This window comes from Brevibacterium sp. XM4083, assembly GCF_006489205.2.
Taxonomy (GTDB): Bacteria; Actinomycetota; Actinomycetes; order Actinomycetales; family Brevibacteriaceae; genus Brevibacterium.
Genome location: NZ_VFYR02000006.1, coordinates 172831 through 227983, shown reverse-complemented (window position 1 = coordinate 227983; position 55153 = coordinate 172831). Strand labels below are relative to the sequence as shown.

The window sequence follows — 55153 nt, the reverse complement described above, 5'->3', positions numbered from 1 at the left end:
ACGCCGTGACGACCGCCGAGGCGTTCCTTCAGGGCGTCGACTTCACCGGTGTCGTGCTCTCGAAGCTCGACGGCGACTCCCGCGGTGGTGCCGCGCTCTCGGTCGCCGAGGTGACCGGCAAGCCGATCATGTTCGCCTCGACCGGTGAGTCGATGACCGACTTCGAGCCGTTCCACCCCGACCGGATGGCCGACCGCATCCTCGACATGGGCGACATCCTCACCCTCATCGAGCAGGCCGAGAAGAACTTCGACGAGAAGGAGACCGCGAAGCTCCAGAAGAAGTTCGAGTCCGGCGAGGACTTCGACCTCAACGACTTCCTCACCCAGATGGCCGGTCTGCGGAAGATGGGCTCGATGAAGAAGATGCTCGGCATGATGCCGGGCATGAGCCAGTACAAGGACCAGATCGAGAACTTCGACGAGCGCGAGGTCGACCGGGTCGAGGCGATCGTGAGATCGATGACACCGTACGAGCGCAGCAACCCGAAGGTCCTCAACGGATCACGTCGCGCCCGCATCGCCAAGGGCGCCGGCACCACGGTGACCGCGGTCAACCAGCTCATGGAGCGCTTCACGCAGGCGCAGAAGCTCATGCGCGGCATGGGCCGCGGCGGCGGTATGCCGGGGATGCCCGGGATGGGCGGCATGCCCGGAATGGGCGGACTGCCCGGTGGGGGAGGCCCCAACCGGAAGAAGAAGGCCGCGGGGAAGAAGAAGGGCCGCAAGGCCGGCCAGTCGGGCAACCCGGCCAAGCGCGCCGAGCAGGCCCAGGCCGCCCAGGACCGGAAGGCGGGGAAGACGAAGGACCCGGTCGGTTCCGCGTTCGGCGGCGTCGACCTCGGCGGGGATGAGGACTTCGATCTCGCGAAGCTGCCGAAGGGATTCGGCGGCATGTTCCCAGGTGGAAAGAAGTAGCCCTTTCTGGCACAATGATCTCTTGTACTTTCGCCTCGGCGCGGGCCCTCTCTTCTGCCTCGAGTCGATAGTCCAGGTCGCAGACTCCGCCACGTCAACCCCACGACTGTGCGGTGCCTCTGTGCAAACAGAACACAAAAGGAGACACCACTACAGTGGCAGTCAAGATTCGTCTGACCCGCATCGGCAAGGTCCATGCACCCTTCTACCGTGTCGTCGTCGCCGACTCGCGCACCCGTCGCGACGGTCGCGCGATCGAGGAGATCGGCATCTACCAGCCGCTGAGCGACCCCTCGGTCATCAAGATCGACTCGGAGCGCGCGCAGTACTGGCTCTCCGTCGGCGCCCAGCCGACCGACCAGGTCCGCAACCTCCTCAAGCTGACCGGCGACTGGCAGAAGTTCACCGGTGAGGGCGAAGCCGTCAACACCGTCAAGCCGCAGCCGGAGAAGGAAGCCTACGTCGCTCCCAACGCCGACTCGGTGATCAAGGAAGCCATCACCCAGAAGGGCTCCGGCAAGGCCGACGCCGCTGAGGTCGAGGCTGAGGACACCGCCGCCGACGACGTCGCCAAGGCCGTCGAGGCCGAGGACGCCGCTCAGGCCGAAGCCGCTGAGGACAACGCCTGACATGTTGGCTGATTCGCTCGAACACCTGGTCCGCGGCATCGTCGATCATCCCGACGACGTCGCAGTTCGGTCCCGGTCGTCCCAGCGTGGGACGACGCTCGAGGTCCGGGTTCACCCCGACGACCTCGGACGTGTCATCGGCCGCGCGGGTCGCACCGCGAAGGCCCTGCGCACCGTGATCAACTCCCTCGCCGGCCGTGAGTCGGTGCGGGTGGACCTCATCGAGGCGTAGACCAACCACCGCGAAGGGGACGTCGGCCGCGTGCCGGACGTCCCCTTCGTGCATTCACCGCCGAGGTGGGGCCTGGGTCGGTGCCGACGCAACCGCTCGGTCTGAGTCCGCATGGTACGGATCGATCCATGCCATGCGGATCGGAACCGAGCGGGTGCAGCCGCAGAGGGTCCCGGCCGGAGAACTACACTGAGTGCTGAACGAGCACTCGCACACGACAAGGAGCACGCATGGACTTGGTGGTCGCCCGGCTGGGCAAACCGCACGGCATCAGAGGCGAATTCACCGTCGAGGTCCGCACCGACCGGCCCGACGAGCGGCTCGTGCCCGGGATGACCTATGCGACCGACCCGGACATCGGCGAACTCACGCTCACGTCCGCCCGCTGGCACCGCGACCGCCTGCTCCTCGCCTTCGACGAGGTCCCCGACCGCACGCGTGCCGAGGAGATCCGCAACACGTTGCTCCTCGCCGAGCAGGACGACGACGCCGACGACGAGGAAGCATGGCTCCTCGACGACCTCATCGGACTCAAGGCCTTCGTCGGCGATGAGCAGGTCGGCGAGATCGTCGACGTCACCAACGGCACCGCCCAGGACCTCCTCCACCTCAGGCACACCGACGGCCACGAGGTCCTCATCCCGTTCGTTACCGAGATCGTCCCCGAGGTCGACACCGACGCCGGACGCATCGCGCTCACCCCGCCGGCCGGCCTCCTCGACGCCGAGTGAGCCCGGGCATGCGCATCGACGTCGTCTCGATCTTCCCCGCCTACCTCGAGGGGCTCAAGCTCTCCCTCATCGGCAAGGCCATCGAACAGGGACTCCTCGACCTCACCGTCCACGACCTCCGCGACTTCACCTTCGACCGCCACCGCACCGTCGACGACTCGCCCTACGGGGGCGGGGCCGGGATGGTGATGAAGGCCGAGCCGTGGGCACTCGCGCTCGAGCACATCCTCGGCGAAGGGACGGGGGAGGCGACGAAGCCGATCCTCATCGTCCCGAGTCCCGCAGGTGAGGTCTTCGATCAGCGGATCGCGGAGGAGCTCGCGCACACCGAGCACCTCACGTTCGCGTGCGGACGCTACGAGGGCATCGACCAGCGCGTCCTCGACTGGGCGGGGGAGTCCTTCGAGGTGCGGCCGATGAGCATCGGCGACTACGTCCTCAACGGCGGCGAGGTCGCCTCGATGGTGATGATCGAAGCGGTCAGCCGGCTCATCCCCGGCGTCATCGGCAACCCCGAGTCCCTGACCGAAGAGAGCCACGAGGACGGCCTCCTCGAATACCCGATCTTCACCAAGCCCGCCACCTGGCGCGGCCACGACGTCCCGGAGATCCTGCTCAGCGGCAACCATGCCGCGATCGCCCGGTGGCGACGTGACCGACGTCTCGAACGCACCGCCGAGGTCAGGCCGGACCTGCTCACAGGCCTCGGTGACCTCGACGCCCGGGACCGGGAGGTCCTCGATCGGTTTGAGTCCGGGGACGGAACCGTGACAGAATAGATCGTCGCGTTTGTTGGCATCCACCTGCTTCAGGGGGATGGGTGCCCGAATCGCCCGCCGGATGGACTCCGGCGGCCAGGGGAGCGATCCCGGCAGACGAATCCGATCACCGGTCAGACCGGTCCGATATGCGTGTCCTCGACCTGAAGCAGAGGCCACAGGAGAAGCACTATGCAGAAGCTCGATGTTGTCGATGCAGCCTCGCTGAAGTCCGACGTCCCCGATTTCCGCCCAGGTGACACCCTCAACGTCCACGTCCGCGTGGTCGAGGGCAGCCGTTCGCGTATCCAGGTCTTCAAGGGCGTCGTCATCCGTCGCCAGGGCGACGGCGTTCGCGAGACGTTCACCGTTCGCAAGATCAGCTTCGGCGTCGGAGTCGAGCGCACCCTCCCGGTGCACTCGCCGATCGTCGAGCAGATCGAGGTCCTCTCCCGCGGCGACGTCCGCCGCGCGAAGCTCTACTACCTCCGCAACCTCCGCGGCAAGGCTGCTCGCATCCGCGAAAAGGCCTGATGACCGTCCGGCTCAGCGCCGCACGGACACGACATGCCGCAGCATGACGAGAACGCGACCTCCGGGTCGCGTTTTCGCATTTCCGGGATGGGGCGAGGAGGCGCGCGCGAAGGCGGCGCGTCCTCGTCCCGCCGCCTCTCGCCCACGGTGTGGAAGGTCCTCGCCGCCATCGCCGTCGTCATCGTCGTCCTCGGCGCCTCGGTGCGCGGCTTCGTCATCCAGCGCTTCACCATCCCCAGTGAGTCGATGCAGCCGACCCTCATGGCCGGCGACACGATCTCCGTGTGGCGCCCCGATGCGCTGGGCGGTCGGATCGACCGTGGCGACATCGTCGTCTTCGACGGACGCGGCTCCTTCGTCGACGACGCCCTGCCCACCCCGCTGCAGAAGATCGGCTCGTGGGTCGGCGTCGGTCCCCGCGACGTCTTCTTCGTCAAACGCGTCATCGCCCTCGGCGGGGACACCGTCGAATGCTGCGATGCGCAGGGCCGACTGCTCCTCAACGGCGAACCCCTGAACGAGGAGTACGCGCCGCTGCCCGCCTCGGCGACCGAATTCTCCACCCGGATCCCCCAAGGCACCATGTGGGTGATGGGCGACAACCGGAACGACTCCGCCGATTCCCGGGCGCTGCTCGGGCGCCCCGGCGGCGGCTTCATCCCCGTCGACCGCGTCATCGGCCCGGTCATCGGTCACGGCTCCAGCATCGACTGATACGCTCGTTCCAGCCACCCCGCGCCGGTCGCGGACCCATGCGAAAGCGAACGAATGACCACCGAACCTCAGCCCTCCCCGCCCAAGTCGAAGAAGCTCCTGCGCGGCCTTGCCGAGACCGTGGTCATCATCATCATCGCCCTCCTCATCTCCACCGCGCTGAAGACCTGGGTGGTCCGATCGTTCTACATTCCCTCCGGCTCGATGATGGACACCCTGCAGATCGACGACCGGGTCCTCGTCAACCAGCTCGCCCCCAAGTTCGGCCCGGCCAACCGCGGTGACATCATCGTCTTCGACGATCCCGACGACTGGCTCACCGACGCCGAGGTGTCCGCCTACCAGCCCAACCCCGTCCTCGAATTCCTCGGCCTCGCCCCCTCCGACGCGGGCAACCAGCTCGTCAAACGCGTCATCGGGGTCGGCGGGGACACCGTCGAATGCTGCGACGCCCAGGGGAGGATCCTCGTCAACGGCACCCCCATCGAGGAGACGTATCTGCCGCCGGACACTGCGCCCTCCGATATGGAGTTCTCCGTCACCGTGCCCGAAGGCTCCTACTGGGTGATGGGCGACAACCGGAGCAACTCCGCCGATTCGCGCTACCACCAGGACACCCAGCCGTTCGTTCCCGCCGAGAACGTCGTCGGCACCGTGTTCTTCGTCAACTGGCCGCTCAGTCACGTCCGGTGGGTCTCCACCCCCAAGGACGTCTTCGCAGACGTGCCCGATCCGCAGGGAATCACTGTCAGCTGATGACCGGACGAGGACTGCACGACCTCGGCGTCGAACGCGCACTCGCCGCCGAGGGGTATGAGATCGTCATCGGCGTCGACGAGGTGGGACGCGGAGCGCTCGCCGGACCGGTGAGCGTCGGCGTCGCCGTCTTCGAACTCGGCCCCCTGTGCGTCGCCGACGTGCCCGAGGGCATCCACGACTCCAAACAGCTCGACGGTCCCTCCCGGTCGGCGGCGACCGCTCGCGTCCAGGCATGGGCGCACGCCTCGGCCGTCGGATCGACCCTGCCTGCCGAGATCGACGCCCTCGGGATGACCATGGCCCTCAACCTCGCGGCTCGGCGGGCACTCGAGGGTGCGCTCGGCACAGCGTCCGGCGGCCCGGGTGCGGGTGCGTCGTCGCGACCGACGATGATCCTCCTCGACGGCAAGCACGACTGGCTCTCGGCTCCACTCACGCTCGACTGCCTGGGGATATTCGGGCCCGCCGCCGACATGGAGCTGCCGCCCGTGCGCACCGTGATCAAGGGCGACGGCAGCGTTCCCGTCATCGCGGCGGCGAGTATCGTGGCGAAAGTGCACCGCGACGAAACGATGATCAGCCTCGCCGAGGCGCACCCGCAGTATGGTTGGGAGTCGAACGTCGGATACGGAACCGTTCACCACCGGCAGGCCATCGCCGAGCACGGACCGAGCCTCCACCACCGGATGAGCTTCCGGCTGCACCCCGAGAACGACGCGAAGAGAGGAACGACGTGAGCACAGACGATCTCGACGACTACGAGGCCCAGCTCGAACTCCAGCTCTACAAGGAGTACCGCGATGTCGTCGGTCTCTTCGCCTACGTCGTCGAGACCGAACGCCGCTTCTACCTCGCCAACCACGTCGACCTCAAAGCGCACAACGACGCCGGCGACGTCTACTTCGAGCTCACCCTGCGCGATGCCTGGGTGTGGGACAGCTACCGGTCGGCCAGGTTCATCAAGATGGTCCACGTGCTCACGTTCAAGGACGTCAACATCGAGGAGATCGCCAAGTCCGACCTCGAGCCGCCGACCTCGATCGGTCGCTGAGCCGCCGCTGAACGGAATGCCGTCGGCGACGATGCTGACGGCCCTGACTCGTGCGTGATCCGGGTGTGGAGCGTCGCGCACTCATGTGCTCACGGCCTGTGGAGGCTCAACCGCTGTCCACAGGCCGTTCTCTGATGCTTTCGGACGACCACGTGCTGTGGTGGCCTGGACAGCATGGCACGGACGACGAAGACAGGACGGACTGCGCGGCCGGCGGACACCCCGACCCGCGGTGACCGTCAGCTCGCCCTGGGCCGGACGGGTGAGGACCTCGCCGTCGCCCGCCTCGAGGCCGAGGGCATGGTCGTCCTCGGCCGCAACGTCCGGTGCCGCGAGGGAGAGATCGACATCATCGCCCGCGACGGAGCGACCATCGTCTTCGTCGAGGTCAAGACCCGCCGCACGATGCGGCAGGGCTCACCGCTCGAAGCGATCACGCCGGTGAAGCTGCGTCGGATCAGGATGCTCTCGGGACTGTGGCTGCGCGCGCAGGCCGAGTTCTACCCTGCGACACGCATCGACGCGATCGGCATCGTCATGTCACCGCGCCCGACCGTCACCCATGTGCGCAATGTGCAGGTCGATGCATGAGCGAACAGCTGCACATCGTCGATGACCCAGGGGATGACTGCGATGCTGTCGACGCCGACTGGAGCCCCGACGGCGACGAACCATTGGGAGTCGAGGACGCGAGGAGTGGCGAGACGACACCGGAGAAGACCGTCGTCGGGCGGGCCGCCGCCGTCGCCCTCTGGGGGCTGGCCGGAAAGATCGTCTCGATCGAAGCCGTCGTCAGCGCAGGTCTTCCCGGCATCGACATCGTCGGCCTTCCCGACGCCTCGGTGAGCGAATCGCGCAAGCGGCTGCGTGCGGCGCTCGCCTTCCTCGGCATCCCGGTCGCCACCCAGCATCTGACGATCAACCTCACCCCGGGCAGTGTGCCGAAGATCGGCACCGGCTTCGATCTCGGCATCGCCGTCGCCGTGCTCAAGGCCCGCGGGATCATCAGCTCCGCCGAGACCGAGGCGGTCATCCACTGTGGGGAACTCGGCCTCGACGGCCGCATCCGACCGGTGAGCGGCGTGCTGCCGAGCCTCCATTGCGGCCTGCTCGCCGGCTTCGACCGATTCGTCGTCCCCGCCGGCAACCGGGCGGAGGCCGCGCTCATCGGAGACGTCGATGTCCTCGCGGTGTCCTCGCTGGCCGAACTCGTCAACGCCTACGGCGGCAGCCTCGCCGTCCCCGCCCTGCCTCCGGTCGTCGAGGCTCCCGGACCGGGAGCGCATCCGACCGAACTCCACGACCTCGCCGAGGTGCAGGGGCAGGAGGAGGCTCGGTTCGGGCTCGAGGTCGCCGCCGCGGGCGGTCACAACCTCCTCATGCGCGGAACTCCGGGCGCGGGTAAGACCCTCCTCGCTCAGTGCCTGCCCGGGATCCTCCCACCGCTCGACGACGCCCAGGCCCTCGAAGTCGCCGCGGTGCGCTCTCTGCGCGGGGAGCTCGTGCCCGGTGAGGAGCTCGATCACCGGCCGCCGTTCGAGGCACCCCATCACCGGAGCACCGCCTCGGCGCTCGTGGGAGGCAGGAAGCCCGGCACGGTCGGCATCCTCAGCAAAGCCCATCGGGGTGTCCTCTTCATGGACGAGGCACGCAATGGAAAGCACACCTCCTTAGCCAAGGAGGTCACTGATGAGTGCCACAGGCAAGAAACCAGGAAGCAACGCACGGCCCGCTCGGTCAACGCGGAGCGTGGTCTACCCCGCGTTCGCGAGGACTGGGCCGGAGGTACCAGCGGAGGGCACGAAGCCGATCTATCTGTACCTGCGGCTGTCGAAGTATCACAAGGACAAGGCGGACGCGATCGAGCGTCAGCGGATCGACCTGGCTCGGAAGCTCGCCCTGGAGGGCGGCTGGACGATCATGGGTGAGTACATCGATAACGACTCGGCCAGCTCGTCAGCGGAGCGCACGCGGAAGGGGTGGCGCCAGTTGAACCAGGACATCAAGGCCGCACGGGTTCCTGCGGTCGCGTTCTGGAAGCTTGATCGCACGAACCGGATCGCGTCGCAGTGCATCGAGTGGATCGGCACCTGCCAGCAGAGTGGGGTGTATCTCGTCTCGCACCAGGACAGCGCCGACGAACTGAACACGGCAACCGCCGGAGCGAAGCTCGTCACCGGCATCAAAGCCCTTCTTGCCGAGGTCGAGACGGACTCGATGAGTGAACGGCAGCTGGCCTCGAAGCGTCACCTGGCCGAGGCTGGTTTTCATCACGGTGGCACGGTGCCACTGGGCTGGATGGCCGGACCGCGGATCACGGACGAGTTCGGGCGCACGGGCGTGCGGCTGATACCGCATCCGGTGGAGCACCGGGCGTTGAAGGACGCCGTGGACATGGTCTTGGCAGGAAAGAGCCTCGCTCAGATTGCCGGGTACTGGTCCGATCAGTACGGGATCACCACGGCACAGGGCGCGTACGTCTACGAGGCGACGGTCTATCGTTCGCTGGTCTCTCCCCGGATGGCGGGTTACCGAATGCGCCAAGTTCCGGACCATCAGCGTGGCGTGAAGATCGACTTGCTCGACTACATTGCCCGCGATGCGACCGGTGAGCCGGTGATCTCCCAGGAGCCCGTCTGCGACCGAGCCACCTGGCTGCGGGTGCGACGGCTGTTGGAGCAGGCGAAGACATCGAAGACACGCCGACCGTGGGGGTCGCACCAGTGGTTGCTGACGGGCTTGGTGTTCTGTCAGTGCGGCGAGCGCCTGTACGGGCATCAGAAGTTCCGCACGAACGCCGCCGGAGAACGCCACGACGCGTTCGCCTACCGGTGCATGGCGAACAAGAAGCGCGGGCCAGGCAACTGCTCCGGCGGATGCACGATCGACTCCACCAAAGGTGAAGCGTATGTGCTGGGCTGGTTCTTCTCGCAGATCAACGATGACGCCCTGGCGAAGGCACGTGCACTTCGACGTGCCACTCGTGCGGATGTCGGGGTCAGCGAAGTCGTCGGCCAGCTCGAAGAGGCGAAAGCCGAGCGTGATGCACTGTTGTCCAAGCAGGGCACTGGCGAGTACCGCGGCGCTATGGTCACAGTGCTGCTGTCGCTGATCGACGCCGCGCAACAGCGTGTGGATGCATTGCAACGGAGGTTGGATGCGATGGAACTGGATGAGTTCCCCATCGAGGACGGGCCGATGCTGATTGAGTCGTGGGCGAACCGCACGATCAAGGAGAAGCGTGCGTACCTGCGGCGCCTGATCTACCGGATCGATGCGCTGCCGGGTCGGGCACCCACTGAGCAGCGACTGGTGATCACTCCGGTCGGGTGAGGGCGTCTGCGATGCTCGCCGCGTCGAGCATCGCCGCGACCTCCTCGATCACATCCTGCGAAGCGGGCTGGGTGGTGCGCCGGGTCACTCCGGCGCACCACCCAGCTGTGAACGCCGGATATGCCGTCTCCGGGACCACCGCGGCAATCTCGTCTGTGGACGGTAACTCGGTTGTGGCGTTCACCGGATCTCTCCCGTCTCCGGGTTGGCACCGGCGTAGAAGGCGTCTTCGGCGGCACGGCGTTCGGCGACCTGCGCGGTGACGTAGTCCACGAAGTCCTTGTCGCGGTCGGCAACGAACACGTCCTCGACAGGGTCGGCCGGGTCCTCACCGGGCCATGTCGTCTGCCGAGTCGGCCGGTCGCGATCCAGACGGGTACCGGAGGCAGCGACCCAGTCGCGTAGACGATTGCGGGCATCGGCGAAATCCCGGTGCCATCCAAATGGTGCAGAGCCGTCTTGTTCGGGGTGGTAGGCACACAGCCAGTGCACGTGCAGGGCGGAGAGTTCCCAGACGAGTTCGTCGTGGCGGTGCCACATCGGTGGGATCACGCTCGCCGGCAGCCCGTAGGTGCGGCGCAGTCGCTCGACCCACCGGTTGAGCTCGTACCATTCCGCTTCCAGCTCATCGGCGCGAAGCAGATACCAGTTCACCGGCCCCGGCGGCGCCGGCACGTCCTCCTCATACCCACCACCCGGCGCGTCGCCGTCGGCATCGTCGTCGGCGGTGGCTTCGGCCGGTTCGGCGTCGAGGTCGATGTCCGTATCGAGGTCCGGCTGGACCTCGTCGCCGGTGCCCAGGTGGTCGTTGTTCGGGTCGCTCATGATCGCTCCTCTCACATGCCCATCGCCGGCGACGTGCGTTCGGGCTGCGGTTCAGGCGACCGGAACACCGGTGGATGGCTCGCCTCGGGTGCTGAGCGCTCGGCGGTCTGCCCGGCGGCAGTGGCGGGGGCTTCGCGGTCGGGAGCGCCCCGGCGGGGGCTGCGGTCGACGTCGTAGCGGGTGTAGGCGGTGTCGTGGCCGATGCCGGAGGCGACGAACACCTCGCCTTCGTGTCCGGTCTCCTCGTTCGTGAACGTCTTGACCTTGCCCTGGGCGATGAACCGATCGCCGGGTACGTAGTTGTTCTGGATGCGCTCGATGTTGTCGTTGTAGGCGATGAGCGTGGAGAACGTCTTCCCGAGATCGGTGAAGGTGCCGTCTTCCTGGCGCTGCTTGCGCTCCTGCCCGAACCGGACCTTGACGTACGGGTTGCCGTTGACCGTTTCGAGCTGCTCGGGTTCGGAGGCGATGAATCCCCGGACTGAGGGGCGTGCGTTGATCGACATGACGGATGCTCCTGTTCTGCCTCACCGCGCCGGGCGGGATGCCGGCGTGGGTCAGCCAGGTGCACCCCCGCCTGTCAGCAGGTCGGTCTATTGGTTGCCGCGTTCGAGGAGGCCCTCGATCTCAGCGCGGTCGGTCTTCAACTGGGCGGCATCGGCACGGGCCGGCCAGGCCCGCAGGTCGGTGACGATCGGCGGCGCCGCGCGGAGCAGGGTGACGGCGGTGCCGAACGGCAGACGCCGCAGCCGGTCGGGTGGGAAGATCGCGATCCTGCGCACCGAGCGCTGGTTGGAGCGGGTGCCGTGATCGCCAAGCGTGATCGAGTCGGTGTACTCATCCCGCTCACCGATCAGAGTGCTCAAGTCTTGGAGGTCTTTGGAGTTCGAGGCGCCGCCGAGGATGATCTTCACGATGGAGGCATCCCAGATCGCCGATGCCTGGTTCTCCGACCACCTCTCTCGCGCCTGCGCCAGCGACTGCAACACGGGCATCGTCGTGATCCCCGTGCCGCCGCCTTCGGCCATGAGCGTCGGCAACGACGGCAGAGGTGCCAAGTTCCCGATCTCATCCAGCGCCAACAGCAGCGGTGGATCGAGCCGGGCACCCGGTGAGCGTGCGGCCATGCGGCGGGCGGTCTCGACGAGGTCCTCGACGAACGCCGCGACCAGTGCGGCCGAGGCGCCGGCACCGGCGCCGGTGGCGAGGAGGTAGAGGGTGCCGCGGTCGCGGATGAACGCTTCCGGATCAAACCCCTCCCCGTCCCTCGGGGAGACGGCGTCGAGGACGCGGGGGTCGGCCAGTGCCCCGAGGGCGAGGGAGACGCCTTGCCAGATGGAGTCGCGGGTGCGGGGGTCGGCGTCGATCATCGACTCCAGCGAGTCCGCCCAGCCTTCGGCGGCATCGGCATGGTTGGTGAGGATCGCGACGGCATCGTGGGCGGCGGTGGGATCGAGCGTCCACCGGAACAGCTCAGACGCCGGACGGTGATCCAATGCGGCCGCATGCAGCAGCGTTTGGAGGGCAGATCTGGTCTTGCCTTCCCAGAACCCGCCGGACTCCACCCCACCGGCCGAGAGCCCGGTCGCGGAGGCGAGTCCGGTCGCGCGGATCATCGCGGTGAGCGGGTCCTCGCAGCCGCGCACCGGTGACCAGCGCATCCCGGCCGGGATGCCTTCGGCCAGATGCTGAGGGTCGAAGACCGCGACCGGGCCGGTGCGCTTGCGGGCGCGGAGGGTGGCGGTGAGGTTGTCGGGGCGGGTGGAGGTCGCGATCACCGCGCCGGGCGCGTCGAGGATCGCCGGTATCACGACATGCAAGCCTTTGCCGGAGCGCGGTGGGCCGATCAAGAGGATCGAGTCCTCCACCGAGGCCCAGACTTCCCGCCCCCGGCAGGTCCCGATCCGGTACCCGACATCGGAGGCCGCCGGCTTCTCCAATGACGGGCGCAGGCTCTCGGCGCGTTTGAGCAACGCAGACGCGGAGGCCGTCGTCGTGACTTCGTGGCGGGTCGCGGCGCCGGCGGCGGTGTGCGGGTCGGTCTCGATCTTGTGCGCGTGACGCCGCAGCAGCATCCACACCCAGACACCGCCGATGGCGAGGCCGGCCAGGAGGAGGCCGGCGACGATCCAGTACGCGAGCGGACTCAGCTCGGGCGCATCGAGCGCCTCCCCAGGGTCGCCGGCGTGGAAGAGCACCCCGATCCCCGAAGCAGGACCGGCCGCAGGCTGCCGACTGCCGGTGACGAAGGCGGCGATGGAGCCGGCTGCGCGGAGGATGAGGGCGATCCCGAACAGGCCGATCAGGGCGATCATCGCGACATTGGTCAGCTCATCTCCGAAGCTGCCGGTCTGCCGGCTCTCCCCGGAGCTCACGAGACATCCTGCGCGTGAACGTGGCCAGAGATCCGCCCGACAAGGAGCACCATCCCCGTACCGGTCGGGAGGTTCGCGGGGTCAAAGAGGACACGGGCGGTCCCGTCGCCGGTCGCGGCGGTGGAGGCCAGGACCAGGCAGGCATCGATGTCCTCGCCGGCGACGAACCCGCCAGCGGCGACCTCGATGAGCCCCGGCATGGCCGACTCGTCGTCCGTCTCCGGTGCGGGTTCGGGTGCGGCGGGTGGTGTGCGGCGGGGTTTGGCGGGGATGAGGTCGGTGAAGCTCGTGCCGTCGGTCTCGTGCACCTCGACCCGGACGGAGATCACGCGTTCTCGTGTGGCCGCATCGAGCAGCCGTCCGAACGACGCCCGTGACCACGGCGGCGCGTCTTCGGGTGCCGGGAAGGCTTCGCCGTCGAGGGTGACGTCGAGGGTGCCGGTCTCGGTGACGGTGACGACCAGCAATGGCAGAACCACCGGCATCCCGCCTGCACTGGCATCGTTCGCTCCGGAAGCCTGGGCGTTGTCGGGGGTGGGTGTGGCGTGGCGGCGTCGCTGATGTGTGCTCATGGCCGCCAGGTGCGCCTACAGTTGCCTTGTTGCGGGGTCGAGATCCCGCAACTGGCGGGAACCGGCTTATGCTGGGCTGTGTGTGCGAGTTACGGTCTGGGCGGAGGCCCCTACCCGGTAGAGGGTGAGGAGCCGGCTTTCGATCTGCCGCCGTTGGACGAGCGGGAGAACCAGGCTCGTCTGGTCGAGTGGATGCGCGAGCAGAAGCACACGGCCCGCATCACCGGGAAGAACGCCCGCAACCTCAACCCGCTGATCACTGAGACCGAGACCGGCCGGCGGATGGACTTCGCCTGGTGGTGGTTGCACTTGGGCGGGAGACCAGCGAAGTTCTCGGCGTTCAACTCCCGCTCGGATGCGCTGATGTCGAAGTGGCGGGCACCGTTCCAGCATCGCGCGATCGCGCCGGCGACCTGGTACGTCGAGAAGGGCACGAGCTTCGCCCTCGACGGGGAAGCGTTCGGGATCGCCGCGATCACAACCACCGCCGAACAGCACGATGATGGCGGCGATCTGCTGACCTATTCGCTCGTCACACGGGACGCGGTCGCGGAGGCGGCACGCGTGCATCCGCGGATGCCGCTGATCCTCCCGCGTGAGCTCCACGACGACTGGCTCGACCCCGACCGCGAGGGTGACGCCGAGCTGATCGCGGAGATGGTTGCCGCTTCCGACGAACTCAGCGACGCCATCCACCCCGCCCCCACGAGGAAGGCCAGCGAGCCGGCGTCGGACGAGGCGACGCTGTTCTGATGCCGATGCCCGCGATGGATGCTCACGTTCGACGGAGAACCTTCAATAATCCAGGGAACATGAGTGTTTATGTCTCTAGAACCGCATCTATTTGAGTTGCTTCCATGCGTTCTAAGTGCGAATATCCAGCCGTAGCACTGGGGAGACACGTTCCTAGGAATCTCGGATTTTGTTTACGATTCTTAGACACTTTGCGGGCAACCGTGGCATATAAGCAGGAACTTTGAACATGCGGAACGAGACCGCCTCGAACTGGGTACGCATGCTGTGGATTTCTTTGCCGCCTGAAATCTGATCCGTTGGTGGGTTTCTGGATTCTCAACGTCCGGAGGATGGGCAAGCCGATTTGCCACAGTGTCCGCCGGGCCGATGCTTCTGCAGTTCTGTCCGTCGGTTCTGGCTTATGTCTACGCCCCCATAGGAGCGGGTCGGCAGAGTCCGCCCACGATCGCAAGTGGCAGCATCGCGATGAACGCTCCCGGCGCGCCCGTCAGTTCGCTGAGTGCGCCGATAGCGGGTGCGGCGACTGCTTGTCCGAGGGCGACGGTGAGGAACGACAGTCCGACCCCGGCGGCCGGTGTCTGCGCGTATACGAGCAGCGTCCAGACCAGCATCAGTCCGGTGAGCACGATGTAGGAGGCGCCGAAGATCGCGAGCGCGGTCCAGGCGCCGAGGACGTTGCCGGGCAGCAAGGCCAGGAGAGCGGTCGAGGCTCCGAGCAGGATCATTGTCGCCAGCCACCCCGCGCGGATGCCCACGACACGAGCGAGGTCGCCCGCGCCAGCGCCGAGGATGCCGAACGTGCCGAGGATGATCCAGCCGATCATGGACGCCGGTTCGCTCATCTCTCCCTCTGTCACGAGGAGGTCCCGCCCGAACGTCCACACCGCGGCACTGGAGATGCCCATGAGGAGCGCACCGCCCATCAGCCGGACACTGCCCACGGGAAACAGCGGCCGGGGCAGAAACGCCGATGCCGCCTCTCTCGGTTCGCCCCGCGTCCGTCCGGGAACCATGCGGAGGTTCCATACCGTCACGAGCGTACAGAGCACTGCGAACGCGACCCAGGCGAGCCGCCAGTGCTCGTGGGTGAGTAACGCGACCGGCCCGGCGACCGCCACGCCGACGCCGGTTCCGGCGTTGATCACCGTCTGCACACGATCCCGACGCGCCTCGGGGACATGGCGTGCGACGGCGTATGCGAGGGGCGGTGAGGCGACTCCGGTGCTTGCGCCCGCCACGAGCACCCCGGCTGCGAGCACGATCGCGTTCGGAGCAAGAGCGACCGTCAGCGTCCCGACAGCTGCGATGCACCCAGCAGAGACCGCGACGGCCTGACCGCCGAGCCGCGGGGTGAGAAGTGTGGCGAAGATGATGGCGATGCAGTAGGCGATGTATGCGCCGGAGGCGACCGTTCCGGCCACGGCCGGGGTGAGCGTGAACTCCTCACGGAACACCGGCACGAACAGGCCATACGCGAAGCGGCCCAGCCCGTAACAAACCCCGATGAGCGTCAGCCCCGCACCGGTGAGCTGCCACACGCTCCTGCGGTCGAGCATCACCGGCTCGACGGTCGCCTGCCCTGTTGTCTCGTTGCGCACCGCACTCCAATCTCACCGATCAGTGAACCACGTAGAATCGAGTCTAAAGTACACTGATCGGTGAAGTCCACGAAGGCGGGGTGAACTCATGCAAGCGACAGGGAAGGTCGGCATGGCGGGGCTGACGCCAGGCGCGCGCCGCGTGCTGGACGCCGCGTCGACGCTGTTCTACCAACACGGCATCCATGCCGTGGGCGTCGAGGCGATCGCGGCGGAGGCCGGGGTGACCAAGAGGACCCTGTACGACCGGTTCGAATCGAAGGACAACCTCGTGGTCGCCTATCTTCATCAGCGGCACGAGAGTTGGTGGGCGAGGCTCGAACAGCGCATCGCTGACGCTGAGCATCCGCGGGTGCTCGCGATGTTCGACGCCTACGCCGAAGAGCTACTGCCGGCGCAACGGGGTTGCGCGTTCCTCAACGCTGCCGGGGAGCTTCCTGCTGACCACCCCGCGTTCGCGGTCATTCGGGAGCACAAACGCTCCGTGAAAACGCGGCTGCTGACCTTGCTCAATGCAGAGCTCCCGGAGATCGAGAACGCCGAGGCCTTGGCAGAGCACCTGTTCCTTCTACTCGAAGGGGCCGTCGCGCATCGCGGCATCGAGGGCAGCCCGCCGAGCCTCGCGAAGCAGGCTCGAAGAATCGCGCAAGAACTCCTCACCCAGCATGCAGGCAAGGTGCTTTAGGCCCGAATCGCAGCGCGATGAGAGCTCGACTATCGAGTACTCGCGGTTGACGCAAGGATCAACGGGCCGTTGTTTCGGTGGAGACGGTTGCATCCGCATCTTCCTCGAACATGCGGATACACGCCCCTGAAAACACGGCCTACACCCGCATGTTCCCACGATTTACTGTTCGATACTTCTGGACTTGCGGCGGTTGCCGTTCATGCGGGCCGTCGTATCGAACATCGCGAGCTCGGTGGGATGGAGCTGGTGTTGGCAAACGAAGGCCCTCTCCTTGATCCGCCACAGCCCCTGCCCGGTGCCCAGCGTCGGCAGCAACGCTTGCTCGGTACCGGTGAGGCCGAGGGTCTTCGCGGTTACCCCGAGCTGGTCGGATTCCTGCCGGTAGATCACCCGCGTCTCCGCGTTCGCGAGCAGACTGTTCGCCAGAGAGCGTTGCGCGGACCCGGCATCACCGACATTCTCCAAGTCGGTCAGCTTATGGAAAATCAACAGGTTCGCGATGCCGTAGGCGCGGGCGAGCCGCCAGTGGGCGTCCATGCGTTTGAGGAGGGCGGGTTCGCCCATCAGTCGCCACGCCTCGTCGTACACGCACCACCGCTGGCCGCCGTCGGGGTCGAGGAGGGCTGATTCCATCCACGCCGACGAGCACGTCATCAGCACCGAGATCAGCGTGCTGTTCTCCGTGACGCGGGAGAGGTCGAGGGTGACCATCGGCAGGGAGGGGTCGAATCGCTCCGTGGAGGGACCGTCGAAGAGCCCACTGAGGTCCCCGGCGACGAGGCGGCGCAGCGCGTGGCCGATGATCCGGCCGTCCTCGCGTAGGCTCCCATCCGGGTCGTTGTCGGGGTTTAGGAGGTGGTCGACGATCATCGGGAGGATCGGCACCGAGTTCTCCCTCACGGTGCTCGTCAGGGCGGTGTCGATCGCGGTGTGCTCCAGCGGGGACATGGCACGGCCGAGCACGGTTTCGGTCAGAGCCCCGATGAGGTCGCGGCGGCGAGAGGCGACGGTGATCTGCCATTCGGCGTCATCCATCGACCGCGGCCGGTACCCCTCATCCAGCGGGTTCAGGCGCGTGTGCAGGCCGTGACCGAGGACGATCGCCCGGCCTCCGACGGCACGGGCGATCTCGGTGTGCTCCCCTTTCGGGTCACCGGGCACGTAGACCCGCCGCCCGAACGGCAACGACCGGGTGTAGAGCGATTTCGCCAGCGAGGACTTGCCGCTGCCGACGATGCCGGCGAGGACGATGTTCGGGGCGGTGATGATCCCGGCCTGGTAGAGCACCCACGGGTCGTAGACGAAGGACGCACCCGAGTAGAGGTCCTGGCCAATGAAGATCCCGTTCGCCCCCAGCCCGCCTTCGGCGAGATACGGATACTGGGCGGCGAGCGTGGCGGAAGTGTCCTGGTGCTTGGGCAGGCGTATCCGGCCCGGCGTGCGCAGCGCCGCCGGGCCGGGCTCGCCCGCGGCTGGCAGCAGGCCGGTGGCTTTGCGTTCGGCGCGTTCGATCGCGAGCTTGCGCTTCGCCTCCTCCTGCTCAGCCTTGCGCTTCGCCGTCGAGATGCGTGCGGCGGCCTGGCGGCGTTCCTTCCGTGCCCGGCGCCGTTCAGTGGCCGGGGCGAGGAGAACTGAGGTGTGCAGGCGCTCCTTCTCGCTCACAGCCCCAGCCCCCGCTCCTGCTTCACCGCGGCCACACCGGGATGCTCGAACCACGACCCCGACCGCCCCGCAGCACCACGACGGGCACCCACCTGGTCCTGAGCCGGCCCGCCGCGTCCACCCGTCGGCCGCATCGAATGTGCGTGTTCGGGTGCGGTTTCGGGGCGGTCGACGCGATCCTCGACCGCGACGGTGTGCTGACGGTAGAGGGCGACATGCCCCGCGGCCGGGTTGTACGTCATCCGGTAGTCGCCCTCGGCGGCCATCCGATCCAGGCCTGTGGTCGGGATCTTCTCGTACACGTGCCCGTCCGAGAGCGCCGCATCGGTCGTCTCGGCGCCGTAATCCCACCCCGACAGATGCGTGATCGCCGCGTCCGGACCGTCGCGGTCGATGAGATCGAGAACCTGATCTGCTTCCTCGCCTTGGAGGAACACGACCGACACCCACCGGTCGGCGGCTCCGAACACGTCGCCCTGGCCGGGCTTTGCGGGTGCGGGGTTGTCGTGCCAGGCGATGCGACCGGCGGCGGTCATCGCCTCATCGAGCTGGCCCTCGGCCTGGTGGATCAGGGTAGCGGTCTCATGGAGCCCGTCGCCTGCGGCCAGGGCGTACATGTGACCGGCCTCCGCGCTGCCGGCGTCATCGAAGGCCTGGGGGCGGCGTTCGGTGTGGGCGGTGGAGAGCTGGTCGAGGACCTGCCGCAGCGAGCGGACGCCGGAGAGGACATCGCCGAGCACACCGTAGAGATCGCGGGGGTGCTCGAAGGTGCGGCTGGCGTGGGCGAGACCGCGCAGGGCCTGCGAGGCTTCGTCGGCGTCGGAGACGGGATCGTAGAACGTGGGCATGAGGAGCCTCCCAAGGCATCAGGGCAAGAAGCGGGACGGGTGCGCGGTTCAGGTGCACCCGGTCGGGTTCGTCAGAGGGTGCGGCACAGCGGCAGGGCCGCGGCGGTGAAGGCGACGGCCTGCTGGCCGACGAGTTTGCGGGTCTCGCAGGAGGCCTGGATCGCGGCTTGCTCGATCTTCGCGACCGCCGCGTCCAGCTCTTCCCGCGTGCTCGCGGAGACAGCGATCAGGCCGGTCACGCGCAGCACGCCGTGGCCGGCGGTGAGGTCAGCTTCCTGCTGGAGGACATCGTCGAGCTCGGCGGTCTGGGCGGCGTCCTCGATCTGCCCGATCCGGCGACGCTGTGCGGCATCGGAGATGTGCTCGACCTTTTTCTTGCGGATGTCGCGGGCGGCCTGGTCGGTACGCAGGGGCGTGTAGATCAGCGACAGGGAGCGTTGTAGCCCGGTCGAGAGCAGCACCGGGGCGAGGAAACCGGGATACACCTTCGACCGCGGCCACTCCGAGACCCACAGCACCGCATGGAACCCGGTGTCGGTGCGCAGCCCGCCCCAGGACTCGTTCACCGCGACCGGTCCCGCGGTCGCCAAGGACTGGCCGATCTCACCGTGGCGCTCCAACGTGGCGGCGATCGCCGGATCGTAGGCACTGCGCAAAGCGACGGCCACCTGACCGGGGCTCAGCCAGCCCGACGGGGCGAGGTCGGCCGAGCGCAGTGCGGCGTTCAGCGTCGACATCTCCTGCCGGAGCACCGCGGCGGCACCTTTGAGGCCGCCGCCTGCGGTGCGGATCTGCCGGGCGGAGGTCTTCATATCCAGGGACAGGCTGATCGTGGAAGCGTGACGCTCTCCGGCGGGACCTGCCCGGTCGATGAGCTCGGAATAGATCGTCGACGCCCACGACTCATCCGCAGTCCCGTGCTCGGCCCACCACTCCGCCAGGCCCGTCCCGGAATCGGGCAGGGTCCGCTCCAAAACTTGGAGGGTCGCGATCCGTCCGGATCGGCACACGGTCGCGAGCACGCGGCCCCAGGAGGTGACGCGGCGGGCCTGCTCGGCCGGGTCGAGGAGCACGAACGCCGGATGGGTGACCTGGCAGACCACGGTCAGCCGGGCCTGGTGGGGGTCGTGGATCATGCCAGCCCCGGTCTCGGGATCGCGGTATTCGCGCAGACGGGCCGCGTCACCGGGCAGGGCGAGGGTGCCGACCGGGCGCGGGGCGACGATCCGGCGCCGGTAGATCAGCTGCCCGCCCGTGGTACGCCAGAGCCACCAAGCCGTGACTGGTATCCATTCCACGATGGGCCGTCCGGCGATGGGCACCCACGTCAGGACGATGGCCAGCACCCAGACGGGGGCGGTGTAGGCGATAAGCATCCCGCCGCCGGCATAGAACGCCCCGACCAGCGTGATCCCACCGGTCGCCAGGCACGCCAGCTGCGAAGCCGACAGCCCTAAGAGAACGCCGCGGCGGGTGAGGCGGGAGAACTTCACCGGCACGAGGTCGGAGCCGGCGGCTCGCGTGGTCTTCGTCTCGCTCATCGCTTACTCCTGGTCCTGGCTCGGCGGCTGCTGTTCCGTTCCGCCACCGTCGGAAGAGGGTGGCGGCGTGTTCGGTCCGGTCGGGGCGTTGGGCGGGGGCGTCTGCGGCGGAGGCACCTGCCCACCGCCATCGCCACCACCGCTGCCGCTGTCGTTGCCGTTGCCGTTGGTGTTCTGGTTGGCGCCATCGGTCGCGGTCTCGGCCTGTCCGCCGATCTGCTCGCCGGCCTCGGGTCCGGCATCCCAGGCGCCCTTGGCGACCTGAGCGCCGACGACCACGGCCGCCGCCGGACCTGCCGCTGCCGCTCCGCCAGCCCCGGCTCCCGCACCGGCACCGCCGGCCTCTCCAGCTCCGGCGCCTGCTTCGGTGCCGCCTTCTGCGCTGGCTGGTGCGGCGTCCGGGGTGGGCCGAGGGCCACCTCCGCCGCCTCCGGGCGGGTCTCCGCCGCCGCCGTCCTTGTCGTCGAGGACCTTCTTCGGGCCCTCGCCTTGCGGCTTGTTCGGCATCGGCACCGGCCGGTTGAGGGCGCCTTTGGCTTCTTGTTCGACGCCCATCTGGTTGTAGACGTCGAAGCCCAAGAACGCGATGACGCGATAGACCATGTACGGCGCGAACGCGGCGATCGCGAGCATCACGATCCCGGTGATCGGCTCGGTGATCGCCGTCAGGTCAGCCTCGATCGGGGTCGCCATCTGCGTGATCGCCACCAAGAACACCACGACCAACACGAGCTTGGAGACGATGAGGGCGAGGACGAACGCCGCCCACTTCCCGACCCAGCTGCGGGTGACATCCCATGCGGAGCCGGCGAAGGCGAGCGGGGCGAGGACGATCCCGATCAGCAGGAGGGCTTTGCGGATGAGCAGCGAGAACCACACGATGCAGATCGCGGAGACCATGAGGCCGGCGAGGAAGATCGTCACGATTGCCCCGACCCCTGGGGCGGAGACGTTGATTGCGGTCAGGCCGGCGGTGAGCAGGACGATCTTGTCGCCCATCGTCTCGGTCGTCTCCCCGGCGGCCTGGACGATGCCGATGCACAGCTGATCGACGATCTCCAACGCCAAAGCTGCGAGCGTGATTACGACGAACGAGCCGAGCACCGCCTTGCCGGCGCCGAGGGCAGCGCGGGCAAGAGCGGTGGGGTCACGGCGGATGAGGCCGAGGATGAGCTGGAAGCAGAAGAACAGCAGGACAATGAATACCCCGATGCCGAAGAGCAGGTTGTAGACATCGAGGTAGCCGGCCTGGGTGACATCGACCAGAGTGGTCGTGTCGAAGACCTTCCACATCGCCTCGATCAACCAACCCGCCGCCCCGCCGAGGGCTTGGGCGAAGAAGTCGAACGGGGCAGCAACCACGGTCGCGGTCGCTTCACCGGCGACGTCGCAGACGTTCGAGATCACGGGCACATCGCACAGCGCCATCACGCGCCTCCTTCCAAGACTCGAACCGGCGTCAGACGGACTGACCGACGTCCCAGAAGAAATTGATCAATGTGACACTCGCTCCGCAGATCACTGCCGCGCCACAAGAAATGAGGACGCCGACTTTTCCTCTCCCCGAAAGATGAGGATTGGAGGAGTTGGAGCCGAAACCCCACACAATCGCGCTGATGATCAGCGCGAGGACGGAGAGGATGAGGCCGACGGTCATGATCGCGCCGACGATCTCGCGGAGTTGGTCGATGCCGGGCAAACCGTCGGAGTTGGGGTCGATGTCGATCACGGTGAACGCTCCCTACGAAGTGAGACAGACGATGGTTCTGCCACGAGGTGCGCCCACCCCCGCACGCGAAAGCGCCCGCCCCGGCATCAGCCGAGACGGGCGCACAACACGGGAGCGCGGGACAGGGGTGGTTAGAGTTCGTTGCCGAGAATGATGAGCCAGTTCATCCAGGCGACGCCGCCACCGGCGAGGATCGCCGCGCCGAGGGCGACGAGCACGCCGATGCGGCCTTTCGATGCGGCCTGATAGTTCCCGGTCGCTGTGCCGATGGCCCAGGCGATGCCAGAGACGATGAGCATGAGCACGGCGATGATGAGCACGAACATCAGCACCGCGCCGATCGCCTCGGACAGCTCACCGATGCCGGCCAATCCGTCGAAGTCGGGGAACACGTCCATCACGCATCACCCCCGGTTCGGACTGTCACATGGACGTGGTCGAAGTGGCCTCCGGTGACATCTCCGGGATCGTGCATGCCGCCACCGTTGTAGTCGCGCCAGCCTTCGTCGTCGCGCTTGATATTCCAGATCTTCCCTTGCCAGATCAGATACTCGACCCCGAGTGTCTCGGCGTTGTCTTTCATCCAGTTCGTGATGTCCCAGCCGGCCTCCAGCTGGGCTGGAGTGGGCTTCTCCCCGATGGGGTTGCCGAACGTGATGTCGCAGGCTCTGCCGAGCGGGTGCTCGGATTTCGTGCCCGAGCGCGGTGAGTAACAGGCCCAGGAGGTGTCAGGGAATGCGGCCATGCCCACCTCGTAGACGTGGAGCATCCGGGCGGTGATCTGCCCATCTGTCGTGGGATCGTCAACCATCCGATCCGAGTCGCCCTCGACCGGGTCGGGCTCCTCGCCGGGTCCGTCGGCGTCCTCCGGAGAGCACCCGTCCTCGTCGTCTGGCGGGTCGGTTTCGGCCTCGGGGAGGTCGGCAGCGTCGTGGCTGTTGAGCCATGCGGCCGGGTCGGTGTAATCGCCGTCGGTGCCGCCCTCGCGGACCTCGAAATGCAGGTGCGGGCCAGTGGACATGCCCGAGGACCCGACATCGGCGATGTGCTGACCGGCCGTGACCTCATCTCCTTCGGAGACGTGGATGCCGTCTTCCCACATGTGGATATACGCGGTCGCGATCGCGTCCCCATCGAGGTGGTGTTCGATGACGACCTGCCCGCCCCCTTGGTCGGTGTACTCGGCTTTGGTGACTGTGCCGTCGGCGGCGGCCAGGATCGGGGTGCCGTCCGGGGCGGAGAAATCGCTGCCCGTGTGGAAGGATTCCTGTTCCCCGGTGATCGGGTGCGTGCGCGGCCCATACGGAGACGTGGCCGTCCACGTGCCCTCAGGCAGTGGGAACACGACACGGGATGACTCTGTCGACACCGGGACCGCACTCCCGTTCGCGGCGGAGCCCGTGTCGGTGGAGAGGGCGTCGAGGATGTCTTCGGCGACGAGGGCGTAGTTGTCGTAGCGGTCGGGGAATGCGGAGACTTCGACCGCCTGGGMGGCCTCGCCCTTGCCCATATCTTCCCAGCCGGGAATGTCGAGCAAACCGCGCGGGCTGCCGTCGTTCGGGCCGTCCGGGCCGCCGAAGAAGGCGCGAGCCTGATAGTCGGGGTCCATGAGCTCTTTGACGGTGCCCCACCCGGCCTGCGGGCGCATCTGGAACAGGCCGAGACTATCGTGATCCGATCCCTCGCCGTCGTTGTCGTACTCGCCGGATTCCGGGTAGGTCGAGGAGTTCGCCAGCTGCCGCAGTGTGGATTCTGTCAGGGCGGCCATGAGCGCGATCTCGACGCCGTCGCGCCCGATGTCGTCGGTCTCGGAGCCGATCTCGATGATCGTCGCCGCGTGCGTGAGCTGGCGCTTGTTCAGCGTGAACGACTCCCCATCCCGCGTCGTCACCTCCAGCTCATCGGGCACGTCACCGACCTGCACGGTCTCGCCGCCGGGATCGGTGCAGAAGGTCGCGGCCGGGTTCATGAGCAGCCCGATCCCCACCCCGGCGAAGACGGGTCCGAGCAGGACGAGGACGGCGAGGACCGCGACTATCTTCTTCACCACGACGCATCAACCTCCTTCACTGTGTGTCCCGGCCAGCTCTCAGCGGAGGGGATTGTCGAGGACCGATAGGCGCAGCAGGTGGCAGGTGTCGTAGGTCGGGGCGCAGACGACGAACACGGTGAAGGCGACCGCGTGCTCGGAGGTGACGGGTTCGTCGTTCCAGACACCTTCGCGGTGCCGGGTGCCCTCGATCGTGATCGCCGTCGTGCCCTCGGACAGCTGCCCCGGCTGCGCCTGTGCGAGCGCATCACCCCACTCCTGCGGGACGGAGGCGTCTTCGATCGTGAGGTGCTGGGTGGTGGCGTACTGGCGCAGATCCGTCCATGCTTCCCGCGAGGGCAGGTAGTCGGCGACATCGGTCGCGAGGCCGGCCTGTTCGGTGCCGGAGGGGTCGCCGACGTCGAGGATGACCGCCTGATAGTCCAGCGGCATGAACCCCGTCCCGGTATCCCACGTGAACAAGGCGGTGGCGACGTTGCGGGCGAACTCTTCCGGGTCATCACTGGCCTTTACCGGCAGCAGCGTCGGTGCCGGGGCGTGGCGTCCGTGCGGGGTGGTGAGCGTCGGCACCGGGTCGGGATCACCGTAGGTGTCGGTGGTGGTGCGGGGGCCGGTGAGTAGTCCGTAGACGCCGATCCCGGCCAGCAGGAGCACGACGAGTCCTGCGGCGATGAGGACGATGAGGCGGCGACGGGCCGGGGTATTCCGAGAAGCAGTCATGCCGCCAGGTGCACCGCGCCCGCCCCGGCGGATGAGGGTGGTTAGAGGGCGCGGAGCAGCGGCCGCCCCCGCTCATCGCCGGGCTCATCCGCGTCGCGCTCACCGGAGCCTGTTGCGGCGTCGTCACTCGCGTCCTCGGTGTCGTTGTGCTCGAGGACAGCGCGGAGGCGGTCGGCGAAGGCGATGGTGCCGGCGGCGGTGGTGAAGAACGCTTCGGCTTGTTCGAGGGTCAGTTCGGCGGCGAGCTCGTCGATGTCGTAGTGGGTCCACCACGATTCGAGTTCCCGCCAGGTCAGCACGAATGCCCGTACCGGCCACTTCCCGACCGCACCCGCCGGCGGCGTCGCCTGCCGGGCTGGTGCCTTCTTCTTCGTCTTGGTGGCGGTGACGCGGGCGACCGCCTCGTCGGCGAGGGCGTGCAGATCGGCCTGACGCTGCTCCCGGTCCTCATCGAGCAGGGCACGCACGCGTGCATAGACCGGTTCGACCGCGCCACCTGATTCGAGGGTCGCGACCTCTCCGGCGAGTTGCTCGCGAACATTGGCGGGGAGGTCGGTGCGGGTGGCGGCCTGGGTGACGTAGTCGATCTTGTCCAGGGTGCGATCCGAGGCGCCGCCGGGGATCATCGCGGCGGCTTGCCGGGAGACGCGTCCGGCCTGGTCGGACGGTGTGCGAAATTTTCGCGCACCGTCGGCACCGGGCTGGTGCTCGCTGGTGAACTGGGTGGCTTGCTTGCGGCGGGCCGCGTTCTCGCGCATGAGTTCGGTGAGTTCCCGGTACAGGCTGGCGGCCTCGATCTGGGTCAGGGGCTTGTGCTCGGCGTTGTCGTCCTGCTCGGCGAGCAGGTGTCCGAGCCGGTCGGAGACGTCTGAGCGCACCCACACGCTGGTGGTCTTCCACCCGAGCCGGCGGATCGCTTCGAGCCGGCGCCTGCCGCAGACGAGGACGCCGTCGAGGGTGATCGTCATCGGTTGCAGCAGCCCCCGCTCGTCGATCGAGCGGGCCAGCGCGTCGATGTCGCCCAGGTCGGTGCGATGCCGGTGCCCGACCTGGATCGACGCGACCGTGCGGTTGAGCTCGATACCCATGACAAGATCACCCCTTCCCGGATCAGCCCTGGTTCTTCGGGCGGTGGGGTGCGGCGAGGCTGATGGCGAGCACGAGATCGTCATCGTGGAGAAGCACCGGCAGCGTCTCTCCGAGCAGCAGCCGCAGCAGTACCCCCTTCCCGGCGCTGGTCGCCGCCAGGCCCGGATGCGGGTTGCCCAGCAGCGCCCGCAGCATCGCCGTCCAAGACCTGCCGGGGACGTCGAGGAGGGCGCGGGAGTGCTGGTCCCGGCGCAGGTTCTCGTACGCGGTGTGGCGGGAGCCGGCGTTGATGAGGGCAGCGCAGATGTGCTCGACGGTGTGCCGGGCCATGACCGGGGGCCAGCCGAGCATCGTCACCAGCGCGATCGCGTCCTCCACCGCCGAGGACGCGGACATGCACGCCCGTTCCTCCGCCGCAGACACCCCGCCGACGAGGGTGTCGTCGTCGGGATGGGGGTCGGTGGTCTGGAACTCGGGCCGGTAGTCATCGAGCTGGTTCTCCCGGTCCGAGAGGCGTTCGGCGTCGTGGAAGCAGGAGAAATGCGGACGCCTGGCCTGATGCACCGAGCACAGCAGGCCGGTCGCGCGTTCCTCGGCGATGCAGGTGATCCGCACCGCGTGGGTGACCACGCCCCACGGATCATGTGCTTCCCTTGCCGAGCGGGTGCGCATCACGTCGAACGCCGCCGATGCAGCCTCCCACGGGTCGAGATTGTGCTTCCGCGCCAGCGCCGCATACTTCTCCGCTGCAAAGGCCATCAGCGCCTGGGCGACGGGGTCGCGGGACCACGCGCCCGGCCCGGCCTCGTGCAGCCGGGTGAGCAGGGCACGCAGCCCTGCGCTTGTCGTGTAGTCCTCGGCACCGTGCGGGGCCGGCTGGGTGGGGTTGGGGTTCATCGTCTCGGCACCTCCTGACCCCCAGGTGCACGCGGACCCGCACAAGGCGTGGTCGTGGTGCTCGTCGTCGGGGTCGGGGGCGGCCAGCGCGGTGATCGTCATGATCGTTCACCACCCTCTACTGCATCCCGACCGGTGACCGGTCGGCCCCGGTGCGGTCGTGGCCGCGTCCGAACATGGAGGGGTGCGGGAGTTTACGGGCCTGGGCGCCGACCCATTTCGCACCGGTCACGAGGCCCTTCTGGGACTGCTGGGACAGGTAGGTGTTGAAGTCGATCGCCGCCCGCGAAATGCGCCCGCTGCCACGGGCGAGCAGATCGTTCGGACGCACCCAATCGACCCCACGCGCCCGCCGCGACCCCACGCCCGCCGCAGTCTGGTCAGGGTGACGGGCGACATCGGCGGCACCGATCGCCTCCGGCACCCCGGTCGCCTCCACCGTTGGGTTCTGCTTCACCTCGGGTTCAGGCTGGGGCCGGTGTTCATTCTCGTGCGGGCTCATGATCTCTCTCCTTGATCTCGTGTTCTTCCTGGGTCCCGATGCTCTCGGCATCGGGTGTCTCGATAGCTCCAGTTGGTGCGGTGAACCAGCGGCCCACGGTGGAGGGGTGCACGCCGACCTCACGGGCGATCTGCTTGTTCGACCACCCCAGACCGCGCAGTTCCATCGCCCGCACGCGGCGGTCAGAACCCGAATCCCCGGACGCAACCGGTGCCGTCTCCCGCGCGGAGGCCGCGGCCGAGTCGGGTGCGGGAAGCGCTGGCAGAGCCGATGCTGGAGAGTCCTCGACCGGCTCCAGCGAGGCGTTCTCCTCGGACGCCTCGGTGTTCTCGATCCCGGTGAGAGCGGAGGTCTCGACCGGAGTCGATGGCATGGTGTCGTCGTGGTCGGCGGGGCGGGTGAGGACGACGGTGAGATGGGTGGCCGCCAGGAGCACCACCGGCGGGATCGCCGCCACCACGGCCGCAAGAACGGCCGGGATGGAGAGGTCGGCAGTGAGGATCGCGTGCGCGGCATTCGCGGTGACCGAGACACCGGCGCCGCCGATGAGCAGCGTCCACGGATACCAAGCCGTCCGGCGGCCATCGAGAGCGACGACCGCGACGGTCGCGACGACGATCAGCCCGTCAACGAGCAGCGGCCAGATCCCCGACTGCCCGGCCGCGATCCCCGAGCGCACTGCGAGATCGGCCAGGGCGACGAAGCTCAACCAGAACGCACCGGCCCCGATGATCACGGTGCCCGACGCCGCCGTGACTACCGCCCACCCGTACCCGCGTGCCCGGCTCATACCAGCCCCCTCCCCGCGGGCGCAAAGGACCGTGCCGGCGCAGACGTCTGCGAGCTCCGCCGCAGCATCGGTTCCGTGCTGGTCGGGGTGCTGGGGCTGGTGGCGATGGTGCGGTAGGCGGACTGGACGGTGCGGGTGATCTCCCGTTCCCCGAAGTCCGGCTGCTCGACGCTGGCGAACGCATCCAGCGCGTCACTCTCGGGGATGTTGCCTTCGGCCAGGCGGCAGGCAGCCCAGAACAATTTGAGATTGCGATCCGTGGTCTGCGAGCCCAGCCACGACGCCATCCGATCCGCATCCGGTGCCGCCGCCTCCCTGCGTGGAGCGGCCTGGGGTCGGGGTCGGGGCGGGGTCAGGAACTCGCGCAGACGTTGCGCGTCGAGCGGTCGCCCGCCCGTGGGCGCGAAGGATGTCGGGCGGTAGAGCACGGTGGCGCCGTCGATCTGGCGTTGCGAGGGCGGGACGATGATGTAGCCGCGATCCCCACGGAAATCGACGCCGGCCTTGCCGGCCTGCCACGACGGCTGCTCAGAGTCGGAGGCCGGGTAGTAGATGTGCAGGCCGCCGGTCGGTGAGCGCACCATCGCCTCCCACCCAGACACCAGCCCGGCACGCCGTGCACGCCGGATCGCGTCGTAACCGTTGGTCCCGTGGACATCGACGTCAACGACCGAGACCCCGGAAGCCCGGCCGGTGGGCATGCCGATGTTCGCCGCCGGAAACCTGTTCCACCACGCCTCGACCTGGCTTTGGTCGGTGGTGGCGTCGTGGAAGCCGTGCCGGGTAATCGGCTGCTTCCCCTCCGGCGCGCACGGGAAGACCGGCATCCCGTGCTGGGCGAGCATGCTCGCAGCCACTGGCAGCGGCGTCGTCGCATCCATGAGATGGAGCGCGGTCGTGAAGCGGGAGTGCGATGCCATGTCACAGCCCCCGCGCCTCGACCCGAGCTGGCTCCCGTACTGGAGACTCCGTTGGGGTGCTCGGTGCTGGTGTCTGCCGATCGGGGCCGGGCTTGTCCATGCCGCGTTCGAGTCCAGGCGGGGTGCCGTCGGCGACCTGGTCGGTATCGAGTTGTTCGAGGATCTCGGCGGCGGTTTTGCGCACCCGTTCCCCGGTGGCCTGGACGATCTCGACGGGCTCCTTGCCATCGACCTGCGCCGCCCACCCGGTGACATATGGCAGGGAGTAGCCGGAGGTGTCCATGCCGTGGGCGGCGCCGATTATCAGCGCGACGGACTCGGCCTCGACCTCACCGATCCCGCGATGCTGGCGTGCCTCGTCTTGGTCGGGGCCGTGCATCTTCACGTGAGCGAGTTCGTGGGCCAGCGTCTTCACCTGCGCGGCATCGTCCATGTTCTCCCGCACCGCGACCGTGCGCGCCTCGAAGTCCGTGAACCCGTTCGCGCCGTGGATCATGCCCTCATGCGGCACCCGCAGGACCTCGAATCCGGCCGACCGTGCCTGCTGTGACAGGCCCTCCCAGAGCCCGTCGGGTGCTTCGCCTTCCAGCAGCCGGGGTGTCGGGCGTTCGGGGATCGGGTCGCCTGCGGTCTGCGAGACATCCCAGACATAGGCCGGGCGGACGCCGACCATTCGGGTGCGGACGGTCTCGCCGGGTTTCGGCTTCTCGCCACGGTTCAGACGCCGCCAAGAGTCCGCATCCGAAGGATTCGAGGACGCAAACCTGCCGGTGACGGGGGCGAGGATCTGATAGCCGGCCTGGCCCCTCTCGACCTGCCGGCCCAACTGCTGCCACTGCTTGTACCCGGCGACGTAGGTCGGGAACGGCTCGGCGACGCGCCCCTGCTCGAAGGCCTCCTGATGCTGCTGCCAGATCAGCATCACGTTGTTGAAAAAGGATGCGGAATCGCATCTGATGCAGGATTCAGGGGTTCGCCGCCGGCTGGTCCAGCGGCGTTCCGGGCGTCTCCAGTGGGGGCGATGGCGCCGGGAACGGTGCCGTGGTCCCCGGAAAGCAGGTGAGCTACCCAGTCCAGTCTTGCATCTGATGAATGATACCATCGTCTGGTGTTGATGGGTCGTGGTGGTGAGGTTGAGGCGGATCGTTCCTCGCGGCCCGGGATCGGTGGCTCGGCGACGCGGTTGCTGGCCGAGGGGCTGGTGTTGCTGGCGCCGGAGGAGACGGTGTTCGAGGCGATGCTGACCGGTTGGCAGGCTCAGCAGCGTTCCCGGACGCTGGCGGGGGCGACGATCGAACGGCGATCGCAGATCGTGCGTCGGTTCGCGGAGTTCACCGGCGAGTATCCGTGGCGGTGGACGCCGGCCGATGTCGAGGAATGGACCGCGGAGATGGTCGGGCGGGGCATCGCTCACTCCACGATCCGGAACTACCAGATGGCGACGTCGCTGTTCTGCGGGTTCCTCGCCGATGCCCGGTATCGGTGGCACGAGGTGTGTGAGCGCTACTTCGGTGAGCACCCGGTGCAGGTGTTCCACGAGTGGAACACCGTGATCCACCGCAGCGAGTACGAGGGTCGTCCGGGCAACCGGCCACTGTCTCGGGAGGAGTTGCAGGCGTTCTTCGACTACTGCGACGCCCGCGTCGGGCAGGTGGGCGCCTCGGGCCGTAAGGGCTGGCTGGCGGCGTTCCGCGACGCGACGATGTTCAAGGTCATCTACGCCTGGGGGCTGCGCCGCCGCGAGGCGTCGATGCTGGACACGGTGGACTGGTCGGGCAACGCTGCTGCGGCCGAGTTCGGTCGGTATGGGGCGGTGTCGGTCCGTTACGGCAAGGCCCTCAAGGGCGGGCCGCCCAGGCGGCGGACGGTGCTGACCACGATGGGCTGGGCGGCCGAATCGGTGGCCGAGTGGATCGAGGAACTGCGTCCGCTCTACGCGCCGACGGGCACCGCGTTGTGGCCGACCGAGCGGCGCGCGAGGGTCAGCAGCGATGCGCTCTCGCACCGGTTCGCTGAGTACCGCGACGCGATCGGCCTGGACCGGAACCTGGGGCCGCACTGCCTGCGGCACTCCTATGCCACGCACCTGCTCGAAGACGGCTTCGACCACCTGTTCGTCCAGCAGCAGCTCGGCCACTCCTGGGGCTCGACGACCGCGATCTACACCAGCGTCGGCGCCGACTACAAGAACAAGGCGCTGCGCCGCGCCCTGGACCGGGCGTTCCAACCCGAGACCGACTGAGACCACCACGAGAAGGAGGACTGTCATGCCCAGAGCACCGCAACCACGACTGGGATATGCCTGGCACCTGCGCACGCTGATGGCCGCGCAGGGCATGTTCGCCACCACCGACCTGCGCCCGCTGCTGGCCGAACGCGGCATCGAGCTGTCCGAGGCCCAGATATACCGGCTGGTCACTGGCACCCCCGAACGCCTCAGCCTGCGCACCCTGATGGCCCTGTGTGACATCCTCGGCGCCACCCCGAACGACCTGATCGAGCCGGTCGCCGAGACCGCCGCGGCGAAGGCGACCGGCACCACCGGCAAGAACAGGCCCGCGAAGGTCTCGGGCGCCTCGAAGACGCGCACCCCGCGGCGAGCCGAGATCACCCGCGAGAAGTGACCTGGAGTTCCTGCGAGGTCTGCGGCCGCGAGCCACTGCCCGGCAGAAGCGTCTGCTCGCGCTGCAACAACGGCATTGGCAGACCCCGTGGCACCTGCACCGTCTGCGAACGGACGAACCGGCTGCTGGACTTCCAGCATCGTTGCGGCACCTGCCGGGCACGCACCCGCCGCCGCTGCCCGGACTGCCAGGCCACCGGCACCGCACTGGTCGGCATCGAGGGGGTCCGGGTCTGCGACCGGTGCGCGCTGCGCCGCCGGCTCGATGAGGTTCTGCCCGCCGAGGGGACCGGGTATCTGCACCGGTTGCGCGAGGCCATCCTGGCCGCCGAGCCGCTGACCACACGAAGGTGGCTCAAGCGCACCAGCGCCCTGCTCCAAGGCCTCGACACCGGGCGCATCCCGCTGACCCACCAGAGCCTGGACGCTCTGCCCAAACGCCGAGCGGCCGAGCACCTGCGCGCGCTGCTGATCGGCGCAGGCATCCTCGAACCCGACCACGGCAGGGCACTGCGACGCCTGGAGAACACCATCCCCGACCTTCTCGCCGGGCTCACCGACGAGCACCGCAAGCTCGTCACCAGATGGGTCAAGTGGGCGGTGCTGCCACGCCTGCGCAGCATCGATGACACCCGGCTGGACACCGCGGCCAGCAACGCCCGCCGCAAGATCGAGCAGACCACCAGGTTCCTCACCGAGCTCCAACACGAAGGCCGCGACCTCGCCGAGTGCACCCAGCACGACATCGACACCTGGTTCGCCGGCCCCGGCGCGGTCCGCTGGCAGGTCACACCGTTCCTGACCTGGGCACGCCAGCACCGCCACCTGCCCCGAGGCCTCACCCTGCCGGCCGCCTACAAGGGCACACCCGAAGCGCCCGCCGATGCCGAAGAGCGCTGGCACGCCGCTCAGCGCCTGGTCCGCGACGACAGCATCGATCCGGTCGACCGCATCGCCGGTGCTCTGATCGTGCTCTACGCCCAACCCCTGGCGCGCATCGTCGCGCTCACCACCGACGACGTGACCACCACCGAGACCGGCACGAGCCTGAGACTCGGCACCGAGGCCTTGGAACTGCCCGAACCGTTCGCCACCGTCATCCAGCAGTTGCCCCACCGCCGACGCGCCAGCACCGTCGAGCAACTGCCCACCCGATGGCTGTTCACCGGCAGCCACGCCGACAAACCTCTGTCGATCAGCTCGCTCGGCTCCCGACTGCGAGCCATCGGCATCCACCCCCGCCGCTACCGGATCGCCGCCGCTGAACACCTCGCCAGAGAGATCCCGCCAGCCATGCTCGCCGGACTCCTCGGCTTCAAGATCACCGCGATCAACCGCCACACCACGACCACCAAAGGCCAGTGGGCCAACTACGCCGCCGACCGCAAGACCTGAGACCACCGGCAAGCATTCACGGACTTCGAATACGCCCGTCCTGCCAGCTCTGCGCGAGCGGAACTGGGCAGCAAACCGCAACGCTGCGTCCCAGTCCTCCCCGGTGACTAGTCGCTCGACGGCACCGGTGAGCTTGTTGTGGAGCTCATCGAGTTTCGCCTCCCGCGCCTCGCGGGTCTCTTCCTGCCTCGTCGCCATCGTTCGGCCTCCTCCCGGAGGCCGGCCACCAGGGTTGGTGGCTGGCCCCGCACCTGCGAGGTGGGTCAGGCGCATCCGGCGAGTCAAGACGGTCAGCGAACGGGGTGATTGGTCGGTTGGCCGTCAGGAACGCGGAGGCACCTGACGTGGACCCCTGGACTATCAGCCTCGGAACCTGCGTAGGGCTCGAAGCCACCAAGCTCGGTCGGACCCCGGACTAAGTGGTGATTTCCCGGACGACTCTGCTGCTAGGTGTCCACGCTGACCGGGTGCATGGAACGGTAACGACCAGGGCTGAGCCCGACGTGCTCAATGAATGCCTCCGTCGCCCGTGAACGGCTGGACCAGCCGGCGCGACGACCTGCCGCTGCAATAGACAGATCCGACTCGCGCAGCAGTCGGGCCATCTCCTGCACGCGAAGCATCGTCAGATACGCGGTCGGGGTCTTCCCGAAGGCGTCGACGAACACACGGGTCAACTGCTGCGGGGAGAGCCGCACCCTCTCGGACAGCTCGCGGAGTGTCCATTTATGGGCGACGTTTTCATGCAGCGCCTCCCGTGCCAGCAATGCCTCCATACGGAGAGGGGCTAACCGGCGACTGCGGGGCAGCACTGGACGCGAGCGTGCGCGCTGCAACGGTGTCAGCCTCACAGGCGAGACACGGATGAATGGTCCGAGCACATCCATGACGGCAAACCAGAGTGCCTGAAGTCGGTTGAATCTCTCTCGGAACTGACCCTCAACGCTGAGCGCTACCATCTCGTCCAGCCACGGCGCAAGCATCCCGGCCCGATCACTGCCGAGTCGCAGAATCTGCGCTGGCTCAGAGTAGATCTTCTCCGCGAAGCCGGGCGCGTCAAGCCGGTCGTGCAGCACGGCAGAGTGTTGCCAGAAGAACTGATCGAGAGCGAAATCAGTATCGACATGGATCGACGTGACCGACATATGGTCCTCGGGCTCGCAACTGAACAACACGTTCGGGCCGAGGAGGATCGCATCGCCCACGCTGACCGGCTGACGACCGAACTCGCTGCACATGATTGCCGAGCCCGACCTAATGAACACGATGTTGAGGCAGTCGTAAACTGCCGGACCGACAGGTCGGTGGATGGCACGTGTCTGGGCGACCAGCGGGGTGTGCCAATGTGCGTCACAAGAGTGCCTTGTTACCTCCGGCGTGGCCGCGCACTCTTGCTGGGTTTCATCTGCTCCACTCACCAATCTCGAACGCCTGTGGAGCCGGACGAGCTTGCCGAATCCGTACTAAAAGCATCAGTGAAAGATTGGTGTCGAGCCGGCCTAAGGTTCGCACCGGTCGTTCCTGTCTTCGCCGATACGGCAAGGCAATCAACGGTTTCAATGAGTCGAGGGGTCACTACTCTCCGACGCGCAGCGACAACACCCAGCGGGTCGCCCCGCAGCATCGTTGCGCCACGAGGCGCATCTCGGACGCTCCAGCCATCGTTTTCAGCACGTGTGCGATGCGGCTCACACGACCACCTCCCTTCTTGCGGAATACCTGCCAGGGGTATACCGTTGACTTGTACACGTACCCGGTAGGGGTACTACTGCATAGAAGGAGGATACCTGATGGCTTCGAACGATTACCAGGTGACGGGCATGACCTGCGGGCACTGCGAGATGTCGATCCGCGAGGAGGTCGGCGAGATCCCCGGCGTCCAGGACATCCAGGTCAGCGCGCAGACCGGCAAGCTCAACGTCACCTCCGAGGGCGAGATCGACGATGCCAAGGTCCTCGCGGCGGTCGAGGAGGCCGGCTACTCGGCGGTGCGCGTCTGATGAAGGCCGGAGGACGGCTCGCGCTCTACGGGGCCGGGTTGGTGGTGGCGTTCGGAGGGGCCTTCGGCCTCGCCGGCGCCGTCATTCCCGACAGCTTCGTAGCAGCATGGGCAGAAGGAAGTGACGTGAACACACACGGTGAAGGGCACGGCGGCGCTGCGCAGGAAACTGCGGAGCCCGCTCTGAACGGGGTCTCCGCAAGCGCGGACGGCTTCGTGCTCTCCCCGGTCCAGGCTCCCACGGCTGCAGGCGAGGATGGAAAGCTGAGCTTCCAGATCCTCGACGAGTCTGGCGAAGCGGTGACCGAGTACACCACCGCACACGAGAAGGACCTGCATCTGATCGCCGTTCGCACCGATGGTACCGGTTTCCAGCACGTGCACCCCGAACTCGACACGAGCACAGGCACTTGGTCGGTGCCGTGGACCTGGGACGAAGCCGGCACCTACCGCGTGTACGCCGACTTCACACCCGCGGGCGAGGGAGCCGAAGGCATCACCCTGACTCGCGCCGTCGAGGTGGCGGGCGACTTCACCCCCGTCGAGACCGAGGCTCAGATCACCGACGAGGTCGACGGATACACCGTCTCCCTGAACGGCGACCTCACTGCGGGCACCTCAAGCGAGCTCACCATCTCGGTCGAGCGCGACGGGGAGCCGGTGACCACGCTGGAGCCCTACCTGGGCGCGTTCGGTCACCTGGTGGCGCTGCGCGAAGGCGACCTCGCCTACCTGCACGTCCACGCCGAGGGCGACGAGCCCCAGGCCGGGGACACGGCCGGACCCGAGATCGGATTCGCAGCGGAGGCCCCGACCGCCGACCGCTACCTGCTCTACCTGGACTTCCAGGTCGACGGGCAGGTGCACACCGCCGAGTTCGTGATCGACGCCAAGCATGGTGACGGCTCGCAGACAGACGATTCGCATACCGACGGCCACTGACCCGCAGGGACTGGCGTCGCACGAGAGCTGAAGAGAGAAGGAAGAGGATGAGCACATCAGCGCCCCCCACCGGTGGGCCGGACATCGAGCTGGAGATCGGCGGGATGACCTGCGCCTCCTGTGCGAACCGGATCGAGAAGAAGCTGAACAAGCTCGACGGCGTCGCGGCCACGGTCAACTACGCCACGGAGAAGGCCAAGGTCACCGTGCCTGCCGGCTACGATCCGGCACTGCTGGTCGCCGAGGTCGAGAAGACCGGCTACACGGCTGCGCTGCCCAAGCCCAAGGACACCACGGCGAACACGTCGGAGACCGAGGCCGGGGAGGAGGAAGACACTGAGCTCACCTCGCTGCGCCATCGGCTAGTCGGCGCCATTGTGCTCACGGTTCCCGTGATCGCCATGGCCATGATCCCCGCACTGCAGTTCGTATATTGGCAGTGGGCCTCGCTCGCGCTTGCCGCCCCGGTGATCATCTGGGCAGCCTGGCCGTTCCACAAGGCCGCATGGACGAACCTCAAGCACGGCACCGCGACGATGGACACACTCATCTCGATGGGCACCTCGGTCGCACTGCTGTGGTCCGTCTACGCACTATTCTTCGGAACCGCTGGCACACCCGGGATGACGCACCCGTTCGAGTTCACGATCGCTCCCTCGGATGGCGCGGCGAACATCTATCTCGAAGTTGGCGCGGGCGTGACGATGTTTATCCTCGCCGGCCGCTACTTCGAGAAGCGCTCCAAGCGCCAGGCCGGGGCCGCGCTGCGCGCCCTCCTGGAGCTCGGCGCGAAGGAAGTCGCCGTGCTCCGCGACGGCGTTGAGGTGAAGATCCCCACCTCTGACCTCCAGGTCGGCGACGAGTTCATCGTTCGTCCGGGCGAGAAGATCGCCACCGACGGCATCGTGACCTCCGGCTCCTCCGCGGTGGACGCCTCCATGCTCACCGGCGAGTCCGTACCGGTCGAGGTCCGCGAGGGCGACTCGGTCACCGGTGCCACCGTCAACGCGGGCGGCCGCCTTGTCGTGCGGGCGACCCGTGTCGGCTCGGACACGCAGCTTGCGCAGATGGCGAAGCTCGTCGAGGACGCGCAGACTGGCAAGGCCGAGGTGCAGCGTCTGGCCGACAAGATCTCCGGCGTGTTCGTGCCGATCGTCATCGTCGTCGCGTTCATCACCCTCGGCGCCTGGCTGGGAGGCGGATTCCCCGTCGCCGCCGCGTTCACCGCAGCGGTCGCCGTGCTCGTCATCGCGTGCCCCTGCGCGCTCGGGCTCGCGACTCCGACCGCGCTGCTCGTCGGCACCGGCCGCGGGGCGCAGATGGGCATCCTCATCAAGGGCCCGGAGGTGCTGGAGTCCACCCGCAAGGTCGATACCGTCGTGCTCGACAAGACCGGTACCGTCACCAGCGGCAAGATGACCCTTACCGATGTGATCACCGAAGCCGGTGTGGACCGTGCCGAGCTGCTGCGCCTCGCGGGTGCGCTGGAGGACTCCTCGGAGCACCCGATCGCTCAGGCGATCGCCAAGGGCGCCACCCAGGAAGTCGGCCAGCTGCCCACGCCAGAAGACTTCGCCAATGTCGAGGGCAAGGGCGTGCAGGGCATCGTGGAGGGCACCCCGGTCGTCGTCGGACGCGAATCGCTGCTGGCCGATTGGTCGCAGAAACTCTCTCCGGAGGTCGCACAGGCGAAGGCTCAGGCCGAGGGTGAAGGCAAGACGGTCGTCGCGATCGGCTGGGACGGTGCTGCGCGCGGCATCCTCGTCGTCGCCGACACCGTCAAGCCCACGAGCGCAGAGGCGATCCGCGGGCTCAAGGAGATCGGCCTGACCCCGGTGCTGCTCACCGGTGACAATGAGGCCGTGGCCCGCCAGATCGCCGCCGAGGTCGGCATCGAGGAGGTTATCGCCGAGGTGCTGCCCAAGGACAAGGTCGACGTCGTCACCCGTCTTCAGTCCGAGGGCAAGATCGTCGCGATGGTCGGCGACGGCGTCAACGACGCCCCCGCGCTCGCGCAGGCCGACCTGGGCCTGGCGATGGGCACCGGCACCGACGTCGCGATCGAGGCCTCCGACATCACCCTGGTCCGCGGTGATCTGCGGGCCGCGGTCGACGCGATCCGTCTGTCCCGTAAGACCCTGTCGACGATCAAGACCAACCTGTTCTGGGCATTCGCCTACAACACCGCCGCGATCCCGGTCGCAGCGCTGGGCATGCTCAACCCCATGCTCGCAGGCGCGGCGATGGCGTTCTCCAGCGTCTTCGTCGTCGGCAACAGCCTCCGCCTGCGCGGGTTCAAGAGCGTCGCCACGAAGTGACGAACGAGAACCCACCCATCCACACGAATCCAGCAACGAAGGAACACCAGAGAATGAGCAGCTGCTGCAGCACGAACGAGACTAACCCCGCCACCGAGAACGGTGGACGCGAGAACCTGCTCGGCGGGGGAGCCGATGACATGACCACCTGCCCGGTCATGGTCGGAACCCCGGTCAGCAAGAAGACCGCCGAAGCCGCCGGCCTCTACCGCGACTTCGACGGCGAGCGCTACTACTTCTGCTGCGCCGGCTGCGGTCCCGCGTTCGATTCGGATCCGGCCAAGTACGCCGCCAACATGGCGTAATCCACCAGCGTGCTGGGTGCCGCGGCACCGCTGCGGCACCCAGCCACCTGATCGGAGCGAACCGACATGACCACTACGACCCCCACCACCGAAACCCACCTCGACACCTACCCCGCAGGAGGCGACGGCGACGCGTCCGACCACGGATACATCAGCGACAAGACGAAGTACCGCAATCGCCTGCGACGCCTCGAAGGCCAGATCCGCGGCATTGATCGGATGGTCGACGAGGACCGCTACTGCATAGACATCCTCACCCAGATCTCCGCAGCCACCAGGGCACTCGAGAACGTCGCCCTCGGCCTGCTCGACGATCACCTCAAGCATTGCGTCCTCGACGCCGCAGTCGCCGGCGGACCAGTCAGCGAGCAGAGGCTCGGCGAGGCATCCGAGACCATCGCCCGCCTCGTTCGCTCCTGACGCCGACGCACCAGTTCGACCACGACCAGCAGTCCAGGAGTTCCTCTATGACCACCCAGCACGTCCTCATCCTCGGCTCGGGAGCAGCCGGGGCCGCAGCCACCCGCACTCTCGCCTCACGCGACGATGTCCGGGTGACGCTGGTGACCCGCACCGGGGAGACGCCCTATACGCGGATGCTCATCAAGGGAATCGCGTTCGGTCCGACACCGCCGGAGATGATCAAGCTCCCGCTGCCTCAGATCGAGGTCATCGCCGACACCGTGCTCGAAGTCGACACCTCGGCGAAGCAGGTCCGGCTGACCTCCGGCGCACAGGTCTCCTACGACGCGCTCATCGTCGCGACCGGGAGCATGCCCCGTTCCCTGCCCGCTGACGTGTTCGGCGACGACGCCGGACAAGGGCGGGTCACCGCTCTTCACTCCGTGGAGGATGCCCTCGGCATCCGAAAGTTGCTGACCGGCCTGGGACGGCCGGCGCGCGTGGCGATCTACGGCGGCGGAATCATCGCAGCCGAGACCGCCTCGTCGCTGCAAGCCGACGGACACATGGTCACGCTGGTCTCTCGCAGTTCCGTTCCCGGCATCGGAGCGTTTGGGGCGCCCGTGGCTGAACGCCTCGCCGCCGACCATGCCGCCAAGGTGCAGACTCGATTGGGTCGCACTCTCCAGCATGTCGACGAAACAGAATCCGGTGTCGCCATCACCCTCGACGACGGCGATCCTATTGTGGCCGACTTCCTCCTCGTTGCGCTCGGCACGACGCCCGCAGCCCCGTCACCGTGGACGAACGGCATCGACGTCGACGATCACCTCCGCGCCGCAGCAGACCACGTCTACGCCGCTGGAGGTGTGGCCACGCATCACGACGAAGCACTGGGCGCCTGGCGCATCGACCATTGGGAAGACGCCGCCGCGCAGGGTGCGCACGCCGCACAGGCCGCATTGCACGACCTCGGCATCAGCGACGATCCGGGCACCTACCTGCCACGCAGCCCCTACATGGCGATGGTCTACGGTCAGATGATCTCCGGAGTCGGATACACGGCCGGCACAAACACCTACCTGGAAGCCGGCGAGGAGTTCATCGTCCGCCACGAGACCGACGGTATGGTCGTCGGCGTCACCGGCATCGACGCGGTCGGCACCGTCTACCAGTGGGGACAGCAGCTCCACGGCGTGCAGGCCTAGGCGATGGCGGGAGACTGTACCAGGCAGATCCCACGGCGGGGCTTCCTGCTCTCGCTGGCAGCGACCATTCTCATGATGGCGGCTGCCAGCGCGCCGTCGTTGTTCTACCCCCAGATCGCCGAACGGCTCGAGCTCGTTCCCGTCGCCACCACATTCGTATTCGCGGTCTACACCTTCACCCTCCTGGCCGCGCTGCTCTACCTCGGACCGCTCTCCGATTACATCGGCAGACGTCCGGTCGTAACCGCCGGTTCCCTGGCACTGGCACTGAGCCTGGCCATGTTCTGGTTCGCCGGCGGCCTCGCGACACTCCTGGTCGCACGCGCTCTGCAAGGACTCGCAGCGGGTCTGCTCATCCCGGCCCTGTCGGCGATGATGATCGACTTCGAGCCGCCGTCGCATCCGAACATCGCAGCCCTGTGGAACACGGTCGGGCCGATGATCGGTCTCGGGACCGGGGCACTCGGTGCTGCGCTTCTCCTCGATCTCACCCCCGAACCGACAGCTGCGGTCTTCGGCCTGCTCGTGCTCGCCTTCCTCATCGTGGCAGCGACGGTGTGGATCACACCGGAATTGGTCCCCAAGACCCGGTTACGACGTGGCGACCTCCGCCCGCGGTTCACCGTGCCACCGCACCTGCGCCGCATGTTCACCGCCGGTGTGCCCGCGATCATCGCCGGGTGGGCGACCAACGGACTCTTCCTCGCGCTCGGAGCCGGCCTCGTCGGCAGTGAGCTCGGGGGCTCCACGCACACCCACGCGGGCATCGTCATCTTCGCACTGGCGATCTCCGGAGTCACCGCCTCGTCCGTCCTGCAGCGGCGTTCCGCCCGCACCATCAGCCTGTATGCGACCAGCGCCCTGGCATTCGGCACCGCAGTGAGCATCGGCGCCCTCGCACTCGGTTCCTACCCGGCCTACGTCGCGTCGGTCGCGATCGTCGGTTCCGGGTTCGGCACAGCGTTCCTCGGGGTGTTGCGCACACTCATGCCCCACACGGCATCGTCGGAACGCGCCGCCGTGATGGCTGTGATCTACACGCTCGCCTACCTGGCATTCGGTGTGCCCACCATTGTCGCCGGGTTGCTCGTGCCGGTGCTCACCCTGTCAGGAACCATGACAATCCTCGGTGCGATCATCATCGCCCTCAGCCTTGCAGCCACCGTCCTGCGCCTGCGCATCCCGCAGGCGCTCGCAGGCCCGGCAGAGACTGACGACCTCCCCGAGCCTCCCACTGACTCTCACCGCCGATCCGCACCCGACCGAGAAGAGCAGCCATGACCTATGTGATCGCGCTTCCCTGCGTGGACGTCAAGGACCGCGCCTGCATCGACGAATGTCCTGTCGACTGCATCTACGAGGGCGAACGCTCGCTCTACATCCATCCCGACGAATGCGTTGACTGCGGAGCCTGCGAACCGGTCTGTCCCGTCGAGGCCATCTACTACGAAGACGACCTGCCCGACGAATGGTCTGATTACTACAAGGCCAACGTCGAGTTCTTCGACGAATTGGGTTCTCCCGGTGGAGCCGCGAAGATCGGACCGGCGGGCTTCGACCATCCCCTCATCGCCGCATTGCCCATCCAACATGAGCAGTCCCTCTGAGAAGGACAATTCGATCTATCCACACCGGTACAACGCGCGATCCTTGACTAGTACCCCCTGGGGGTATAGGGTAGGCACAATGATGAAAGGAGCTGACATGCAGGGGAGACTGCGAGCAGGGCTGGCAGCAGGAGTGCTCGGAGTGACACTCGTGCTCGCCGGTTGCGGCAGCGGAGCAGACGAAGACCAGCAGACCGACCCTTCGGCTACTGAGGAGCATCAGGGCCACGGCGGCGACAACGCAGAAAGCGGTGATAAGGAGATGGATCACTCGATGGAGCACCCGATGGACGGCGGACCGGCACCCGAGGGTATCGCCGAAGCCAGCGACCCCGCCTACCCGGTCGGCACAGAGGTACAGCTCACGGCCGACCACATGGAAGGCATGGACGGTGCGACGGCGACGATCTCCGGCGCATTCGACACGTACACGTACTCCGTGAACTACACGCCCGCAGGTGGCGGCGCCCCCGTCACGGACCACAAGTGGGTCGTGCAGGAAGAAATCGAGGATGCCGGCGACGAGCGCCTGGCCGATGGCACAGAGGTGACGCTGCTCGCCGAGCACATGGAGGGCATGGAGGGTGCGACGGCCACCATCGCTTCGTCCACCGATGAGACGGTCTACATGGTCGACTACGAGACGGACGGCATGAAGATGACGAACCACAAGTGGGTCGTCGAGAGCGAGATCCAACCAGCGTCCTGAGCCGACGTTCGCTTGCCCGGCGACCGGGTGAGCGGCAATCGGCATGGCTCGATGACGGAGGAGAGGAACGATGACGGACCCGAACTCAAACCAGCACCACGGTCACGGAACCGATGCACCCGCTCACGGCGAGCATCACCACGGGTCTGTGTCCGCGCACGCCTCGGCGGAGGCGCACGGCACGCACGAGGGTCAGCACACCGGGCACCAGGGCCACGCCATGGACCACGGGCAGCACTCAGACCACACGGGCCTCGACGAGCACGGCGGCCACGGTGAGCACGCCCAGCACGGTGGCCACGGAGATCACAGCGGCCATGGCGGGCACGGGGACCACGTTGGCCAGTTCCGCCGGCTGTTTTTGATCAACCTCGTCATCGCCATCCCCGCGGTCACCCTCTCGCCGATGTTCGCCATGCTGCTGGGCTACGAGGTCCCCGGCTGGGCGGGCTGGGTCGCCGCGGTACTGGGCACCGTCATGTACGTCTGGGGCGGCAGGCCCTTCCTCACCGGCGCAGTCAGCGAGTTGAAGTCCCGCAAGCCCGGGATGATGCTGCTCATCGCTCTGGCGATCACGGTGGCCTTCTTCGCCTCCTGGGCCGCGACCCTCGGGCTCGTCCATCACGAGCTGGAGTTCTGGTGGGAGCTGGCGCTGCTGATCGTGATCATGCTGCTGGGCCACTGGATCGAGATGCGCTCCCTGGCCCAGACCACCTCGGCGCTCGACTCGTTGGCGGAACTGCTGCCCGACGAGGCCGAGCGCGTTGAGGGCGAGAGCGTCGTTAAGGTGGCCCCAGCCGACCTCGGCGTGGGCGACGTCGTGATCGTGCGTCCCGGCGGCAGCGTCCCGGCCGACGGCACCATCGTCGACGGCCGCGCCGACATGGACGAGTCCATGATCACCGGCGAGTCCCGCCCGGTCTCTCGGGGCGAGGGCGAGACAGTCACTGCCGGCACCGTCGCCACGGACTCCGGCCTGCGGGTGAAAATCACCGCCACCGGCGACGACACCGCCCTGGCCGGCATCAACCGGCTCGTCACCGAGGCCCAGAACTCCTCCTCCCGCGCCCAGCGGATCGCCGACAAGGCCGCGGCCTGGCTGTTCTGGTTCGCCCTCGGCGCGGCGCTGGTCACCGCAGTCGTCTGGACGCTCATCGGCATGCCCGACGAGGCCGTGGTCCGTACGATCACCGTGCTCGTCATCGCCTGCCCCCACGCCCTCGGCCTGGCGATCCCGCTCGTGGTCTCCATCGCCACCGAGCGCGCCGCCCGCGGCGGCGTGCTGGTCAAGGACCGCCTCGCCCTGGAGTCCATGCGGCAGGTCGACGCAGTGCTCTTCGACAAGACCGGCACACTGACCAAGGGCGAGCCCACCGTCACCGGCGTCGAACCGACCGGCGACCTCGACGCCGACCAGGTCCTCGCCCTCGCGGCCTCGGCCGAGGCCGACAGCGAGCACCCGCTCGCCAAGGCCATCGTCACCGCCACCAAGGACAAGGGACTCGCCCTTCAGCAGGCCAGCGGCTTCTCATCCTCGCCCGCCGTCGGAGTCACCGCGACCGTCGCCGGCCAGGAGGTCCGCGTCGGCGGCCCCCGGCTGCTTGAGGAGACCGGCCAGGACGAGGTCGGCACAGCCGAAGAATGGCGCTCTGAGGGCGCGATCATCCTGCACGTCCTCCGCGACGGCCAGGTGGTCGGCGGCCTCAAGCTCGCCGACGAGGTCCGCCCCGAATCCCGCGACGCCGTCGACGCCCTCCACGCCCTGAGCGTCGAGGTCGTCATGATCACCGGCGACGCAGAGGCAGTGGCGAACGAGGTCGGCAAGGAGCTCGGCATCGACCGCGTCTTCGCCGGCGTCCGCCCCGAGGACAAGTCCGCCAAGGTCGCCCGATTGCAGCACGAGGGCAAGAAGGTCGCCATGGTCGGCGACGGCGTCAACGACGCCCCGGCACTGGCCCAGGCCGATGTCGGCATCGCGATCGGCGCCGGCACCGACGTCGCGATCGCCTCGGCCGGGGTCATCCTCGCCAGCTCCGACCCCCGGTCGGTGCTCTCGATCATCCAGCTCTCACGACGCGCATACGGCAAGATGAAGCAGAACCTGTGGTGGGCAGCCGGCTACAACCTCATCTCCGTGCCGCTTGCGGCCGGTATCCTGGCACCGGTGGGATTCGTCCTGCCAATGTCGATCGGCGCGATCCTGATGTCGGCCTCCACCGTGGTGGTTGCGCTCAACGCCCAACTCCTGCGGCGCATCGACCTCACACCCGAAGCCAGCACGCGTTCCGTCCTGGAACGCCAGAAGTAAGGACATGCCCATGTCTCTCGACACTGATCCTCATCAGCACGGATACATCAGCGACAAGGAGCGCTACCTCGGCCGCATGAAGCGCATCGAGGGTCAGGCCCGCGGGATCGCGAAGATGATCGATGAGGAGAAATACTGCATCGACATCCTCACCCAGGTATCCGCCCTGACCCGCGCCCTCCAGGGGGTCGCGACCGGTCTACTCGACGATCATCTCAAGCACTGCGTGCTCGATGCAGCGAAGCTCAGCGACGAGGCGGCCGTCGAGAAGATCCAGGAAGCCACGGACGCCATCAACCGGCTCGTGCGCTCCTGATCTCGGACCCCGACGGCCGCGTTCCAGGACACGGCGGGCACAAACCCTCACGATGCCAGCGCGCCTGATCCTCGCCGACGCGCCGTCCGCCCGCGATGCGCTCACCTTCGCTCAACGGGCCGCGTGGGCCGGCGCCCACGGCGTGCGCTTGTAGGCCGCGGCCGGGCTGCTGTGCATGAGTGCGGCTGCGCTAACGCCCCGTGGTCCGCTCGACCGCACCCCTACGATCCTCGTCCTTCGCGCGCTCCGCTCCGACGCCGAGCTGCAGTGCGACGTCACCGTCGAAACCCTGACCGCGACCGTCGACCCCCTGGCCCTCGAACTGCCGGAGACCTCGCTGGCACCCACCTGGACCAGCGTCGAACCCCCGCAACACGGGTGGAGACACATTGCGGTTGTGTCCAGTCTGACGCTGATGCGTAGCGCCCGTGCCGGCATCGAGGCCGTCGCCCAAGCACTTCCCGACAAACCCGGCGACGATGTCGTCCGCAAGATCCGGGGCATGGTCTGGGGTACCCCGGACACAGCCCTCTCGTCGCTGCCGCAAGGCGTCGCGTTCGCCGCCTACGTCTTCGGGTTCCTCAGCGCCGGAGGAGAGGCCGCGATCTCCACCGCCGGCCGTTGGACGCGGTTGACCCTCCCGACTGGACACGTGCTCCTGCGCGGGCCCGTCGTCTCTGGCCTCACCTCAATCCGCCGCACCCGGCCACGCGTCTCCGAGTCCTTCACACCAATCGGATGATACTTGATACCCCATAGGGGTAATGGGTAAGATTGGTGACTATGAGAGAGGCTGAACACGCGCACGCCACGTATGACACACCGCACCTGGATGTGGCGGTCGAAGTCTTCGCGTTGCTGGCGAATCCGGTGCGAGTGAAGATGATCCTCGCCATTCGCGACATCGAGGTCTCTGCCAATCACCTGGCGGACATCGTCGACCTTCCCATCGACCAGACCTCCCACGAGCTTGACCGTCTGGAGTCGCCCGGGATCGTGAGTCGGCAGCGACGCGAGTCCGGCGACTTCTACCTATCGACCGGTGTGCATGCCGGGGCGCTGGCTGAGGCTGCGATCTTCCATGCCGAGCATCAGCAGCAGGAACGCATTCGTGCGGGTTCTCCCACCTCGAACTCGCGACCGAACTGACGAAGGAGGCATCATGCCCCGTTTTTCCCGATTGACCCCTGAGACCGCAGTGGGGGCCTCACGAGACTTGCTCGGCGATCTCGTCGAGCGGCACGGCGGCTCTTCGGACATTCGGTGGGGGTCATGGGGTGAGGGCATGTACCTGATGCCCGAGCCGACAGCCAACCGGACAGCTGTGTTGGTCTAACGCGGTGCCGTGCGATCGGTTCAATGCGAGTGCCCGCGCCTCCACAACAGTGGGCGGCGGCTTCAACTCAGAAGCGCGACCCCGAGCCCAGTCGCAGGCCCGCGCCATTGCGATGGGTGCGGCTCGTCAGTTGGCGCCGGGGAGTCCTCGGGCTAGCGGGGACTGCAGCGGTGTGAGATGCGGGATCGGGATCGGCTTCGAACGCGTCGAGGCGACCTTCCCGCTCCGCTGCGCCATGGCAGTCAGTCGAACGTCTTCGCGCGTCGCGTGATGGCTGGCTCGCAGACCCGGCCGCATCCAGATCGCCTCGTACCCGCCGCTCGCCGCGCGCTCCACGTAGGCGATCAAGCGCTCGGCGCTTGCTTCGTCGATGCCGGCGTCGCACAGCCGCCAGGCGCCCTGGCCGAGCGGCTCGAACACCAGCCTTTGTTGATCTGCGGTGATCATCAGTACCTCCAGATCAACAATGCGCTGACAGCCGTCGTCTGCATCCCCCCTTGACAACGACCCTGGCTAACGCACGTCCGGGCGCGCGACGAGGGAAGCCTGCACGTCGAATACGACGACGACGGTGCTCCGGAGCACGAGTACGCCGTACATGAGGTGACGCTAGTCCCGGTCCTTCTGCAGTGCTCCGTATATGAGTTGGTTCTCGACGGCGCATCCGATGAGCTCGCCGGACTCCCGAACGTTGAAGAGCGGGTCGGCGATTCGATCTACACCGACGCAGAGGACTACTACGTGACGGGACTGTGGGGCGACGATTGACTCGTGCGAGCGCGCGGTAGAAGCTTGGTCGGTCGTACGCGGCGCCAGCTTCGGCCAGCCATGGGAAGTCAACGAGTAGGGGCACGCTTGACGACGCCCGGAAGATCGCCCGCGACCTCCCGCTTGCGTTCGTCGCCCGCAAGGGGATCGGTGCAAGACGTCGCTGCTTTGGGTGGCTTGGTCAGTTCAGCCGTAGGGACGGTGCCTCACTTGAGTCCTGATCGCACGAAGGCGTCGACGACGTATCGCTGGAGGAACACGTAGATGAGCAGCACGGGCACGCAGGCGAGCCCGGCGGCGGCCATCGTCGCGCCCCAGTTGTTTYCCTCGGCGCTCAAGAAGCTGCGCACGCCGACCTGGATGAGTGCATCGCCCTGGCGCATGATGAGCGTCGGCCAGAGGTATTCGTTCCACGCCGAGATGAACGCCATGATCCCGAGCGCGGCGAGCGCCGGCTTCATGTTGGGCACGACGACGGTCCAGAGCGTGGCCCAGCTCGAGCGCCCGTCGAGGTGTGCGGCTTCGATCAGCTCGCGGGGGAAGGCGCGCATGTGCTGCACCATGAGCAGCACGGCGAAGGCTCCGGCGAGCTGGGGGATCACGACGCCCCCGACGGTGCCGAGCAGGCCCATCTGCGACACGAGCACATAGTTGGGGATCATCGTGACCTGGAACGGCACGAGCCACGACCCGATGAAGAGGAACATGAGCAGCTTGCGCCCGCGGAAGTCCCACATGGCGAACCCGTAGGCGGCGAGCACGGCGATGAGCAGCTGCGCCACGGCGAGCATGATCGACATCGCGAAGGTGTTCCACAGCATGTTGCCGATGGGGATGGTGTTCCACACGTAGGCGAAGTTCTCGAGGCTGAGCGGCCAGGGCAGCAGCGTCTGGTCGAGCGCGTTCTCGGGGGCGCGGAAGGCGGTGGCGAACATCCAGTACACGGGGAAGACACTGAACAGCGCGAGCATGATCAGCACGACGTGGCCGGCGATGGTGCCGAGGCGGGTGCGGGATGCCACGGCGACATCTTCCGCCGAAGCGGAAGCCGCCCGCACGCGAGCGCCCTTGTGCAGCACGGTGTCGGCGGCGAGCGCCGGCCCGGTGACGGTGACGAATGACATGGGTGGTCCTAGTTGTCGTAGAAGCTGAGCCGCTCCTGCAGCTCGAGGAAGATGAGTGCGATCACGCCGAACCCGACGAAGAAGATCACCCCGGCCGCCGACGAGATGCCCACGTCGAAGTTCTGGAACCCGAACTGGTACAGCAGGTAGTAGATGTTCGTGGTTGAGTTGGTGGGCCCGCCCTGGGTGAGCAGGTCGATGATCGGGTAGGTCCACTGCGCGGCGAGGAGGATCGTCATGAGCGACAGGAAGACCAGGGTCGGTGAGAGCAGCGGCAAGGTGATGCGTCCGAAGATGCGGCCGGCGCCGGCACCGTCGAGTGCGGCGGCTTGACCGTATTCGGGGCTGATGCCGGCGAAGCCGGCGGCGATCACGAGCACGCCGAAGCCCAGCATCTGCCACCCGACGATGACGATGACGGCCCAGATGGCGAGGTCGGGGTCGCGGAAGACGTTCGGCATGTCGACGCCGAAGTGCGCGAGCACGGTGGCGAATGCCCCCTGCTCGGCGAACAGCCACCGCCACACGGCGCTGGTGGCGACGGGGGTGATGAGGAACGGCACGAAGATCAGCGCCTGATAGAAGGTGCGCATTCGCCCCCGCACCTGCCGTGACATGACGGCGATCGCGATCGGCAGCACGAGCGAGAAGACGAAGAACGCGGCGATGTAGACGACGGTGTTCAGCAGCGCGGTGTGCAGCTCGGGCAGCGCCAGCACCTCGGCGTAGTTCGACCCGCCGACGAACGTCTTGGGGCTTGTGGGCAGCAGGTTCCAGTCGTAGAACGACAGGCCGAACGTCTGGGCGAGGGGACTGTAGGTCCAGAGGATGAGGAACGCGGTGCCCGGCAGCACATACAGGTAGGGCAGCAGGCTCTGGGGCCGAAAGCGCGAGCGGCGCACGACGGGCGCGGATGCCTCGGCCGGAGCCGCGCCCGCTCCCTCGGCCGGCGCAGCGGCGGCCGAGGGAGCGGAGACGGTGACGAACATGGGCTGACTACTCTCCCGCCGACGCGTTGACGGCGGCCGCGTTGACGGCGGCGAGCTGCTCGTCGGGGGTCATGTTCATGAACGCCTCGAGCATCTCGGGAGTCATCTCGTAGACGGTCGGGAACTGCCCGATCGGCACGACGGAGTGCAGCACCCGGTCGCCGTAGACGTGCACGAGGTTGTAGGACTGGCCGCCGTCCTGGCCGCGGGCACCGGGGTAGGCGACGGCGAGGTCCTGCGTGTAGCAGGTCGCCGACGCGACCGACACGGGCACGCCCGCGAACGTGCTGGTGGTCGAGTAGTGCAGGTGACCGCCCAGGATGCCGCGCACGTCGGTGCCCCGGATGACCTCGGCGAGGCGCTCCTGGTCGCGCAGCTCGATCAGGGCGACGAGCCCGATCGGGCTCGGCACGGGCGGGTGGTGCAGCGCGATGAGGGTGCCGTCGGGCGCGGGGACTTCGAGCTCGCGGCGCAGCCACGCCAACTGCTCGTCGCTGATCTCGCCGTGGTGCTGCCCGGGCACCGTCGAGTCGAGCGCGATGATGCGCAGACCGTTGACGTCGTAGACGCGGTCGACGGGCTCGGACTGGTCGGCCTCCTCGTCGAGCAGGCCGCGGCGGAACGCGACGCGCTCGTCGTGATTGCCCATCACCCAGATCACCTGGGCACCGAGCTTCTCGGCGGCGGGCTCGACGATGGCCCGCAGGCGCTCGTAGGCGTCGGGGCGGCCGGTGTCGGCGAGGTCGCCGGTGAACACGATCGCTTCGGGGCGGGCGTTGGCCTTGGTGAAGCCGTCGAACAGCTCTGCGAGGTTCTTGTCACTGTCGATGCGCTCGTGCAGCAGGTCGCCGTCGCCCACGAAGTGGGTGTCAGAGACATGCAGGATGAAGTGCTCGGGAGCGGGATGCTGGCTCGCGATGTGCGACATGGTGTGTGTTCCTTCCGATCAGACCGCGGTGGCGGCGGGGTCGATGATCACGGCGGTGAGACGCTCGAGCTCGGTGGGGGTGAGTCCGTGGGCGAGGAGGTAGGCGCTGATCGACCCGTGCTCGCGGTCGATGCGCTCGAGCAGCGCCTCGAGCACCTCGGCGGGGCTCTCGGTGATGAGTTCGACCATTCCCGCGGTCAGTTCGATGCCGCGCTGTTCGAAGACGGCGGTCATCGCGTCTGACCACTCGCCGCGCAGGTTCTCGGCGGTGGCGGCGTAGTCGGCCACGACGTCGTCGCGGTCGACCCCGGCGGCGGCGAGCGCGAAGGCCACGACGAGACCGGTGCGGTCTTTGCCGGCGGTGCAGTGCACGAGCACCGCGTCGTCGTCGTCAGCCGCGATGATCACCCGGATCGCGTCGACCAGCTGCGCCCCGCGCTCGTCGACGATGTGGTCGTAGACGGGCACGAGTCCGACGTGCGTGGTGGCCTGCGCGGCCGGGTCGGCGTCGTCGAACACGGGCAGGTGGTGCACGGTGACCTCGAGCCCGTCGACCGCGCTCGGCGCTGTGGCGCGCTCGTCGCCGCCGCGCAGGTCGATGATGTGGGCGACGCCGATCTCGGCCAGCCGGTCGCGACCGGTCGCGTCGATGCGGTGCAGAGCATCTGACCGCAGCAGCTTGCCCCACCGGCTGGTGCCGCCGGCTGCACGGTAGCCGCCGGTGTCGCGCAGGTTGTAGAGGCCGGCCACGGCGTGGCGACGCTCACGAGGCGCCGCGGTCGCGGCATCCGGCGACGAAGCGGCCGCGGCATCCGTCGCCGAAGGCGTCAGGTCGAGGTCGATGGTCATTCGATCAGCCCCTGCGCGCGCTCGGCGGCCTCGGTCATAGTGGCGGCCGGGTCGGCGCCGTAGAAGACCGCGTCTTCGATGGCGGTGGCGAGCACCTGGTCGACCTGGGCGTAGCTGTCGCCGGGGTACGACACCCACGGCTCGAGCGCGTCGAGCTGCTCGAGGTTGGGCTTCACGAGCGGGTTGGCTTCGACCCAGTCATAGAGCGGTCCGCCCTCGTCGGCCATGCTGCTGCGCAGCGGTAGGTACCCGATCTGGGTCGAGATGATCTCGTAGGCGCGGGGGCTGGTCATGAACTGCATGAGCTCCCACGCGGCGGCCTGCTTGGCGGGGTCGGTGGCGAACATCGCGAGGAACGAGCCCGAGTTGGTGGGCACGACCGCCTGGTCTCCGAACGCGGGCAGGGTGTGAGCGTCGAGGGTCCAGCCACCGGCCTCGGCGCCCATCATGAACGCGCCCTGCACGCCCGAGCTGTTGACGTGGATCGCGGTCTTCCCCTGCGCGAACGCCTCGTACTGGCTGGTGAAGTCCTCGTTGGTGAGCACGCCGTCCTCGTACATCTCGGTGAAGGTCGCGACCGTATCGATCGCGGCGTCCGAGCCGAACTCGATCGTCGTGCGGTCATCGCTCAGCACCTGGGCGCCGTTCGAGAGGAAGAGGCCCTGCATGCACCAGCTGCCGCCGGTGATCACGCACGACACGCTCATCGAGGGGGCACCGGTGGACTCGGTGATCTGCGCGGCGGCGTCGGCGACAGCATCCCACGTCGACAGATCGACGGTCTCGGGGTCGAGGCCTGCGGCGGTGAACTGGTCTTCGTTGATCCACAGGATGGGAGTCGAGAAGACGTAGGGCAGGCCGTAGGTGGCGTCGTCCCAGTCGGCGAGCACGGCGGCGCGCTCGTGGTAGGGGTAGTCGCCCCCGAACTGATCGGCGAGGCCCTCGTCGCCCACGAGGGTGCTGAGGTTCTGCGCGCCGAGGGTGGTGGCGGCGAAGTCGAGCTCGTTGAAGGYCAGCTGCGCGATGTCGGGCGCTTGCCCGGCGAGCAGCTGCTGCTGCACGCTCGCGGCGGTGCTGGTCGACGGGCTGGGCTGGCCGACGACGGTAATGTTCGGGTTCTCGTCCATGAACTCGTCCAGCAGCTGGTTGATGGCATCCGACCCGGTGCCGACGTTCGCGAGGTTGTACGACTCGAAGACGATCTCGACCTGCTGGTCGTCGGTCAGCTCGGTGAGCGAGCCGGATGCCGCGGGCGCGCTGCCTGCGCATCCGGCGAGGGCGGCGGCGCCGACGATCGCCGCGGTGGCGAAGACGGCGCGACGGGCACGGGTGTTCATGATTTCTCCTGGGTAGGGGTGAGGGGCAGAACGAAGGGAGGGAAGGCGGCTCAGGCGGTGACGAGCTCGTGCGCGGCCGGGTCGGCCACGGGTGCATCGGCGACCCACTCGAGCCGGCGGCCCGAGGCCCGGTCGAACAGGTGCACGTTCTCGGGCGCGGCGGTGAGCACGATGTCGTCGCCGGGGGTGGCGATGACCTCGCGCGAGGTGCGCACGTAGACCTCGCGCCCGGCGACGAGGCACGTGACGATCTGCTCACCGCCGAGGTTCTCGACCAGGTCGATGCGGCCGGCGATGCGCACGCCCCGGGTGTCGGATGCCGCGTGCGCAGACGCGATCGTGAGCTTCTCGGGCCGCACGCCGAGCACGACATCGAGGTCGGGCACGTCTCCCGGCCACAGGCCGCCGGCGATGCCGTCGGCGGTGACGGCGATGCTGCCGTCGATCGTGACGATGCGGGCGTCGACGAGGTTCATGGCCGGGCTGCCGAGGAAGCCGGCGACGAACACCGACTCGGGCCGGTCGTACACCTGCTCGGGGGTGCCGTACTGCTCGATGCGGCCGGCGTTGAGCACCACGATTTTCGTCGCCATGGTCATGGCTTCGACCTGGTCGTGGGTGACGTAGACGAACGTGGCGCCGAGGCGCCGGTGCAGGGCGGTGAGCTCGTGGCGGGTCTGGGTGCGCAGCTTCGCGTCGAGGTTCGACAGCGGCTCGTCCATCAGGAACGCCTTGGGGTTGCGCACGAGGGCGCGGCCGACGGCGACGCGCTGGCGCTGCCCGCCCGAGAGCTCTTTGGGCTTGCGGTCGAGCAGGTGGCCGATCTCGAGGCTGTCGGCGACCTCCTGCACGCGGGTCGCGATCTCGGCGGCGCCGAGGCGCTGCGTCTTGAGCGGGAACGCGAGGTTCTTGCGCACGCTCAGGTGCGGGTAGAGCGCGTAGCTCTGGAAGACCATCGCGAGGTCGCGCTTCTTCGACGGGAGGTCGGTGATGTCGTCGCCGTCGAGGTGGATGCGGCCGGCCGTGGGCTCGAGCAGGCCGGCGATCATGCGCAGCAGGGTGGTCTTGCCGCAGCCCGAGGGGCCGAGCAAGACGACGAACCCGCCGTCTTCGATGATCAGGTCGATATCACTGACGGCGGCGGTGCTCTTGAAGGAGCGACCGACACCAGAGAGCTGGATCGTTCCCATGAGTCGCCTTCTGCAAGCGACCTGACGAACCGGGGCCTTCCCGCGAAATCCGCTTGCAGAGCTATTGCAATCGAGGAAAGTGAATTTCCTGCAAACGGAGTGTCAACGCCCATCGCCGTGGTCGATAACGTCTGGCACGTCGGATGCCTCGGCGTCGGAGCCGTCGTCGGCGACGATGTCGAGCACCTCTTCGCGCACCGCGAGGCGCGCGCGGTCGGCGGCGTCGCTCATGCGGTCGGCGACGGCGATCTGCAGGGCGTTGAGCACGAGCAGCTGTACGAGCCCGCTGCCGAGAATGCCTTGATCCCACGCCTGGAAGCGCGCACCGGCGACGAGCAGGTGGTCGGCGCGGGTGGTGAGCGGGGTACGGGCGAAGCTCGTGACCCCGATCACGGTGGCGCCGGCGTCGACGGCGGCGTCCGCAACCGCGAGGGTCACCGAGTTGGCGCCACTCGAGCTGACGATGAGGCACACATCACCGGGGGCGAGCACGCGGGCGGTGAGGTGGGCGACCACGCCGTCAGCGGGCGCTTCGCAGGGCCGGCCGTTGACGGCGAACGCGACGGCCGACGCCTGGGCGGCGGCGTGCGAGGCGCCGGTGCCCGAGATCAGCAGGCGCGGCGCGCGGGCGATGGCGTCGGCAGCGGCGTCGAACGCGACCGGGTCGATCGAGGCGAGCGCGGTCTGCAGCATCCCACCCGCCCCTCGGCCAGCCACCGCAGAAAGCCCTCGGTGCCGGCGGGTGCGTCGGGCGCGGCGGTGGCGTCGGCGGCGAGGTCACGCACGAGCAGCATGCGCAGGTGCTGAAAGCTGCGCAGCCCCAGCGCCTGGGCGGTGCGGCTGACGGTGGCCGGCGACGTGTTGGCGGCTTCGGCGAGGTCGGCGCCCGACATGTCGACCACGTCGTGGGGTCGCTCGGCGCAGATGCGGGCGACGCGCTGCGCGCTCGGTACGAGCGACGGCAGGATCGAGAGGATGTGGTCGATGGTTCCGCCGAGCGGCGGCTCGTTGAGGGGCGAGTTCATGTAGCCGGTGATCACCTTTCGGGTTCGCCGCACATCGTATGGGCGCAATGCGACCACGACCCCAACCATAGGTGAACGCAGCGTTCATCGCCTCCGCTATCCGCGAAAGGCAATTTCATGACCTCCCTGCGTCCGCTCGAGCTCCCGAACAGTGCCATGCCCGCAAGGAAGTCGGCCAAGGGTGACTCGACCGAAGACGCCCACCTCGAGCGCCGCGATGGCGCCTACGATGACCGTCCGTGCGAGCCAGAGCCA

Annotated in this window: 62 protein-coding genes and 1 pseudogene (2 of these 63 running past the window's edge); 33 read left to right on the top strand and 30 right to left on the bottom strand. The window is 67.8% G+C overall.

Annotation, left to right across the window (positions count from 1 at the left end):
* The 13 genes and pseudogenes from ffh to FJ887_RS17855 all read left to right on the top strand — a co-directional run.
* Positions 1-917 carry the 3' portion of a signal recognition particle protein gene (gene ffh, locus FJ887_RS17915; protein WP_009378336.1) on the top strand. It extends 688 nt beyond the left edge of the window, so the window shows 917 of its 1605 coding nt (coding positions 689-1605); the start codon falls outside the window, past its left edge; the stop codon is at positions 915-917.
* A gap of 155 nt (positions 918-1072) precedes the next feature.
* Complete coding sequence (gene rpsP, locus FJ887_RS17910; RefSeq protein ID WP_009378337.1) at positions 1073-1546, top strand: 30S ribosomal protein S16; 474 nt, start codon at positions 1073-1075, stop codon at positions 1544-1546.
* A gap of 1 nt (position 1547) precedes the next feature.
* The gene (locus FJ887_RS17905; protein WP_009378338.1) at positions 1548-1778 is read left to right on the top strand and encodes an RNA-binding protein; all 231 of its coding nucleotides are present in this window, start codon (positions 1548-1550) and stop codon (positions 1776-1778) included.
* A 230-nt stretch (positions 1779-2008) separates the two neighbouring features.
* Positions 2009-2509: a ribosome maturation factor RimM gene (rimM, locus tag FJ887_RS17900; RefSeq protein WP_140954575.1), complete on the top strand. Its 501-nt coding sequence runs from the start codon at positions 2009-2011 to the stop codon at positions 2507-2509.
* Positions 2510-2517: 8 nt separating this feature from the next.
* Positions 2518-3288: a tRNA (guanosine(37)-N1)-methyltransferase TrmD gene (trmD, locus tag FJ887_RS17895; RefSeq protein WP_140954574.1), complete on the top strand. Its 771-nt coding sequence runs from the start codon at positions 2518-2520 to the stop codon at positions 3286-3288.
* Positions 3289-3459: 171 nt separating this feature from the next.
* On the top strand, positions 3460-3801 hold the full coding sequence (gene rplS / locus FJ887_RS17890; protein ID WP_009378341.1) for a 50S ribosomal protein L19: 342 nt from the start codon (positions 3460-3462) through the stop codon (positions 3799-3801).
* A gap of 87 nt (positions 3802-3888) precedes the next feature.
* A complete protein-coding gene (gene lepB, locus FJ887_RS17885; protein WP_250786296.1) occupies positions 3889-4515 on the top strand; it encodes a signal peptidase I in 627 nt (208 codons plus the stop codon).
* 54 nt (positions 4516-4569) lie between these two features.
* Complete coding sequence (lepB, locus tag FJ887_RS17880; RefSeq protein WP_140954572.1) at positions 4570-5271, top strand: signal peptidase I; 702 nt, start codon at positions 4570-4572, stop codon at positions 5269-5271.
* The gene (rnhB, locus tag FJ887_RS17875; RefSeq protein WP_140954571.1) at positions 5271-6011 is read left to right on the top strand and encodes a ribonuclease HII; all 741 of its coding nucleotides are present in this window, start codon (positions 5271-5273) and stop codon (positions 6009-6011) included. Before lepB (FJ887_RS17880) ends, rnhB begins: the two co-directional genes overlap by 1 nt.
* Complete coding sequence (locus tag FJ887_RS17870; RefSeq protein WP_009378345.1) at positions 6008-6325, top strand: DUF2469 domain-containing protein; 318 nt, start codon at positions 6008-6010, stop codon at positions 6323-6325. Before rnhB ends, FJ887_RS17870 begins: the two co-directional genes overlap by 4 nt.
* A 174-nt stretch (positions 6326-6499) precedes the next feature.
* Entirely contained in the window at positions 6500-6916 is a 417-nt protein-coding gene (locus FJ887_RS17865) for a YraN family protein (protein ID WP_140954570.1), read from the top strand.
* Positions 6913-7977: pseudogene (locus FJ887_RS17860) on the top strand (ATP-binding protein); the annotation flags it as partial. The gene FJ887_RS17865 and the pseudogene FJ887_RS17860, both read left to right, overlap by 4 nt.
* A gap of 37 nt (positions 7978-8014) precedes the next feature.
* A complete protein-coding gene (locus FJ887_RS17855; protein ID WP_140954569.1) occupies positions 8015-9658 on the top strand; it encodes a recombinase family protein in 1644 nt (547 codons plus the stop codon).
* Here FJ887_RS17855 and FJ887_RS17850 read toward each other — a convergent pair.
* From FJ887_RS17850 to FJ887_RS17830, 5 genes are all read right to left on the bottom strand, one after another.
* Positions 9642-9842 carry a hypothetical protein gene (locus FJ887_RS17850; protein ID WP_140954568.1) on the bottom strand — a complete coding sequence of 67 codons (201 nt, stop codon included), beginning with the start codon at positions 9840-9842 and terminating at the stop codon, positions 9642-9644. The two genes, FJ887_RS17855 and FJ887_RS17850, sit on opposite strands and share 17 nt — an antisense overlap.
* A complete protein-coding gene (locus tag FJ887_RS17845; RefSeq protein ID WP_250786295.1) occupies positions 9839-10483 on the bottom strand; it encodes a hypothetical protein in 645 nt (214 codons plus the stop codon). The genes FJ887_RS17850 and FJ887_RS17845 overlap by 4 nt, the downstream gene beginning before the upstream one ends.
* An 11-nt stretch (positions 10484-10494) precedes the next feature.
* On the bottom strand, positions 10495-10989 hold the full coding sequence (locus FJ887_RS17840; RefSeq protein ID WP_140954567.1) for a single-stranded DNA-binding protein: 495 nt from the start codon (positions 10987-10989) through the stop codon (positions 10495-10497).
* Positions 10990-11076: 87 nt separating this feature from the next.
* The gene (locus tag FJ887_RS17835; protein WP_284711364.1) at positions 11077-12798 is read right to left on the bottom strand and encodes a TraM recognition domain-containing protein; all 1722 of its coding nucleotides are present in this window, start codon (positions 12796-12798) and stop codon (positions 11077-11079) included.
* A gap of 56 nt (positions 12799-12854) precedes the next feature.
* Positions 12855-13430, bottom strand: coding sequence for a hypothetical protein (locus tag FJ887_RS17830; RefSeq protein WP_250786294.1), 576 nt, complete (start codon positions 13428-13430; stop codon positions 12855-12857).
* 192 nt (positions 13431-13622) lie between these two features.
* Between FJ887_RS17830 and FJ887_RS17825 the strand changes: the two genes are divergently transcribed.
* On the top strand, positions 13623-14183 hold the full coding sequence (locus FJ887_RS17825) for an SOS response-associated peptidase family protein (protein WP_250786293.1): 561 nt from the start codon (positions 13623-13625) through the stop codon (positions 14181-14183).
* Positions 14184-14590: 407 nt separating this feature from the next.
* On the opposite strand, the gene FJ887_RS17820 is transcribed toward FJ887_RS17825, so the two are convergent.
* Positions 14591-15784: an MFS transporter gene (locus FJ887_RS17820; protein WP_250786292.1), complete on the bottom strand. Its 1194-nt coding sequence runs from the start codon at positions 15782-15784 to the stop codon at positions 14591-14593.
* A gap of 112 nt (positions 15785-15896) precedes the next feature.
* On the opposite strand from FJ887_RS17820, the gene FJ887_RS17815 reads away from it, so the two are divergent.
* Entirely contained in the window at positions 15897-16469 is a 573-nt protein-coding gene (locus tag FJ887_RS17815; RefSeq protein ID WP_140954565.1) for a TetR/AcrR family transcriptional regulator, read from the top strand.
* A 162-nt stretch (positions 16470-16631) separates the two neighbouring features.
* Here FJ887_RS17815 and FJ887_RS17810 read toward each other — a convergent pair whose 3' ends face one another.
* From FJ887_RS17810 to FJ887_RS17745, 14 genes are all read right to left on the bottom strand, one after another.
* Positions 16632-18134, bottom strand: a complete 1503-nt coding sequence (locus tag FJ887_RS17810; protein ID WP_140954564.1) for a putative type IV secretion/conjugal transfer ATPase — start codon at positions 18132-18134, stop codon at positions 16632-16634.
* Entirely contained in the window at positions 18131-18982 is an 852-nt protein-coding gene (locus FJ887_RS17805) for a hypothetical protein (protein ID WP_140954563.1), read from the bottom strand. The genes FJ887_RS17810 and FJ887_RS17805 overlap by 4 nt, the downstream gene beginning before the upstream one ends.
* Before the next feature lie 71 nt (positions 18983-19053).
* Positions 19054-20523: a PrgI family protein gene (locus FJ887_RS17800; RefSeq protein ID WP_140954562.1), complete on the bottom strand. Its 1470-nt coding sequence runs from the start codon at positions 20521-20523 to the stop codon at positions 19054-19056.
* Positions 20524-20526: 3 nt separating this feature from the next.
* Positions 20527-21951, bottom strand: coding sequence for a conjugal transfer protein TrbL (locus FJ887_RS17795; protein WP_140954561.1), 1425 nt, complete (start codon positions 21949-21951; stop codon positions 20527-20529).
* 31 nt (positions 21952-21982) lie between these two features.
* Positions 21983-22252: a DUF6112 family protein gene (locus FJ887_RS17790; protein WP_140954560.1), complete on the bottom strand. Its 270-nt coding sequence runs from the start codon at positions 22250-22252 to the stop codon at positions 21983-21985.
* A 131-nt stretch (positions 22253-22383) separates the two neighbouring features.
* A complete protein-coding gene (locus tag FJ887_RS17785; RefSeq protein ID WP_140954559.1) occupies positions 22384-22650 on the bottom strand; it encodes a DUF6112 family protein in 267 nt (88 codons plus the stop codon).
* Positions 22650-24302: a M23 family metallopeptidase gene (locus FJ887_RS17780; RefSeq protein WP_502799940.1), complete on the bottom strand. Its 1653-nt coding sequence runs from the start codon at positions 24300-24302 to the stop codon at positions 22650-22652. The genes FJ887_RS17785 and FJ887_RS17780 overlap by 1 nt, the downstream gene beginning before the upstream one ends.
* Positions 24303-24341: 39 nt before the next feature.
* Positions 24342-25022 carry a hypothetical protein gene (locus FJ887_RS17775; protein WP_140954558.1) on the bottom strand — a complete coding sequence of 227 codons (681 nt, stop codon included), beginning with the start codon at positions 25020-25022 and terminating at the stop codon, positions 24342-24344.
* Positions 25023-25063: 41 nt separating this feature from the next.
* A complete protein-coding gene (locus FJ887_RS17770; RefSeq protein WP_140954557.1) occupies positions 25064-26110 on the bottom strand; it encodes a ParB N-terminal domain-containing protein in 1047 nt (348 codons plus the stop codon).
* 22 nt (positions 26111-26132) lie between these two features.
* On the bottom strand, positions 26133-27008 hold the full coding sequence (locus tag FJ887_RS17765) for a hypothetical protein (RefSeq protein ID WP_140954905.1): 876 nt from the start codon (positions 27006-27008) through the stop codon (positions 26133-26135).
* A 118-nt stretch (positions 27009-27126) separates the two neighbouring features.
* Complete coding sequence (locus FJ887_RS17760) at positions 27127-27510, bottom strand: hypothetical protein (RefSeq protein WP_140954556.1); 384 nt, start codon at positions 27508-27510, stop codon at positions 27127-27129.
* Positions 27491-28300, bottom strand: coding sequence for a DUF2637 domain-containing protein (locus FJ887_RS17755; RefSeq protein ID WP_140954555.1), 810 nt, complete (start codon positions 28298-28300; stop codon positions 27491-27493). Before FJ887_RS17755 ends, FJ887_RS17760 begins: the two co-directional genes overlap by 20 nt.
* Positions 28297-29181, bottom strand: a complete 885-nt coding sequence (locus FJ887_RS17750) for a bifunctional DNA primase/polymerase (RefSeq protein ID WP_250786291.1) — start codon at positions 29179-29181, stop codon at positions 28297-28299. The genes FJ887_RS17755 and FJ887_RS17750 overlap by 4 nt, the downstream gene beginning before the upstream one ends.
* 40 nt (positions 29182-29221) lie before the next feature.
* Positions 29222-30322, bottom strand: coding sequence for an ArdC-like ssDNA-binding domain-containing protein (locus FJ887_RS17745; protein ID WP_219993813.1), 1101 nt, complete (start codon positions 30320-30322; stop codon positions 29222-29224).
* 12 nt (positions 30323-30334) lie between these two features.
* Here FJ887_RS17745 and FJ887_RS17740 point away from each other — a divergent pair, with 12 nt between their 5' ends.
* From FJ887_RS17740 to FJ887_RS17730, 3 genes are read left to right on the top strand one after another with little or no spacing between them, the layout of a single operon-like run.
* Complete coding sequence (locus tag FJ887_RS17740; RefSeq protein WP_095376927.1) at positions 30335-31462, top strand: tyrosine-type recombinase/integrase; 1128 nt, start codon at positions 30335-30337, stop codon at positions 31460-31462.
* Between the two features lie 25 nt (positions 31463-31487).
* Positions 31488-31844 carry a helix-turn-helix domain-containing protein gene (locus FJ887_RS17735; protein WP_095376925.1) on the top strand — a complete coding sequence of 119 codons (357 nt, stop codon included), beginning with the start codon at positions 31488-31490 and terminating at the stop codon, positions 31842-31844.
* On the top strand, positions 31841-33238 hold the full coding sequence (locus FJ887_RS17730) for a hypothetical protein (RefSeq protein WP_140954554.1): 1398 nt from the start codon (positions 31841-31843) through the stop codon (positions 33236-33238). The genes FJ887_RS17735 and FJ887_RS17730 overlap by 4 nt, the downstream gene beginning before the upstream one ends.
* A 446-nt stretch (positions 33239-33684) precedes the next feature.
* Here FJ887_RS17730 and FJ887_RS17720 read toward each other — a convergent pair whose 3' ends face one another.
* Positions 33685-34443 (bottom strand): helix-turn-helix domain-containing protein, encoded by a 759-nt coding sequence (locus tag FJ887_RS17720; RefSeq protein ID WP_250786290.1) that lies wholly within the window; start codon positions 34441-34443, stop codon positions 33685-33687.
* Positions 34444-35028: 585 nt separating this feature from the next.
* Between FJ887_RS17720 and FJ887_RS17715 the strand changes: the two genes are divergently transcribed.
* From FJ887_RS17715 to FJ887_RS17655, 13 genes are all read left to right on the top strand, one after another.
* Complete coding sequence (locus tag FJ887_RS17715) at positions 35029-35238, top strand: heavy-metal-associated domain-containing protein (protein WP_075866900.1); 210 nt, start codon at positions 35029-35031, stop codon at positions 35236-35238.
* The gene (locus tag FJ887_RS17710) at positions 35238-36179 is read left to right on the top strand and encodes a DUF8832 domain-containing protein (protein ID WP_075866899.1); all 942 of its coding nucleotides are present in this window, start codon (positions 35238-35240) and stop codon (positions 36177-36179) included. The genes FJ887_RS17715 and FJ887_RS17710 overlap by 1 nt, the downstream gene beginning before the upstream one ends.
* A gap of 47 nt (positions 36180-36226) precedes the next feature.
* Complete coding sequence (locus FJ887_RS17705; protein WP_084451522.1) at positions 36227-38497, top strand: heavy metal translocating P-type ATPase; 2271 nt, start codon at positions 36227-36229, stop codon at positions 38495-38497.
* A gap of 53 nt (positions 38498-38550) precedes the next feature.
* Positions 38551-38802 (top strand): YHS domain-containing protein, encoded by a 252-nt coding sequence (locus FJ887_RS17700; RefSeq protein WP_140954552.1) that lies wholly within the window; start codon positions 38551-38553, stop codon positions 38800-38802.
* Between the two features lie 66 nt (positions 38803-38868).
* Positions 38869-39222: a metal-sensitive transcriptional regulator gene (locus FJ887_RS17695; RefSeq protein ID WP_250786289.1), complete on the top strand. Its 354-nt coding sequence runs from the start codon at positions 38869-38871 to the stop codon at positions 39220-39222.
* A 47-nt stretch (positions 39223-39269) separates the two neighbouring features.
* Positions 39270-40412 (top strand): FAD-dependent oxidoreductase, encoded by a 1143-nt coding sequence (locus FJ887_RS17690; protein ID WP_140954551.1) that lies wholly within the window; start codon positions 39270-39272, stop codon positions 40410-40412.
* Between the two features lie 3 nt (positions 40413-40415).
* Complete coding sequence (locus FJ887_RS17685; RefSeq protein ID WP_284711349.1) at positions 40416-41693, top strand: MFS transporter; 1278 nt, start codon at positions 40416-40418, stop codon at positions 41691-41693.
* The gene (fdxA, locus tag FJ887_RS17680) at positions 41690-42019 is read left to right on the top strand and encodes a ferredoxin (RefSeq protein ID WP_075866897.1); all 330 of its coding nucleotides are present in this window, start codon (positions 41690-41692) and stop codon (positions 42017-42019) included. Before FJ887_RS17685 ends, fdxA begins: the two co-directional genes overlap by 4 nt.
* Positions 42020-42116: 97 nt before the next feature.
* Positions 42117-42728 carry a YdhK family protein gene (locus tag FJ887_RS17675; RefSeq protein WP_140954901.1) on the top strand — a complete coding sequence of 204 codons (612 nt, stop codon included), beginning with the start codon at positions 42117-42119 and terminating at the stop codon, positions 42726-42728.
* A gap of 361 nt (positions 42729-43089) precedes the next feature.
* Positions 43090-45036, top strand: a complete 1947-nt coding sequence (locus tag FJ887_RS17670) for a heavy metal translocating P-type ATPase (RefSeq protein WP_250786287.1) — start codon at positions 43090-43092, stop codon at positions 45034-45036.
* A 10-nt stretch (positions 45037-45046) separates the two neighbouring features.
* Positions 45047-45352 (top strand): metal-sensitive transcriptional regulator, encoded by a 306-nt coding sequence (locus FJ887_RS17665; protein ID WP_140954549.1) that lies wholly within the window; start codon positions 45047-45049, stop codon positions 45350-45352.
* A 175-nt stretch (positions 45353-45527) separates the two neighbouring features.
* On the top strand, positions 45528-46094 hold the full coding sequence (locus FJ887_RS18670) for a DUF8185 domain-containing protein (RefSeq protein ID WP_502799939.1): 567 nt from the start codon (positions 45528-45530) through the stop codon (positions 46092-46094).
* 41 nt (positions 46095-46135) lie between these two features.
* Complete coding sequence (locus tag FJ887_RS17655) at positions 46136-46501, top strand: ArsR/SmtB family transcription factor (RefSeq protein ID WP_250786286.1); 366 nt, start codon at positions 46136-46138, stop codon at positions 46499-46501.
* 313 nt (positions 46502-46814) lie between these two features.
* Here FJ887_RS17655 and FJ887_RS17650 read toward each other — a convergent pair whose 3' ends face one another.
* Positions 46815-47135, bottom strand: a complete 321-nt coding sequence (locus FJ887_RS17650; RefSeq protein WP_090586853.1) for a hypothetical protein — start codon at positions 47133-47135, stop codon at positions 46815-46817.
* Positions 47136-47333: 198 nt separating this feature from the next.
* Here FJ887_RS17650 and FJ887_RS18460 point away from each other — a divergent pair, with 198 nt between their 5' ends.
* Positions 47334-47456, top strand: a complete 123-nt coding sequence (locus tag FJ887_RS18460) for a hypothetical protein (RefSeq protein WP_282846388.1) — start codon at positions 47334-47336, stop codon at positions 47454-47456.
* 206 nt (positions 47457-47662) lie between these two features.
* Here the strand turns inward: FJ887_RS18460 and FJ887_RS17645 are convergent, their stop codons facing one another.
* The 8 genes from FJ887_RS17645 to FJ887_RS17610 form a co-directional block, all read right to left on the bottom strand.
* Positions 47663-48580, bottom strand: a complete 918-nt coding sequence (locus FJ887_RS17645) for a carbohydrate ABC transporter permease (RefSeq protein ID WP_250786285.1) — start codon at positions 48578-48580, stop codon at positions 47663-47665.
* An 8-nt stretch (positions 48581-48588) separates the two neighbouring features.
* Positions 48589-49569, bottom strand: coding sequence for a carbohydrate ABC transporter permease (locus FJ887_RS17640; RefSeq protein WP_062637302.1), 981 nt, complete (start codon positions 49567-49569; stop codon positions 48589-48591).
* 7 nt (positions 49570-49576) lie between these two features.
* Positions 49577-50497: a phosphodiesterase gene (locus FJ887_RS17635; protein WP_140955816.1), complete on the bottom strand. Its 921-nt coding sequence runs from the start codon at positions 50495-50497 to the stop codon at positions 49577-49579.
* Between the two features lie 18 nt (positions 50498-50515).
* Positions 50516-51346 carry a tyrosine-protein phosphatase gene (locus FJ887_RS17630; protein ID WP_005052798.1) on the bottom strand — a complete coding sequence of 277 codons (831 nt, stop codon included), beginning with the start codon at positions 51344-51346 and terminating at the stop codon, positions 50516-50518.
* Complete coding sequence (locus FJ887_RS17625) at positions 51343-52683, bottom strand: extracellular solute-binding protein (RefSeq protein WP_250786284.1); 1341 nt, start codon at positions 52681-52683, stop codon at positions 51343-51345. The genes FJ887_RS17630 and FJ887_RS17625 overlap by 4 nt, the downstream gene beginning before the upstream one ends.
* Before the next feature lie 50 nt (positions 52684-52733).
* Positions 52734-53873 (bottom strand): ABC transporter ATP-binding protein, encoded by a 1140-nt coding sequence (locus FJ887_RS17620; RefSeq protein WP_062637296.1) that lies wholly within the window; start codon positions 53871-53873, stop codon positions 52734-52736.
* Between the two features lie 102 nt (positions 53874-53975).
* Positions 53976-54566, bottom strand: a complete 591-nt coding sequence (locus FJ887_RS17615; protein ID WP_005052796.1) for an SIS domain-containing protein — start codon at positions 54564-54566, stop codon at positions 53976-53978.
* Positions 54482-54955, bottom strand: a complete 474-nt coding sequence (locus FJ887_RS17610) for a MurR/RpiR family transcriptional regulator (protein WP_164743636.1) — start codon at positions 54953-54955, stop codon at positions 54482-54484. The genes FJ887_RS17615 and FJ887_RS17610 overlap by 85 nt, the downstream gene beginning before the upstream one ends.
* A gap of 60 nt (positions 54956-55015) precedes the next feature.
* Here FJ887_RS17610 and FJ887_RS17605 point away from each other — a divergent pair, with 60 nt between their 5' ends.
* Positions 55016-55153, top strand: the beginning of a protein-coding gene (locus FJ887_RS17605; protein WP_005052795.1) for a hypothetical protein. It continues 213 nt past the right edge of the window; the window shows 138 of its 351 coding nt (coding positions 1-138); its start codon is at positions 55016-55018; its stop codon lies off the right edge, out of view.

What these genes read in the sequence shown, in the direction of transcription:
- FJ887_RS17770 (WP_140954557.1), bottom strand. Translation starts at nt 26,110, where the DNA reads ATGGGTATCGAGCTCAACCGCACGGTCGCGTCGATCCAGGTCGGGCAC.
- FJ887_RS17755 (WP_140954555.1), bottom strand. Translation starts at nt 28,300, where the DNA reads ATGAGCCGGGCACGCGGGTACGGGTGGGCGGTAGTCACGGCGGCGTCG.
- FJ887_RS17845 (WP_250786295.1), bottom strand. Translation starts at nt 10,483, where the DNA reads ATGAGCGACCCGAACAACGACCACCTGGGCACCGGCGACGAGGTCCAG.
- FJ887_RS17700 (WP_140954552.1), top strand. Translation starts at nt 38,551, where the DNA reads ATGAGCAGCTGCTGCAGCACGAACGAGACTAACCCCGCCACCGAGAAC.
- FJ887_RS17630 (WP_005052798.1), bottom strand. Translation starts at nt 51,346, where the DNA reads ATGACCATCGACCTCGACCTGACGCCTTCGGCGACGGATGCCGCGGCC.
- FJ887_RS17685 (WP_284711349.1), top strand. Translation starts at nt 40,416, where the DNA reads ATGGCGGGAGACTGTACCAGGCAGATCCCACGGCGGGGCTTCCTGCTC.
- rnhB (WP_140954571.1), top strand. Translation starts at nt 5,271, where the DNA reads ATGACCGGACGAGGACTGCACGACCTCGGCGTCGAACGCGCACTCGCC.
- FJ887_RS17715 (WP_075866900.1), top strand. Translation starts at nt 35,029, where the DNA reads ATGGCTTCGAACGATTACCAGGTGACGGGCATGACCTGCGGGCACTGC.
- FJ887_RS17615 (WP_005052796.1), bottom strand. Translation starts at nt 54,566, where the DNA reads ATGCTGCAGACCGCGCTCGCCTCGATCGACCCGGTCGCGTTCGACGCC.
- FJ887_RS17835 (WP_284711364.1), bottom strand. Translation starts at nt 12,798, where the DNA reads ATGATCGCCCTGATCGGCCTGTTCGGGATCGCCCTCATCCTCCGCGCA.
- FJ887_RS17840 (WP_140954567.1), bottom strand. Translation starts at nt 10,989, where the DNA reads ATGTCGATCAACGCACGCCCCTCAGTCCGGGGATTCATCGCCTCCGAA.
- rimM (WP_140954575.1), top strand. Translation starts at nt 2,009, where the DNA reads ATGGACTTGGTGGTCGCCCGGCTGGGCAAACCGCACGGCATCAGAGGC.
- FJ887_RS17815 (WP_140954565.1), top strand. Translation starts at nt 15,897, where the DNA reads ATGGCGGGGCTGACGCCAGGCGCGCGCCGCGTGCTGGACGCCGCGTCG.
- FJ887_RS17830 (WP_250786294.1), bottom strand. Translation starts at nt 13,430, where the DNA reads ATGAGCACACATCAGCGACGCCGCCACGCCACACCCACCCCCGACAAC.
- FJ887_RS17785 (WP_140954559.1), bottom strand. Translation starts at nt 22,650, where the DNA reads ATGGACGTGTTCCCCGACTTCGACGGATTGGCCGGCATCGGTGAGCTG.
- FJ887_RS17905 (WP_009378338.1), top strand. Translation starts at nt 1,548, where the DNA reads ATGTTGGCTGATTCGCTCGAACACCTGGTCCGCGGCATCGTCGATCAT.
- FJ887_RS17855 (WP_140954569.1), top strand. Translation starts at nt 8,015, where the DNA reads ATGAGTGCCACAGGCAAGAAACCAGGAAGCAACGCACGGCCCGCTCGG.
- FJ887_RS17825 (WP_250786293.1), top strand. Translation starts at nt 13,623, where the DNA reads ATGCGCGAGCAGAAGCACACGGCCCGCATCACCGGGAAGAACGCCCGC.
- rplS (WP_009378341.1), top strand. Translation starts at nt 3,460, where the DNA reads ATGCAGAAGCTCGATGTTGTCGATGCAGCCTCGCTGAAGTCCGACGTC.
- FJ887_RS17800 (WP_140954562.1), bottom strand. Translation starts at nt 20,523, where the DNA reads ATGAGCGAGACGAAGACCACGCGAGCCGCCGGCTCCGACCTCGTGCCG.
- lepB (WP_140954572.1), top strand. Translation starts at nt 4,570, where the DNA reads ATGACCACCGAACCTCAGCCCTCCCCGCCCAAGTCGAAGAAGCTCCTG.
- FJ887_RS17865 (WP_140954570.1), top strand. Translation starts at nt 6,500, where the DNA reads ATGGCACGGACGACGAAGACAGGACGGACTGCGCGGCCGGCGGACACC.
- FJ887_RS17805 (WP_140954563.1), bottom strand. Translation starts at nt 18,982, where the DNA reads ATGCCCACGTTCTACGATCCCGTCTCCGACGCCGACGAAGCCTCGCAG.
- fdxA (WP_075866897.1), top strand. Translation starts at nt 41,690, where the DNA reads ATGACCTATGTGATCGCGCTTCCCTGCGTGGACGTCAAGGACCGCGCC.
- lepB (WP_250786296.1), top strand. Translation starts at nt 3,889, where the DNA reads ATGGGGCGAGGAGGCGCGCGCGAAGGCGGCGCGTCCTCGTCCCGCCGC.
- FJ887_RS17775 (WP_140954558.1), bottom strand. Translation starts at nt 25,022, where the DNA reads ATGACTGCTTCTCGGAATACCCCGGCCCGTCGCCGCCTCATCGTCCTC.
- FJ887_RS17695 (WP_250786289.1), top strand. Translation starts at nt 38,869, where the DNA reads ATGACCACTACGACCCCCACCACCGAAACCCACCTCGACACCTACCCC.
- FJ887_RS18670 (WP_502799939.1), top strand. Translation starts at nt 45,528, where the DNA reads ATGAGTGCGGCTGCGCTAACGCCCCGTGGTCCGCTCGACCGCACCCCT.
- FJ887_RS17675 (WP_140954901.1), top strand. Translation starts at nt 42,117, where the DNA reads ATGCAGGGGAGACTGCGAGCAGGGCTGGCAGCAGGAGTGCTCGGAGTG.
- FJ887_RS17740 (WP_095376927.1), top strand. Translation starts at nt 30,335, where the DNA reads ATGGGTCGTGGTGGTGAGGTTGAGGCGGATCGTTCCTCGCGGCCCGGG.
- FJ887_RS17650 (WP_090586853.1), bottom strand. Translation starts at nt 47,135, where the DNA reads ATGATCACCGCAGATCAACAAAGGCTGGTGTTCGAGCCGCTCGGCCAG.
- FJ887_RS17635 (WP_140955816.1), bottom strand. Translation starts at nt 50,497, where the DNA reads ATGTCGCACATCGCGAGCCAGCATCCCGCTCCCGAGCACTTCATCCTG.
- FJ887_RS17710 (WP_075866899.1), top strand. Translation starts at nt 35,238, where the DNA reads ATGAAGGCCGGAGGACGGCTCGCGCTCTACGGGGCCGGGTTGGTGGTG.
- FJ887_RS17760 (WP_140954556.1), bottom strand. Translation starts at nt 27,510, where the DNA reads ATGAGCCCGCACGAGAATGAACACCGGCCCCAGCCTGAACCCGAGGTG.
- FJ887_RS17705 (WP_084451522.1), top strand. Translation starts at nt 36,227, where the DNA reads ATGAGCACATCAGCGCCCCCCACCGGTGGGCCGGACATCGAGCTGGAG.
- trmD (WP_140954574.1), top strand. Translation starts at nt 2,518, where the DNA reads ATGCGCATCGACGTCGTCTCGATCTTCCCCGCCTACCTCGAGGGGCTC.
- FJ887_RS17735 (WP_095376925.1), top strand. Translation starts at nt 31,488, where the DNA reads ATGCCCAGAGCACCGCAACCACGACTGGGATATGCCTGGCACCTGCGC.
- FJ887_RS17690 (WP_140954551.1), top strand. Translation starts at nt 39,270, where the DNA reads ATGACCACCCAGCACGTCCTCATCCTCGGCTCGGGAGCAGCCGGGGCC.
- FJ887_RS17750 (WP_250786291.1), bottom strand. Translation starts at nt 29,181, where the DNA reads ATGGATGCGACGACGCCGCTGCCAGTGGCTGCGAGCATGCTCGCCCAG.
- FJ887_RS17620 (WP_062637296.1), bottom strand. Translation starts at nt 53,873, where the DNA reads ATGGGAACGATCCAGCTCTCTGGTGTCGGTCGCTCCTTCAAGAGCACC.
- FJ887_RS17640 (WP_062637302.1), bottom strand. Translation starts at nt 49,569, where the DNA reads ATGTTCGTCACCGTCTCCGCTCCCTCGGCCGCCGCTGCGCCGGCCGAG.
- FJ887_RS17665 (WP_140954549.1), top strand. Translation starts at nt 45,047, where the DNA reads ATGTCTCTCGACACTGATCCTCATCAGCACGGATACATCAGCGACAAG.
- FJ887_RS17765 (WP_140954905.1), bottom strand. Translation starts at nt 27,008, where the DNA reads ATGAACCCCAACCCCACCCAGCCGGCCCCGCACGGTGCCGAGGACTAC.
- FJ887_RS17745 (WP_219993813.1), bottom strand. Translation starts at nt 30,322, where the DNA reads ATGGTATCATTCATCAGATGCAAGACTGGACTGGGTAGCTCACCTGCT.
- FJ887_RS17655 (WP_250786286.1), top strand. Translation starts at nt 46,136, where the DNA reads ATGAGAGAGGCTGAACACGCGCACGCCACGTATGACACACCGCACCTG.
- FJ887_RS17795 (WP_140954561.1), bottom strand. Translation starts at nt 21,951, where the DNA reads ATGGCGCTGTGCGATGTGCCCGTGATCTCGAACGTCTGCGACGTCGCC.